Genomic DNA, 56943 nt, shown 5'->3' on the forward strand with positions numbered 1-56943 from the left:
TTTGGAGAAATCCAGCAGCATCTCGCCAAAACGGGCGGAAAACTTGGCAAAACGCGCGGGGTCAGCGTCGAAAAGCGCGGTAATCCGCGGCGCGGCTTGCGCTTGTGCATCCAGTTCGGCCCAAATCTCCCGGCTCATCGAACAAGTCTCCCTGCGTGTCCTCGCCTTCTTAGCCAAGGCAACATGGCGGTATTACGGCAAATTAAGACCGATCGTCATCCATACGCACGCCAGGATGAAAAAAGGCATAAACCGCCCTCGCCGTGGCACGGTTGATACCGTCCACCGCCTCCAGATCCTTCAGCCCCGCGCCCTTCACCTCCCGCGCCGAGCCGAAATGCAGCAGCAGCGCCTTCTTGCGCGCCGCCCCGATGCCGGGAATCTCATCCAGCTCCGAGGTGGTGATCTTCTTGCTGCGCGCATTGCGGTGGGTGGTGATGGCGCAGCGGTGCGCCTCATCGCGCAGGCGCTGGAGGAAATACAGCACCGGATCACGCGGCGGCAGTTGAAATGGCTCGCGGCCTTCCATGTAGAACCATTCGCGCCCGGCATCGCGGTCCGGCCCCTTGGCGATGCCGACCAACAGCACATCCTCCAGCCCCAGATCGGCCATCACCGCCTTAGCCGCCGAAAGCTGCCCGGCACCGCCATCGATCAGCACAAGATCCGGCCAGGACTCCGACTCCCTGTCCGGGTCCTCGGCCAAGGCCCGGCCAAAGCGGCGGGTCAGCACCTCGCGCATCATGCCAAAATCGTCGCCGGGGGTGATGGCGCTCTTGATGCCGAATTTGCGGTAGGCGGATTTGTTGAATCCCTCCGGCCCGGCCACCACCATCACGCCATAAGCGTTGGTGCCCATGATGTGCGAGTTGTCGTAGGTCTCGATCCGCTTGGGCGTCTCCGGCAGGCCGAACAGCTCCCCCACCGCCGCCAGCAGCTTGCCCTGCCCGGCGGTCTCGGCCAGCTTGCGCTCCAGCGCCTCCCGCGCATTGGTGGCGGCGTGCATCACCACGTCGTGCTTCTCGCCCCGCTGGGGCACCAGCAGCGCCACCTTCCGCCCGGCCTTTACCGAAAGCGCCTCCGCCAGCAGCTCATGCTCCTCGGGCACGTGATTCAGCAAAATCAGCGGCGGGGGCGGCTTATCATCATAGAACTGCGCGATGAAGGCGGCCAGCACCTCACCCGGCTCATCCCCCTTGGTATTGGCGGGGAAGAAGCTGCGATTGCCGTTATTACGCCCGCCTCGGATGAAGAACACCTGCACGCAGCTCTGCCCCGCCGCCTGATGCAGGGCGATGACATCGGCATCCCCCAGGCTGGCGGGGTTGATGACATCCGTGCCCTGAACCTGCGTCAGCCCCCGGATACGGTCGCGGATCGCCGCCGCACGCTCGAATTCCAGGTGCTCCGCCGCCTCCTGCATCGCGGTAGCCAGCTCCTTCTGGATCGCGCTGGTCTTTCCCGATAAGAAAGCCTTTGCCTGGTCCACGAGCACCTTGTACTCAGCCTCCGAGACCCGTCCAACGCATGGTGCACTGCAGCGTTTGATCTGAAACAGCAGGCAGGGCCGAGTCCGGTTGGCGAAAACCGTGTCCTCGCAGGTGCGCAGCAGGAACACGCGCTGCAACGCCTGCACGGTCTGGTTGACCGACCATGCCGAGGCAAAAGGCCCCCAATAGGTCGCCTTGCGCGTATGCGCCCCCCGGTGCTTGGCCAGTTGCGGGAAAGAGTGATCCTCGGTCAGCATCAACCAGGGGTAGGATTTATCATCCCGAAGTAGAATATTGTAACGTGGCTGTAATCTCTTGATAAGATTAGCCTCAAGCAGCAGCGCCTCGGCCTCGGCATGGGTGGTGACGATCTCCATCGACACCGTATCCGCCACCATCCGGCGCAGGCGCTCCGGCAACCGGGCAATCTGGGTGTACGAAACCACCCGCTTCTTCAGGTTCCGCGCCTTGCCGACATACAGCGCCGCCCCCTTGGCATCGAGCATTCGGTACACGCCAGGGTTGCCCGGCATGGTCTTCAGCGCCGCCTCAATAACCCCGACTCCAACCTCCTGCGGCTTATCCACAGTCATCGTGATAACCCTGTGGATAAGTGTGTGGAAACTGCGACAAGAGCCGGGACAACCGGATTAGGCCCGCAAGCGGCCATAAATTACCCCTTAACTTTGTTACCTGCGATTAACACGCTGAATTCACTCGTAAATTTTCCAAAAACAGTGACTCGAAAGCGCATCAAAACCAGGGCAAAACCCCTTGACTCCAAGGCAAATCAAGGCAGTGGAAAACTAAGTATTGCGGCGCTCGATCTCAACACCCGCGGCGGCGGCATCGGGGAACACATCAAGCTTTTCCACACAGACCCGGACCTGCCGGACGCGCTCGTCAGCCAGGCAGATTTCGGCCAGACGTTCGGCCAAAGTCTCCACCAGTTGCACATGGCCGGAGGCCACCATGGCCCGGACATCGTTCACGATGGTCTCGTAATCCACCACCCGGTACAGCTCGTCCGCGCCCACGGCCGCGCGGGAAAAATTCTGCGCGCCGTCATCCAGCACGCTGAGGTCCAGGTTAATGCAGATGCGCTGGCGGGCGGCGTGTTCATGCGGATGCACGCCGATACTGGCGGCAAGCACGAGATCGCGGATGAACATGCGGCGAGTGGCGCGGGCGGCGTCGGCGTAGCGGGGGTATTCCATGGCCCAGCGTTTTGCGCGCACGGCCGGAACAAGGCAATCTCTTGTTCCGAACCAGCGGCACGCCCCACGACAAGGAAGCGGACATGAACAAAGCACGATTGGCCTTATGGCTGGGCACATTGGCGGCGCTGCCCGGCCTTGCCCTGGCCGGAGCCCCCCCGGGCGTTACGGCCCAACACGCCTGGGTGCGGTATCTGCTGCCCAACCTCCCAGCAGGCGCCTACCTCACCCTGACGAATAACAGCGACACCCCAGCCATACTGACCGGCGCCAGCTCCCCCGCCTGCTCCATGCTGATGCTGCACCAGAGCATGGATGAGAGCGGCACCTCCATGATGATGGGCGTCTCCGCCATTCCCGTCCCGGCGCACGGCACCCTGGCCCTCTCCCAAGGTGGCTACCACCTGATGTGCATGGACCCGAAAATGCGCGTCGGCGGACAGATCCCCCTCGCGCTTGAGTTTCAGGACGGCACCACCCTGCCCCTGAACGCACAGGTTTACGGCCCTTCCGGCCCGCCCTGAACAACCTCCCGGTGTTGGCAGCACCGCCGCAACAGAATAAGAGCGAGGGCAGATTTTTGCTCTGAGAGGATTGCGATATGGCTGACGCCACGGTGCTGGACTACAAGGTCAAGGACATTTCCCTGGCCGAGTGGGGCCGCAAGGAGATCGAGATGGCCCAGGACGAGATGCCGGGTCTGATGGCGCTGCGCGAGGAGTTCGGGGCCAGCAAGCCGCTCGCGGGCGCGCGCATCGTCGGCTGCCTGCACATGACGATCCAGACCGCCGTGCTGATCGAGACGCTGACGGCCCTCGGCGCCACCGTGCGCTGGTCCTCCTGCAACATCTTCTCCACGCAGGACCATGCCGCCGCCGCCATCGCCGCCGCGGGCATCCCGGTCTTCGCCTGGAAGGGCATGTCCGAGGATGAGTTCTGGTGGTGCATCAACCAAACCGTCACCGGCCCGGATGGCTGGACCCCGAACATGATCCTGGACGATGGCGGCGACGCCACCACCCTGATGCACCAGAAATACCCGGAGCTGCTGGCCAATGTGCGCGGCCTCTCCGAGGAAACCACCACCGGCGTGCATCGCCTGTGGGAGATGGAGCGCAAGGGCGAGCTGAAGGTGCCCGCCATCAACGTCAACGACTCCGTCACCAAGTCGAAGTTCGACAATCTCTACGGCTGCCGTGAGAGCCTGGTGGACGGCATCCGCCGTGGCACGGACGTGATGATGGCCGGCAAGGTCGCCGTGGTCGCCGGGTTCGGCGATGTCGGCAAGGGCTCCGCCGCCAGCCTGCGCAATGCCGGCTGCCGCGTGCTGGTGACGGAGATCGACCCGATCTGCGCCCTGCAGGCCGCGATGGAAGGCTACGAGGTGGTGACCATGGAAGCCGCCGCCCCGCGTGGCGACATCTTCGTGACCGCCACCGGCAATGTGGACGTCATCACCCTCGAGCACATGCGCGCGATGAAGCACCGCGCCATCGTCTGCAACATCGGCCACTTCGACAGCGAGATTCAGATCGAGTCCCTGCGCAACTACAAGTGGGAAAACGTGAAGCCGCAGGTGGACGAGGTCGTCTTCCCCGACGGCAAGCGCCTGATCGTGCTCTCCGAGGGCCGTCTGGTGAACCTCGGCAACGCCACCGGCCACCCGAGCTACGTGATGTCCGCCAGCTTCACCAACCAAGTGTTGGCGCAGCTCGAACTGTGGACCGCGCCCGCCGGTAAGTACGAGAACAAGGTGTACGTGCTGCCCCGCCATCTGGACGAGAAGGTCGCCGCCCTGCACCTCGCCAAGGTTGGCGCCACGCTGACCAAGCTCTCGGCGAAGCAGGCGGATTATCTGGGCCTTGAGGTCCAGGGGCCGTTCAAGCACGAGTTGTACCGCTACTAATGCCCGCCTGGGGCAGCATCCTGGCCGTTCTTGGTCTTGGAATCCTGGCGGGCGGGATGCTGTTCTTCGGCGCCGTGATGGCGCCGCTGGTGTTCACCCATCTGCCACTGCCGGTGGCGGGTGGGTTCATCCGCGCCGCCTTCCCCTGGTATTACGGCTTCATGCTGGGCAGCGCTGGTCTGGCGCTGCTGGGGCTGCTGCTGCAACGCCGCGTGCTGGCGGCCGCTGTGCCAGGGGTGACGATCCTCATCACCGCCTGGGCGCTGCTCTGGCTGCTGCCGCATATGGATGTGCTGAAGGCGGCGAACGATTCAGCCGGGTTCAGCTTCTGGCACAATATCTCCGTCTGGCTGAATGGCGGGGAGCTACTGGCGGCGTTGCTACTACTGATCCGCACAGCCGCGATCAAAAACCGCGATTAACGGCGTCCGCGCCACCTGGGTAAAACAACGGTCCAGCCGCATGGCGTCCAGCATTTGCGCGCTGGCGGCTTGGCTGGCACCGTCCACGCCCAGCGTGACAAGCACCACCTGCGTCTCGCCCTGAACATCCAATGCCGGCCCGGCGCGGAACAGACGCAACCGCATGGCATCCGGCGCGGCGGCGATAAACGGCCCCGGCACCCCCACGCCATCATTCCCCAGCGGCACCACCACCAGCGCCCCCGGATACGAAGCCGCCTCCCGCGCCGCCAACCCCTGCGGCTGCATGGTGGAGGCGGCAAAAGCCAGCCCGGCGATGGCCGCTGCCTGGGCGCCAAGCATCACCGCCAGCAGCCATCGGGGTAATGCCGGAGCCAGCAACAGCGCCAGCCAGGGCGTGGCAAAGCCGAGATAGCGGATCTCGATGGGCGTATTGTGGAAGACCAGCCCCAGCGCCAACAGCCCAACCGGCGTAGCCAAAGCCAGCAGCGCAAACAGCCCCGCCCACTCATGCCGCCGCCGAAGCACGTAGCCAAGCCCGGCCACAATCAGCGCCAACAACACCAGCGTTACAGGCAAGGCAAACGCCCCGGCATAAACCGGCAACCCGCCGAAGACCACCGCCCCCGCATCCTTCGCCAACAGGTCCAACGCATGGCCAGGACTGAACGCCACGAACTGCGCCGCCCGCGAGCCACGCTGGACGAGGAAGAACCAGGCATCGGGTAGCAAAAACGGCACCAGCCCGGCCAAAGCCGCCGGAACCAGCCGCCAGCGCACCCGGCAGAGCCAAAGCAACGCCGCCACTCCGGTGAAAATGGCGAGGTAGTTGCTGAAACTCGCCGCGCCGAACAGCGCGCCACCCGCCAGCGCCACCCTCCACCGCCGCTCCCGCGTGGCCAGAAACAACAGCAGCACGCCGCCAATGTCGCAAAGCTGCGCCAAGGCGAACCCGCGCGCGACGACGCCCGTGTAAGCAAATCCGTAGGAGAGCAGCGTAAGCGCCAGCGCGGACAGAACCGGTATCGCCGCCGCCTCGGCCAAACAGGCCAGCAGCGCAAGCCCACCCAGCGTGAACAACACGGAAAGCGCCCGCGCCGCGAACCATGATGGCCCGAATACCTGCCGCCACGCATCCAGCACCCAAAAATATAAAGGCGGATGCACGTCCCCGGCGCGCAAATCCTGCGCTACCCGCCAAAAACCCGCGCCCCCGGCGTAGAGCCAGCGCACCGCGCCAGCAGTGAACACGCCAGAAGGCCAAGCCGGGCGGGCATGGCCTGCGGTCAGGAAGATCGAATAGGCTTCGTCATATTCCGAGCCACGAAGCCAAGCGATGCCCAACAACAACACCGCGGCGGAACAGAGAAAAACAGCGACGCGCCGGTCATTCATCCTTCAGCGCGCGGCTCATCAGCGCCGCCATGGTCTGCCCCACGTTCATCTCCCCGGCCAGAAGCCGCGTCACCGCCTCGGTGATTGGCATCTCCACCCCCACGGCGCGCGCGCGGGCCAGCAGAGCGGGTGCTGTGGCCACCCCTTCCGTCACGCTGCTGCGGCTAGCGAGAATTTCGGCCAAGCTCCGCCCCTCGCCCAGCGCCAACCCGAGCGAGAAATTGCGGCTGCTGAGCCCGGTGCAGGTAAGCAGCAGATCGCCCAGGCCGGACAGACCGGAGACCGTCTCCGCCTTGCCGCCCAGGGCCGCCGCCAAGCGGGCGATCTCGGCCAACCCACGGGTAATGAGCGCCGCACGCGCATTCTCCCCCAGCCCGGCGCCGATCACCACGCCCGCCGCGATGGCGATCACGTTCTTCGCAGCCCCGCCAAGTGCTGCGCCCATAATGTCGGCGCTGCCGTACAGGCGTAGAGTGTCCGTCCTCAGCGCCGCGATCAGGCGTGTGCGCGTCTCCGCCTCCGGCATGGCCAGCACGGCGGCGGCGGGCAACCCGGCGGCGACCTCATGCGCAAAATTCGGGCCCGTGAGCATCGCGGCGGGGCGGCCGCCCACCAACTCGGGCGGCAGGAGCAGCGTGCCTGTCTCCAGCCCCTTGCAGCACAGCACCAACGGCGCTGTGTTTTGCGGCAGGGCCGGGAGAATGGAGCGCAGATGCTGCATCGGCACAGCCAGCAGTAGAATATCCGCGCCCGGCATCGTGGAGGTCAGGCGCAGAGTCTCTGGCAGCGCGACACCTTTCAGGCGCGGGTTCTCCCGGCTGCGTTCCATCTCGGCCACCTTGGCGGCATCGCGCGCCCAGAGCGCCACCTCCTTGCCCGCGCGCGCGAAGAGAATGGCCAGCGCCGTGCCCCAGGCCCCGGCGCCGATCACGGCAATGGATTCACTCATTGATCACTCTCTCGATCACACTCGAACAGCCTGGCTCGCCCAGCACCGCTTCGCAGGCGGCGAGGATGGGGGCAGCCTCTTCCTCGAACCCGTAAGGCGGGTTGACGATCAGCAGGCCACAGCCGTTCAGCCCCAAGGGATTGATATCCGGCCGGCGCAAGAACTCCACGGCGATAACGTCGCGAATCGGCGTCAGCTTCAGGCTCTCGAAGAAACTCCGCACCGGGCCACGATGCTTGACCGGGTACCAGACCACGAACACGCCGGATTTGAATTTCCGCCATCCCACCAGCAGGGCTTTCTCCAGTGCCGCGAACTCATCGGTACGCTCGAAAGGCGGGTCGATCAGCACCAGCGCGCGCTTCTCCGGCGGCGGCAGAAAGGCGCTAATGGCCTCGTAACCGTCACGTTCATGCACTGCCACAGTCTCCGCCCCGCGCATGTTCCGGCGCAGCGTGGCGGCGTCCTCGGGGTGCAGTTCACAGGCGATCAGCCTGTCCGTTGGCCGCAGCAGCGCCGCCGAGAGAGCCGGGGAGCCGGGGTAAAGACCAAGCTCCCGCACCAGCTTCACGTATTCGGCCAAGGCGGGCGGCGGAGCGTCGAGCAGTTTGCCTATGCCATCGCGCCATTCGCCGGTCTTTTCCGCCTGCTCGGAACGCACATCGTAGCGGCCAATCCCGGCATGGGTGTCCAGCAGCAGGAACGGCTTGTCCTTGCGCTGCATGGCGCGGATCAGCGGGATCAGCAGCGCGTGCTTCATCACATCGGCAAAATTGCCGGCGTGGTAGATATGGCGGTAGTTCATGCGGAGAGCTGTTCCAGTGGCCAGCGCGGCTTGCAAGGGGCGTTGAGCGCGCTCGCTTGGCCCACGGCCAAACGCTCCTGCGCCGCCCAGGCGACCATCACGGCATTGTCGGTACACAAGCGCAGCGGCGGGGCGATAAGCGGCTTGCCCTCCTTCTCCGCCACTGCGGCCAAACGGGTGCGGATGGCGGTATTGGCTGCCACACCACCCGCGATGATGATGGCCGAGGCATCCGGGCAGAGCTTCAGCGCATGGTCCAGCCGGTCGCCAAGAATATCCGTCACCGCCGCCTGAAAGCTGGCGGCAATGTCCGCGGCACGGGCGCGGGCCAGCGCCCCTGGCGGCTCGGCGGCCACCAGCTGCGCCACGGCGGTCTTCAGGCCGGAGAAGGAGAAATCGCAGCCCTCGCGGTGGAGCATCGGGCGCGGCAGCGGCACGGCCCGCGCATCGCCTTCCTGCGCGATGGCCTCCAGAGACGGACCACCGGGGTAAGGCAGGCCGAGCAGCTTGGCCGTCTTGTCGAAGGCCTCGCCCACCGCGTCGTCCAGCGTGGAGCCGAGCAGCCGGTAGCTTCCCACGCCCTCCACCGCCACGCATTGGCTATGCCCGCCCGAGAGCAGCAGCAGCAAATACGGAAACGCAGGCCGCACCGGCGCCAGCCCCGGCAGGCGCGCGGTCAGCGCATGCGCCTCAAGATGATTGATGGCGAGATAAGTCTTGCCCGCAGCGATGGCCACGCCCTTTGCATAGCCGGTTCCCACCAGCAGCCCGCCGATCAGCCCCGGCCCCGCCGTACCCGCAATCGCAGCCAAGTCGCCAAACCCCAACCCCGCCTCGCGCAACGCGTCCTTCACCATCGCGCCCAGCGCCGCCAGATGCGCCCGCGCCGCAATCTCCGGCACCACGCCGCCAAAAGCCGCATGATCCGCGATCTGGCTGTACACACGCTCGGCCAGGATGCGCCCGTCCGGCGCCACGATGGCGGCGGCGGTCTCGTCGCAGGAGCTTTCTATGCCCAGCACCGGCCCACGCGGCAGCGGACTATGTGCCATGTGTTCAAGTTTGGCCTCACCTTTTCTTTCCATGCCACACGCTCTAGACCAGCCGCGTGAAAACCGTAACACCCAACGTGAAGCCCCACTCCCGCAACCTGCCCCTCAAGGTCGGCACGCGCGGCTCACCCCTGGCCCGGCAGCAGACGGCGACGTTCCTCGCCCTGCTCAAGCAGTTCTGCCCGGTGCTGCGCGGCATGGAGGTGTTCGAGGAACACATCATCGTCACCACGGGTGACGCGGTGCAGAACCGGCCGCTGGCCGAGATCGGCGGCAAGGGGCTGTTCGCCAAGGAAATCCACGAATCCCTGGCCGAAGGGCGGATCGACTTCGCGGTCCACAGCCTGAAGGACCTGGAGACCGTGCTGCCGCCGGGCATCGCGCTCGCCTGCACGCTCAAGCGCGAGGATGCGCGGGACGTGCTGATCCTGCCCCCCGGCGCCGCGATAGACCCCGCCGACCCGTATGGCGCGCTGCCCCAGGGCGCGCGCGTCGGCTCGGCCAGCGTGCGCCGTCAGGCACAGCTGAAATACGCGCGGCCGGACCTCAACTTCTCTCTGCTGCGTGGCAATGTCGGCACACGCCTGGGCAAGGTGGAATCCGGCGAGTTGGACGCCACGCTGCTGGCCTATGCCGGGCTGCGCCGCCTGGGTCTGGCCGATAAGGCCAGCGTGGTGCTGAGCCCGGAACAGATGGTCCCCTCCGCCTGCCAGGGCATCGTCGGCATCACGGTGCGCGAGACCGATACCGAGCTGCTCTCGCTGCTCTCGGGCATCGAGGATCCGGAGGCGAAGGCCGTCTCCACCGCCGAACGCGCGCTGCTGAACGCGCTGGACGGCTCCTGCCGCACGCCCATCGGCGGTTACGCCCGGCTGCTGGAGGATGGCAGCCTGCACCTCACCGGCCTTGTGGCGCGGGAGGATGGCAGCTTCCTGCTCAAGCGCACCGCCATCGGCGCCGCGAAGGACGCCGAGGCCCTGGGCCGCGAGTTGGGCAACGAGCTGAAGGCCGACAGCCCGTCGGATATCTTCCTGCCATGAAGCTGCTGGTCACCAGGCCGGAGCCGGGCGCAAGCGCCACGGCGGCGCGCTTGGCGGCCATGGGGTATGAGCCGGTGGTTCTGCCCTGCCTCACCATCCGCGCCACCACGCCGCGCCTGCCGGAACACCCGGCGGCGCTGGTCATCACCAGTGGGCAGGCCATTCCCGCCCTGCCCGCTACGCTGCGCAACATCCCCGCCTTCTGCGTGGGCGACGCCACCGCCGCCAAAATGCGCCAGGCCGGGTTCACCCGCGTGGAAAGCGCCTCCGGCAATGCCGATGACCTCGCCCGGCTGGTGGCGGCACGGCATGTGCCGGGGCTGCATCTGCTGGCGGTGGGCGAGCGGCATGGGCTGGTTTTGGCCAAAAAACTGCGCGAGGCTGGCATCCCGGTACTGCGCCGCAAGGTCTATGCCGTCACCCCCGCACGGCATCTGCCCGAGGATGTGACAACGGCTCTGGCGGCCGGAAAAATCCCCGGCGCACTGTTCTATTCGGCGGAAACCGCCCGCGCCTTTGCACGGCTTAACCCGCCCGGCACCGCCAAAATGACCGCCTACGCCCTGAGCGAAACGGTCGCGGTTGCGTTACAAGACTTGCCCTGGGCGCAAATCCGTGCCGCAGTGGCGCCAACGGAAGCGGATCTGATGGCGTTACTGGCATGAGCGAAACAGAAACAACGAGCGCAACCCCAAAAGAGACACCAACCGAGACCACGCCCCCGGTGCCCGCCCCGGCGCCGAGCACGCCGGTCGCCCCGCGCCCCCCGCGCTCGGCTTGGCCGGTTGTGTTCACTCTGGGCTTCCTGGTCCTTGGCGCGGGCGAGGGCTATCTCTGGTACAACCAGCAGGGCCATCAGGCCGACGCCACGCAACTCGCCGTACTGCGCACGCAAATGGACGACATGCGCACCGAAGCCTCCCGCACCGCCCCTGCGCCGAACAGCGTGGTGGCTCAGGCGGACCTCGCGCAGAAATACGCCGCCCTCGCCGCGCAGGTGAACGCCATGCAAACGCAGGAAGCCGCCGACCACGGCCAGATCAGCCAGATGCAGGCCAATGCCACCGATCTCGGCCAGCTCACCACGCGCATCGCGCTGCTCAACGCGCTGGAGACGGCACGCATGGCGCTCGATGCCGGGCTGCCGCTGGGGACCATCCCGAACGCGCCGGACGCCCTGGGCCAATTCTCCACCAGCGCCCCGCCGACCGAAGCCGCCTTGCGCCAGAGCTTCCCCGCGGCTGCCAAGGCGGCCGAAGCCGCGAGCCTTTCTCCCAACGGCAAGGTGGGGTTCTGGGATCAAGTGAAGCTGCGGCTGGAAGGCATCATCACCATCAGCAACGGCGACACCGTGCTGTTCGGCCCGCCCGCCGCCGCCCTGCTGAACCAGGCCGAAACCGCGCTGGCGGCGGGAGATCTCGCCGGGGCCGTAGCCAAGCTGCAGGCGCTAAGCCCGGCATCCCAGGCCGCGATGGCCGGATGGCTTGCCCAAGCCAAGGCGCTGCTCGACGCCCGCGCCGCACTGATGACCATGGCACAGGGAACCTGACGCCATGTTGCGCGCGGTGAAATTCATGCTCCTGGCCGCGGCGCTGCTGGCGCTGGCCTGGTGGGTGGGTGGCCTGCCCGGCACGGTCACGGCCCATGCCGGGCCTTACGCGGTCACCACCTCCACCCCTGCGGCGATATTGCTGCTGTTCATCATCGCCGTTCTGCTCACGGTGCTGCTGCGCGTGTTGGGCGGCATACGCCGCGTTCCTGGGCAGCTTGGCGGCTGGCGCGCGGGCAAGCGGGCGGCGGCGGGCGAAGCCGCGACCCTGCGCGGGCTGGCCGCTCTGGCGGCGGAAGACGCCCAGGCCGCCAAGGCTGAGGCCGCAAAGGCACTAAAGTTTCTGGGGGAGACCCCGCTCGCCCTGATGCTGAGCGCCGAGGCCGCACGTCTGGCCGGTGACGCCGCACAGGCCAAGACCGCGTTCGAGAAGCTGACCCAGCACAAGGAGCTGAAATTCCTCGGTCACCGGGGCCTACTGCGCGAGAGCTTGGCAGCACAGGACCACGAGGCCGCGCGCCAGCACGCCCAGGCGGCGGAGGCGGCGTATCCCGGCTCGGCATGGACAAGGGCGCAGCGGCTGGAACTGGCGCTGCACGAACAGGATTACGCCACCGCTTCGGGGCTGACGCGGGAAAGGCACGAGATCGCCGCACTGGCCACGGCGGCGGCGCGGAACGCCACCGATCCTGCCCAGGCGCTCAATTTCGCCAAACAGGCGGTGAAGGCTGACCCGCAACTCGCCCCGGCTGTGGTGGCGCTGGCCACGGCGTTGCGCGCCCTGGGCAAGACCCGTGCGGCGAAGAAGGCACTGTACGCCGGATGGCAGGCCGCCCCGCACCCGCTCATCGCCGAGGCATGGTCGCTGCCCGAGGCGCGCCCGCTGGACCGCGCGAAGGAAGCTCCCGAGCTCGCCGCCGCCAATCCGAGCCATGTGGAATCCGAACTGCTGCTGGCCCGCACGGATCTGGACGCCGAGCTGACCGGCGAGGCCAAGCGCCACGCCCAGGCGGCGCTCGATGCCGGGGGCAATGACGGCCGAGCCCAAGCCATTCTCGACCAACTCGCAGGCAAGCCCGCCCAACCTTCCCGCTTCGCCTGGATCTGCGACTCCTGCCACCATGCGCAGCCGGAATGGGCGCCGGTCTGCCCGGTCTGCCACAAGATCGGCTCGCTCAACTGGCACGCCCCCGGCACGGCGCTGGTGTGAAGCGGCTGCGCGCGCTCGCGCTGGCCTGCGGGCTGGCGTGTTCCGCCGCGCCCGCTGCCGCGCAGGAGTGCGGCACCATCGTCATCCCCACCGGCATCGGCATCTCCGGCGGGGCGGACATCACCTCATTCAACCCGTTGCTCGCCAACTCGCTCTACAACACCGCCGCGGCGGGCATGATGTTCCAGGGGCTGATCTGGGTCAGCGGCCGGACGCTGCAAATCGACTGGTCGCGCAGCCTCGCCAGCTCCATCACCACGCCCGATAACGGCCAGACCTACGACGTAAAACTCCGACCCTGGCACTGGTCGGACGGCGTGCCCGTCACCACCGAGGACGTGGCCTACACCTTCAGCCTGATCAAGTCGCTCGGCCCCAGCTACGCGGGTTATGGCGCGGGCGGCATGCCGGATATCGTGCAATCCTTCACCGTCATCAGCCCCAGCGAGTTCCGCGTGGTGCTGAAACATCCGGTGAACCCGCAATGGTATATCTTCAACGGCCTTGCCCTGCTGCTGCCGCTGCCCAAGCACGCCTGGAGCAAGTACACGCTGGACGAAATCTTCCAGAACCAGAGCCAGCCAGGCTTCTTCCAGGTGGTGGACGGCCCGCTGCGCCCCGAGCGGCTGGATATCGGGCTGGACCTGATCATGACCCCCAACCCGAATTGGGAAGGCCCGCCTCTGCATTTCTCCCGGCTGGTGTGGAAATTCGTGGAAGGCGATGGGGCCGCCTTGCAGCAGGTGGAGTCGGGCGATCTCGACCTCGCCAACGCGCCGATGGATTTGTGGAAAGCGGTACAGAACCTGCCCGGCATCCGGCTCATCAACCTGCCACCAGGTTTGAGCTTCCACGAGATCCAACTGAACCTGCGCAACACGGATGTTGCCTTCTTCCGCGATGTACGCGTGCGCCAGGCCATGGCCGACGCCATCGACCAGCAGGAAATGATCGCGCTCATCGACCATGGCCAGGGCGAGGAAATCCGCTCCCCCGTGCCACCAAACCCGCCCACCTATCTGCCGCCCGCGATGCGGGCGGGGCAGTATCCGGTGGAGTACGATCCGCAAAAAGCCTTGGCCCTGCTGCAAGAGGCCGGATTTACCCGTGGCCCTGACGGCATCATGCAAAAAAACGGCGTGCGGCTGTCCTTCACCTATCTCAGCCTCTCGGGCGGAGCGGTGAGCGCGCAGACGACCGTGATGCTGCAATCCTATCTCGCCAAAATCGGCATCGAGGTGAAAGTGCGGCAGATCGAGTTCAACCAGCTCGTGGCACTGCTGAATAACCCACATAGCGACTGGGAAGCCGCGGGCCTCGGCGAGACCGTGGGCGTTTACCCCAGCGGTGAGGAACTCTTCGGCACCGGGGCCTTCGCCAATGCGGGCGGTTATTCCGACCCGAAAATGGACCAGCTCATCGCCGAAAGTACCGACAAGCCCGGCCTGCAAGGGCTTTACGACTACGCCACCTATGCCAGCGAACAGCAGCCGGTGATCTTCATGCCCGTGGGCAGCACCTCCATCCTGGCCCGCGCGCGGGTCCAAGGCGTGGAGAACTTCGTTGACCCCGCCTACAATTATTACCCTGACGCGCTGTACTGCACCGAAAGCGCCGCGCCATGATGGGCATGGTCCTGCGCCGCGCCGCGTCCTCCTGCCTCTCGGTGTTCATCCTGGTCACGTTGGTCTTCTTCATGGCGCATCTCACGCCGGGCGGGCCCGCTTATTCCATATTGGGCCAGAAGGCGACGCTGGCCTCCGTGGCGCAGGTAAATGCGCGGCTGGGGCTGGATCAGCCCTTGCTGAAGCAATATGGCATCTGGTGGTGGCATCTGGCGCAGGGGCAGCTCGGCTATTCCTATCTGCTCAACCGGCCCGTCAGCGCGCTGCTCTGGGGCTATGAACGCAACACGCTGATCTTCTACTCGATCGCCATTTTCCTCAGCACCGTCCTGGCGATTTTGCTGGGGCTGATCCAGGGCGTGTATTTCAACCGCTGGCAGGCGAAGCTGATCGGCGCGTTCCAGCTTGGCTTTTACGCCGCGCCGCCCTTCTTCGTCGCCGCCATGCTGGTGCTGTGGTTTTCCGTGCAGGCAGGGTGGCTGCCCGCCAGCGGCATCACCAATCTCCGCGCCGAACACCCGAGCCTTGGCGCCTATGCCGCGCATCTGGTGCTGCCCGTTATCACCGTCACGTTGCTCACCGTCTCGCCGCTCTCGCGCTATTTTGGCGAGGCTGTGCATGAGGAGCTAGGCAAGGATTACGTGCGCACCGCCCAGGCCAAGGGGGTGGGGTTCACACGCATTCTGCTCGCGCATGTGCTGCGCAACGCGCTGCGCCCGCTCGTCACCATGCTGGGGCTGTCCTTCCCGTATATCTTCACCGGCGGCGTCATTGTTGAATCCGTCTTCAACTATCCTGGCCTCGGCTGGCTGATGTGGCGCTCGGCCTTGTCGCAGGACTACCCGGTGCTGATCGCCATCGTGCTGGTCATCGGGCTGCTCACGGTCATCGGCAATCTGCTGGCCGACATCGTAAACGGGCTGCTCGACCCGAGGGCGAGTTATGAATAGGCCGCGCGGCAATTTCGCCGTTGGGCTGGCGCTGGGCGGGATCATCCTGTTCCTCGGCTTCATCGCGCCATTCCTTTACCCAGCCGACCCCTACGCCATTCACCCAGCCTATGTGCTGCAAGCCCCCAGCCTCGCCCTTCCCCTGGGCACGGACGAGCTGGGGCGGGACAATCTGGCCCTGGTGCTCTCGGGCGGCTTCGCCACGCTGGTGGTGGCGCTGCCCGCCGCGGCGCTGGCCTTCGCCACCGGCCTCGCCTACGGGCTGCTCGCGGGCCTTGCCCCGGCATGGCTGGACAAAATCCTGATGCGCCTGCTGGACGTATTCCTGGCCCTGCCCAGCCTGATCGTGCTGCTGTTCTTCGCCTCGCTGATCACACTGAACAATACCAGCCTCATCCTACTGCTCGGCTTCATCTCCTGGCCCGGCCTCGCCCGGCTGGTGCGCAACGAAACTCTGGCCCAACGCGGGCGGGATTTCATCCTCGCCGCAGAACAGGCTGGGGCGGGGCGGTTCTATCTGGCGCGAGTGCATCTGCTGCGGGTTATCGCCCCGGTGTTGGTGGTGAACGGCACCTTCATGGTGGGCGACACGATCTTCGCGCTCTCGGCGCTAAGCTTTCTTGGCCTGGGCGTGCAGCCGCCCAAGGTGAGCTGGGGCAGCCTGCTGGAATCCGCGCTCAACATCATCGCGCTCGACCCGTGGTGGCTGATCCTGCCGCCCGGCTTGCTGGTGTTCGGCTCGCTGCTCGCCGCCTCGCTCACCGGGCAGGGGCTGCTGCGCCGCTGGGGGGGCGGGCGGTGAGTCCGGTACTGGAGATACGCAACCTCAACGTGGCCCTGCCGCGCGGAGGAGCGGGCAAGGTTTCCGTTCTTGACCACTTCAGCCTTACCGTAGCCCCCGGCGAGATGCTGTGTCTGGTGGGCGAGAGCGGCTCGGGCAAGACCATTGCCGCGCTCTCCATCATGCGACTTCTGCCGCCCGGAGCGGAGCTTACGGGAGAGATACGGCTCGGCGGGCAGGATCTGGCCCAGGCCAGCGAGGCCGAAATGCGCCGCGTGCGGGGTAAGCGCATCGGCATGGTGTTCCAGAACACGCTCGCGGCGCTCAACCCCACCCAGACCGTGGCGGCGCAGGTCGGCGAAGCCTGGCGCGTGCATGAGGGCGGCTCCGCCAGGGCCGCCAGAGCACGGGCGCTGGAGCTGCTGGGGGAGGTCGGCATCCCCACCCCTGCCGCGCGGCTGGACGACTACCCGCACCAGTTTTCCGGTGGCCAGCGCCAGCGCGTGATGATCGCCTTGGCGCTGGCCTGCTCGCCGCAACTGCTTATCGCCGACGAACCGACCACAGGGCTGGACCCGCTGGTGGCGACGCAGATCATGGCGCTGATCGCGCGGCTGCGGCGGGAGCGCAACATGGCGGTGCTGTTCGTCACGCATGATCTCTCGGTGGTGCGCGACCATGCCGATGCCATTCATGTGCTCTATGCCGGGCGCAGCGTGGAGTGGGGCCCAGCAAAAAATTTCTTCATCCAGCCCCGCCACCCATATAGCGAGGCGCTGCTCGGTGCGGTGCCCAGGCTGGGAACAGCGCGGCTGCAAACCATCCCCGGCGCGCTGCCGGAGCCCGAAACCCGCCCGCCGGGCTGCCGCTTCGCTCCGCGCTGCGGCTATGTCCAGCCCAATTGCTGGCCGGACTATCCCCCATCCTCGTGCGCAGGCGATACGGAAACCGCCTGCCTTTACCCGCTCGGCACCACTACGCACCAAGCCGAAGCCAGCGCGGCACCGCCCAGCGGCAGAAGTTTCCCGCTCCAGCTTGAGGCGCGCTCCCTCACCGTGCGGTATTCCAACCGTCTTGCGCTTTCGGATGTCAGCTTCAGCCTCGGGCGCGGCGAGTGCCTGGGCATTGTCGGCGCCAGCGGCTCGGGCAAATCCTCTCTGGGCCGGGCGATTTTGCAGATGCAGCCCTATGGCGGGCAGGTCATGCTGAACGGTCAGGATTTCAGTGTATTACGGGGCGCGGCGAAACGGGACGCCCGGCGCAGGCTGCAAGTGGTGTTCCAGGACCCGCGTGAATCCATGAACCCGCGCATGCGCGTGAGTGAGGTCATCGCCGAGCCGCTGGCGCTGCAAGGCGAAAACGACACCACAGCCCGCGTGGCGGAGCTGCTCACCAGCGTGGGCCTGAGCCCTGACATGGCAACACGGCTCCCCGCCACGCTCTCGGGCGGGCAAGCGCAGCGCGTGGCCATCGCGCGCGCACTGGCGGCAAACCCCGAGCTGATCGTGCTGGACGAGCCAACCTCGGCGCTGGATGTCTCCACCCAGGCGATGCTTCTGAACCTGCTAAAAGACCTCGCGGCACAGCACGGGCTCTCCTACCTCCTCATCAGCCATGATTTCGCGGTGGTCAGCTACATGGCGGACCGCATCGCGGTGCTGAAGGAGGGCCAGATCGTCGAGCTGGCGGAAACCGCCAAGCTGATCGCCAACCCCGGCGATGACTATACCGCGTCGCTGATCGGCGCGGCGAGGCCATGAGCCACCGCCTGGCCTGGGCCGCCACCGCCCTGGCGATGTTGGCGGGGAGCGGGTTGTTTCTGCTGGGGCTCTGGGCGCAAGGCTGGCGGCTGTGGTTGTATCTGCGCCACGGGCTGGGCTTTGCCGACCCATTCTGCACCACCGGCTATTGCGATTACTCCATGTTCTGGCTGGCGGGCATCTTCGCGCGGCATGGCCAGGCGGGGCTTCTCTACGACCATGCGCTCTACGCCGCTCTGGCCGCACAGCTTCTGCCCTACAAGACCGGCTGGTGGCCCTTTGTCTACCCGCCCACCATCCTGCTCCCAGCCTCGCTCATCTCCGTTTTGCCGCTGGCGGCGGGCTATTACCTCGTATCGCTGTTATTGCTGCTGACCTCCGCCGCGCTTCTGCGCCGGGCCGGGATCCCAGGCTGGTGCATCGGCGCCGGGCTAATCTCCTTCCCCGCCATGTGGAACCTCTATCTCGGCCAGTTCGGGCTGCTCTGCGGCGCGCTGCTCGTGTTCAGCCTCTCCCGGCTGCGGACGCAGCCTGTGCTGAGCGGCGCGGCATTGTCGCTGCTGGCAATCAAACCGCAATACGCGCTGCTGGTGCCGGTGGCGGTGCTGGCGGCGCGGCAATGGCGGGCCGTGGCCGCGGGGGCTGTGGGCGTTGTGGCGCTGCTCGGGCTCGGCTGGGCGCTAGGGGGCGGCGCGATGTTCACCGCCTATCTCGGCCCCGGTCACACCGCCATGCATGCGCTGCTAACCCAGCCCCCCTCGGCGCAGGGCTATCAGGCCATGGGCAGCTCGGTGTTCTGGCTGCTGCGTGGACTGCATTTGGGCGTTGCCGCCGCTTATCTCGGGCAGGGCCTCGTCTCCGCTGCGTGCGTATTGCTGGTCTGGCGGCACTGGCGGGAGGGCGAAGTCCCGCTTGCCGCCACGACATTCTGCACGCTGCTTGCCAGCCCTTATGGCTTTACCGACGATCTGGCGATCTACGCCGTGCTGTTGCCCACCTTGGCGCGGCGGGAGACGCCCTGGCGCAACGCCGCCCTGGCTTGGTTATGGGTACTGCCCGCCTTCGCGCCGAAACTCTTCGCGTATACCGGCGCGCTGATTACCCCGCTGCTGCTGCTCGCCGGGCTCGCCTTAAGCTTTACGCAGCAAAAACAGCCCCTGCTCGCCAAACAAATTCGCCAGCTTGCGTGAACGCCGCCACGGCGTGCGCGCCCCCTCCTCATCCGCCGCCAGCCAATCCTCGACGATATAGCCATCCTTGTCGCACAAGGCGAAGAAATCGCTGATCGTGCAGGGGTGGATATTCGGCGTTTCGTACCACATGCGGTTCCAACCCGCGGTCATCGGCATGCGGCCATTCAGCAGCAATTGCAGCCGCAGCGTCCAATGCCCGAAATTCGGAAAGCTGACGATGGCATGCGTGCCGATGCGCAGCATCTGGGCCAGAACCTCGCGCGGCTTCTCCACCGCCTGCAGCGTGCGCGAGAGGATGACATAGTCAAACGCGCCGTCAGGATAGGTAACAAGCTCGGTATCCGCGTCGCCCTGCATCACCGGCATGCCATGCGCCACGGCGCGCTGCACCTCTTGCATATCCAGCTCGATGCCGCGCGCGTCGCAGCCCTTCTCACGGTACAGATGGTCGATAAGCGTGCCGTCGGCGCAGCCGATATCCAGCACGCGCGAACCCGGCGCCACCAGATCGGCGATCAGCTTGAGATCGACACGGATCTTGCGCGGCCTGCTCATGCCAACCCCGCATGCTCGGCGCAGCCAGCGAGAAAGCCGCGCAACGTGTTATGGAAATCCGGTTCGTCGAGCAGGAAGGCGTCATGCCCCTTGTCCGACTGCACTTCTACGAAGGAGACATTGGCCGCGACATGGTTGAGCGCGCGGGCGATGGCGCGCGACTGTGCTGTGGGAAACAGCCAGTCGGACGAGAAAGAGACGAGCAGGAAGCGCGTCTTGGTGCCCTTGAAGGCATCGCCCAGCACGCCGTGATGGTCCGCCGCCAGATCGAACAGATCCATCGCGCGGGTGATGGTGAGGTAGGAATTCGCGTCGAACCGCTGCACGAAGCTGGAGCCCTGGTATTGCAGGTAGCTCTCCACCGCGAACTGGTCGCCCAGCGCCGAGAGCCCCTCGGCATGTTGCAGCTTGCGGCCGAATTTGCGGGTCAGCGCGACCTCGGAGACGTAGGTGATATGCGCAGTCATGCGCGCCACGGCGAGGCCCCGCTCGGGACGCACGCCCTCGCCCCAGTACCGTCCGCCATAAAAGAATGGGTCGGCGGCGATGGCCTGACGGCCGATCTCGTGGAAGGCGATGTTCTGCGCCGAGTGGTAGGAGGCGGTGGCGACAGGCACGGCGGCGAACACCGCCTCGGGGTACAGCGTGGCCCAGGCCAGCACCTGCATGCCGCCCATCGAGCCACCGACCACCGCGAACAGCCGGGTGATGCCGAACGAATCCACCAGCAACTTCTGCGCGCGCACCATGTCCTGGATCGTCACCTGCGGAAAATCCGTGCCCCAGGGCTGGCCGGAGTCATTGGGATGCGGGCTGCGCGGCCCGGTGGAGCCCATGCAGCCACCCAGCACGTTGGCGCAAATGACGAAATATTTGTGCGTATCCACCGGCTTGCCTGGGCCGACCAGATACTCCCACCAACCGGGCTTGCCGGTCTCCGGGTTACGTTCGGCCACGTATTGGTCGCCGGTCAGGGCATGGCAGATCAGGATGGCGTTGCTCTTCTCCGCATTGAGCGTGCCATAGGTACGGTAGGCCACGGTCACGGCGGGTAAATGCTGGCCACAATCCAGCGCCAGACCTTGGGAAAAGGTCACGCTCTGGTGCTGCGTTTCCGGAAAAGCGGGGTTCTGGTCCATGGTACGCCCTCGCATATGCGCTGAGCGCCCCTGCCACGCAACCCTGCGGACACGCCGATTCCACGGGCTGGCTTGGCGGCCCTCGCGCAATTGGGTAACAGAAACCGGCGATGACCCAGTCCCTCCCCCAGAATACCCGCCTTGCCGAATTGCGCGCCCAGCTCGACACGCTGGACGACCAGATTCACGACCTGCTGATGCAGCGGGCGCGCGTCGTGGAATCCGTGGCCTCCGACGGGGGCAAGAAAGGCACCAAGATTCGCCCGGGGCGCGAGGCGATCATCCTGCGCCGCCTTCTGGCACGCCATTCCGGCGCCCTGCCGCGCCAGGCAATCATCCGCTTCTGGCGCGAGCTGTTCGGGGCCGCTCTGATCATCGAGGGCGGGCAGACCATGGCGGTGTGCGACGGCGAGGGCGGCGAGACCCGCCTTGCTCTGGCGCGCGAGCATTTCGGCCCGCTCACCCCGGTGCGCCGCCACGCCAACCCGGCCCAGACCATGTCGGACCTCACGCGCGAGGGCGGGGCGCAACTCGCGGTGCTGCCACCGCTGGCCGAGGACGATGAAGCCCATGGCGGCTGGTGGCCCCTGCTCACCGGCACCGGATCGCAGCGCCTCTACGTCATCGCCAGAATTCCGTTCTGGACGAAGCGGGCCGAGGGCCTGCCGGTGGGCGACGCCTATGTGGTGGCCGCCGTGCCGCCCGATGCCAGTGGCAACGACCGCGGGCTGATCGCCCTGCAATTCCCCGCCGATACTTCCCGCACGCGGATGATGGCCCTGGTGAAGGAAGCCGGCTTCGAGCCCGGCGCGCTCTGGGTGCGCCGCCTGCCGGGCGATACCCGGCTGCATGCGCTCGTCGAGGTGGCGGGGCTGGTGGAGGATGCCGACCCGCGCCTCGCCACCATCGCCGGGCTGGACGCGCCGCCCGTGGTGATCGGCGGCTTTGCCGTGCCGCTGGGAGAAACCGCATGAGCCGCACCCCCGCCGCGCGCCCCGAAGTTTTTTCCGTCGCCCCGTATGTTGGCGGCGAATCCAAGCTGCCGGGGGTGGAAAAGCCGCTGAAGCTCTCCTCCAACGAGGGCGCGTTCGGTCCCCCGCCCAGCGCCATTACGGCCATGGCCGAGGCGGCCGCCAACATGCACCGCTACCCGGACGGCTCCTCCGCCGCCCTGCGCCATGAGATCGGCGCCAAGTTCGGGCTGGATCCGGCGCGCATCGTCTGCGGCAATGGGTCGGACGAGCTGCTGGTCCTGCTTATCCAATCCTATGGCGGGCCGGGCACCGAGCTGATCATGAGCGAGCACGGCTTCTCGGTGTACGAGATCGCGGGCAAGATCGCGGGCTGCACGGTGAAGAAGGCGCCCGAGACCAACCTCACCACCGATGTCGACGCCATGCTGGCCCTCGTCACTCCGGCCACGCGCATGGTGTTTCTCGCCAACCCCAACAACCCCACCGGCACACTGCTGCCGCAAAGCGAGATGCTGCGCCTGCGCGAGAACCTGCCCGCCGATGTGCTGCTGGTAATCGACGCCGCGTACTCCGAGTACGTGGACCGCCCGGATTACGACCCCGGCGTGGCCCTGGTGGATGCCGGGGAGAACACGGTGATGACCCGCACCTTCTCCAAGATCTTCGGCATGGGCGGGGCGCGGCTCGGCTGGGCCTATGCGCCGCCCGCCATCGCCGACGTGCTGAACCGCGTGCGCCCGCCTTTCCCCGTGAACAACTTCGCCGCCGCCGCCGGCATCGCCGCCCTACGCGAGCCGGGCTGGCTGGAGCGTGGCCGCGCGCACAATACCCAGGCCAAGCGCCGCCTCGCGGAACGGCTGACGCAGACCGGGCTGACCGTTTACCCCTCCGAGGCCAATTTCATCCTGGTGGATTTCGGCACCGAGGACCACGCCATCGCCGCCGATGAGCATTTGCGCGCCCAGGGCATCATCGTGCGCCGGGTGAAATCCTACGGCCTGCCGCAATGCCTGCGCATCACCATCGGCACGGATGACGAGTGCAACCGCGTGGCCACCGCCATGGCGGAGTTCCGCCGTGGCTGAGCCCCTGTTCCACCGCCTGGTGCTGATCGGCATCGGCCATATCGGCAGCTCCATCGCCCGCGCGTTGCACCATGCCCCCGGCACGGTGGAGCGGCTAGTCATCTGCGACGCCAGCCCCGCGCATCTTGCCCGCGCCAAGGAGCTGGAGCTGGGCGATGAATACGTGGCCGACCCGGCGGAAGCCGTGGCAGGGGCGGATGGCGTCATCCTCTGCACCCCGGTCGGCAGCTTCGCCGCCATCGCCGAGGGCATTGCCCCGCACCTCGCACCGGGCTGCGTCCTCTCGGATGTTGGCTCCACCAAGCAATCGGTGATCCGAGATGTTGGCCCGCATGTGCCGGAAGGCGTGCATTTCGTACCCGCCCACCCGCTGGCCGGCACCGAGTTCTCAGGCCCCGATGCTGGCTTGGCGGATCTGTTCAAGGGCCGTTGGTGCCTGATCTCCCTGCCCGAGGGCGCGGATGAAGATGCGGTGGAGAAGATCGAGTCGCTCTGGGCGGCGCTCGGCGCGCGCACGGCGCGGATGACGGCGGCGCATCACGACCGCGTCATCGCCATCGTCAGCCATCTGCCGCATCTCATCGCCTTCACCATCTGCGGCACGGCGGATGATCTGGCCGATGAAACCCGCGAGGAAGTGCTGCAATTCGCCGCCTCCGGCTTCCGCGACTTCACGCGCATCGCGGCATCGGACCCGGTGATGTGGCGCGACATCTTCATCAACAACAAGGACGCGCTGCTGGAGATGTTCGCCCGCTTCTCCGAGGACGCGCAGAGCATGGCCCGCGCGGTACGCTGGGGCGATACCGGTTATATCGAGGACCGGATCAACCGCAGCCGGAAGATTCGCAAGAGCCTCATCGACATCAAGCAGGCATAAGGCAGGAGCAAACCCATGCAGAGCACGGCGGTCATCATCGCGGCGGGGCTCGGCACCCGCATGAAATCGGCGCTGCCCAAGGCTGTGCACAAGATCGCGGGGCGCGAGATGCTGGCGCATATCATCGGCGCCGCGCAGCAGGTGTTCGAGCGAATTACTGTGGTCATCGGGCCGGATATGCCCTCGCTGGAAAAGATCGCCGCCCCGCATGAGGTGGTGGTGCAGCACGAGCGCCTGGGCACCGCCCACGCCACCCGCCAAGCGGAAAAGAACTTCGGCGAGGGCCCGGTGGCGGTGTTCTATGCCGACAACCCGCTGGTCTCGGTAGAGACGATGCGCGCCTTGCTCGCCCGACTGGATGCGGGCGATGCGGGGCTGGTGCTGCTGGGCATGACCCCGCCGGAGCCGGGCAAATATGGCCGCCTCGTGCTTGAGGGCGGATATGTCTCGCGCATTGTGGAATATGCCGACGCCAGCGAGGAAGAGCGCGCCATCCGCCTGTGCAATGCGGGCGGAATGATCGCGCGCGGGACCGATATGCGCGACTGGCTGGCAGAGGTCGGCAACGCCAACGCCAAGGGCGAATATTACCTCACCGACATCGTCGCCATCGCCCGCGCCCAGGGCGTGAACGTGGCGGCGCTCGATGCACCCTACGAGGAATGCATGGGCGTAAACTCCCGCGCCGAGCTGGCCCAGGCCGAGGCTGTGTTCCAGTCTCGCGCCCGCGAGGCCGCCATGGCCGCCGGGGTGGGCATGCAGGCGCCGGAAACAGTGTTCCTGGCCGCCGATACCGTGCTGGGCGAGGATGTGCTGATCGGCCCGCACGTGGTGTTCGGCCCCGGGGTGGTCGTGGAGTCCGGCGTGGAGATCAAGGCGTTCTCGCATCTCGAAGGCTGCGTGGTGCGCGCGGGCGCGATCATCGGGCCTTATGCTCGCCTGCGTCCGGGGGCGGATGTGGGCGAAGGCGCTCATGTTGGCAATTTCGTCGAGCTGAAGGCGGCCACGCTGGGCAAGGGCGCTAAGGCCAACCACCTCACCTATATCGGCGATGCCGAGATCGGCGCGGGCACCAATATCGGCGCGGGCACCATCACCTGCAATTACGACGGCAAGAACAAGCACCGTACGGTGATCGGCGAGAAAGCTTTCATAGGCTCCAACACCTCGCTAGTGGCCCCGGTGCGGGTGGGCGCTGGCGCTCTGGTGGGGGCGGGTTCCGTGATTACCAAGGACGTGCCGGATGGCAATCTGGCTATTGCCCGCGGACGGCAGACCAATCTGGAGCGGAAGCGCTGAACAAGCGCTTCCGCTAACTTACATTCCCAGGAGCGCGAACAGCCCTGCGGTGGCCGGAATCAGATCCACAACGGCGCGGTGCTCCAGCAGCGCCAGCCCGAACAGAAACAGCAGCACCAAGATGGCAAGGAACACCGGGCTGGTGATGCGAATCTTGGGCGGCGGCGGCGGCTCGGGCTCTAACTCAATGGCCTTGTTCCGCGCGGCGATCACAAGGTCGTAGAAACCATCATGCTCATCCGGGGTCGTGCCCGGATCGGTGCCCAACACATGACCCTCGAACTGCGTGTCCGCCGGAGGGGCGTCCTCAGCCTCGGCATAAGCGGGCTGCTCGAACGCCACCGGCGCGTGATGCTCGGCTGCATGGTGGGAGCGCTGCTCGGGGCTCAACAGAAACTGGTTGACCGCCCCGCCGGACTGAGGCGCGGGCGTGGCGGGAGCGGCCTGTACAACGCTCTCCTCCTCGCCGGATGGCCCGGCACGCCACTGGTTCCCGCACTGGACACAGCGCAGCTTACGCGGACGCCCGCCAAATACGGAATCGGGCACTTCATACGAGGTCGAGCAATTGGGGCAGATAATCTGCATGTCGCGTCCAGACATGCCAGTTTTGGCTGAATCGCGCAACAACGCCACGCTGTCGCTTGAAAATATTAACCAAACGCTCCGCCGCTCTCTTGCCCCCACCCGCCCCGGCGCGGCACAAACGCAAGCAGGATGGTCAAGTTCGAGGATGTATGGCTGAAGTACCGGCATCCGGCGCGCCAAGGCGATGCCGCGCCCGAGGCCCTGCGCGGCATCAGCTTCGAGATCCCGGAAGGCGGGTTCCGCTGGCTCATCGGCCCCTCGGGCGCTGGCAAGACCAGCTTGCTCAAGCTCATCTACCTGGCCGAACACCCAGCCAAGGGGCGTATCGACATCCTCGGCACCGAGGCCGCCAAGATCTCCCGGCGCGACGCCGCCCTGCTGCGCCGGCGCATCGGCGTGGTGTACCAGGATTTCCGCCTGCTGCCGCAGCTCTCGGCCTATGACAACGTAGCCCTGCCCATGCGCCTCGCCCGGCGCAACGAGACGCAGATCCACGCCGATGTCACCGAAATCCTGCGCTGGGTCGGCCTTGAAAACCGGCTGCACGCCCGGCCCGATGAACTTTCCGGCGGCGAGCAGCAGCGCATCGCCGTCGCGCGCGCCGTGGTCGCCCGGCCCAAGCTGCTGGTGGCCGACGAGCCGACCGGCAATCTGGACGACGAACAGGCGCACCGGCTGATGCATCTCATCACCGCGCTCAACCGGCTGGGCACCACTGTGGTAGTGGCCACGCATAACATGGGGCTGGTGGAAGGCTGGCCCGCCCCGCGCCTGACCATCGAACACGGCAAGCTGACCCATGCGGAATGAACCCCGCCGCCGCGCGGATTACCTCGGCCTGCGCGAGGCGCTGGGCGACAGGCTTCTGCCCGTGCTGGTGGCGGCGATGAGTTTTCTCGCCGCCCTGGCCATGGCCGGGGCGCTGGCCAGCGCCACGCTCGCCACGCGCTGGCAGGGGGATGCCGCCTCGCAGCTCACCATCCAGGTGCCGCAGCCCACCGCCCCGGATGCCAGCGGCAAGGCCCCGCGCCTCGACTCGGTGATGGCGGCGCTGAAAACCATGCCGGACGTGGCGGATGAACAGGTGATGAGCCCGCAGGACGTGACCGCGCTGATCTCCCCCTGGCTCGGGGCCGACCCGGCGCAGCTCGGCCTGCCCTTGCCGGGCGTGATCTCGGCGCGCTGGGTGGGCGCCGCCCCGCCGGATGCGCTCGGCCCAACGCTGGAAAAACTCAGCCCCGGCACACTGGTACAAACCGGCGCGCTCTGGGCCTCACGCGTGGCGGCCCTCACCACCAGCCTGCAGGCCTGCGCCGCCGCCATTCTCATCATCGTGGCGCTGGTCGCCGCCGCCGTGGTCGCCGTGGCCACGCGTTCGGGCCTCGCGCAGCGGCGCGAGACGATCACGCTAATCCACGCGCTGGGCGCGCTGGATGACGACATCGCCGGGCGCTTCGCCGCGCGGATCACCTTGCTCACCCTCGCCGGCGCCGCTGCCGGGGCGGTGCTGGCCCTGCCCGTGCTGGCTTGGCTGGGGGCTCTGGCCGCCCCCTTCGCTGGCCCGGCGCAGATCAACGACGTCTTCAACCTGCCGCCCGCGCTCATGTTCGCCCTGCCGGGGCTGCCCATCATCGCCGCCGCCATTGGCTGGGGCACCGCCCAGCTCACCGTACGCGGCTGGCTGCGGAGCCTGCCCTGATGGCTCGCCGCCCGCTCCGGCGCCGCCGCGCCTCGCCCCTGCGCTGGCTGCTGCGCGCGGTGCTGGGGCTGGCGGGGCTGTGGCTGACGGGCTTTGCCCTCTTCCTCGTTGCGGTATTCACCGCCGAACCGCCCAACCCGCTCCCGCCCGCCGACGGCATCGTGGCCCTGACCGGCGGGGATAACCGGATCAGCGCCGCTCTCGCCTTGCTGACCGAGCATCAGGCGCCGCTGCTGCTCATCTCGGGCGCCGGGCGCGGCACCTATCTCGGCGATTTCACCGCCGACGACACCGCCGCCATCACCCGCTATGCCAGCGCCATCACGCTCGGCCACATGGCCGGTACCACGCATGGCAACGCGCTGGAGGCCGCCGCCTGGGCCAAGGCGCACGACATGCACTCGCTGATCATCGTGACCGCCGACTACCACATGCCCCGCGCCATGCAGGAGATGCGCCAGAAGCTGCCGGGGGTGACGCTGATCCCCGATCCTGTCCGTCCGCCCGCCATGCGCAAGATGATCAGCCTGCAGACCCTTAGGTTGCTTGCCGGGGAGTATACGAAGTACCTAACCGTGCGCGTCGGGCTTGGCAGGCTCGCCGCGGGACTGCTCAACACGGAATCCTGATTCTAAACACATGCGTTTTCTCCGTCACACCGCTTTCCAGGCCGTCATGATCGGCAGCGGCACCGTTCTCAGCCTGTGGGCGGCATGCTTCGCCCAGTTCCGACCGGATGGCATCGTGCGCAGCGCCCAGCTCTGGGCGCGGATCTGCCTGTGGGCCTTGCGCGTCTTCTGCGGCATCACCGTAAAGGCCGAGGGGCTGGAGAACCTGCCCGAGGGGGGCGCGATCATCGCGGCGCAGCACCAATCGGCGCTGGATATCCTGATCTGGCTGACGCTGGTGCCCCGCCCGGCCTTCGCCTTCAAGCGTGAGCTGCGGCGCATCCCCGTGTTCGGCTGGCTGCTGGAGCCCGCGGGGATGATCCCGGTAAACCGTGGCGGCGGCCGCGCCGCGCTGCGCGAGCTGGTGACGGGTGCCAGGCACGCCGTCGAGGCTGGGCATCAGGTCATCATCTTCCCCGAAGGCACGCGCCTAGCCCATGGTGCGCGCGGGGAACTGCGCCATGGCATCGCCGCCGTGGCCCAAACCGTACCCGCGCCGCTGCTCCCCGCCGCCACGGATTCCGGCAAATGCTGGGGGCGCAACTCCTTCAGCAAAACCGCCGGGACCGTGCATATCTGGCTCAAGCCCGCTTTGCCGCACGGGCTGAAGCGCGAGGAGCTGCTGCGCGAGCTGGAGACGACCTACTACGGGGCTTAAGCCACCGTTTCCGCCAAGAAGAACACCGCGGCGAGCAGGGCGGCGTCGATCCCCAGGGCCGAGGCGAGACCCAGATGATTCGCCACCAGCCCGATCACCACCGGCCCGGCCAGGAACCCGGCATAACCCAGCCCCACCACCGCCGGCATGGCATGGTGCGCGGCCATTTGCGGCACACGGGCGGCGGCGCTGAACACCAGCGGGGCGATGTTGCCGGTGCCAAACCCGACCAGCCCAAACCCCAGCACGCCCATCCAGCCGGAGGGGATGAGAATGGCGAGCAGGAAGCCGAGCACGGCCACTGCGCAGCCCAGGCGCATGACCCAGGGCGCCCCCAGCCGCGCCGCCACGGCGTCGCCCGAAAGCCTTGCCGCCGTCATCGCCACGGCGAAGGCGGCGTAGCCCAGCGTCGCCGTATCCAGCGGCATGTTGCGTGAGAAGCGCAGGAAGATGGTGCTCCAATCCGTGGCCACGCCCTCGGTCATGAAGCAGGTGAAGCAGCAGATCCCCAGCAGCAGCGTGGCCCGGTTGGGCAGGGCGAAGCGCTTGCCGTCGGCGGGCGGGTCCTCTTCCTTGCCCGCCAAACGCGGGGTCTGCGAGAGGATCAGCAATATCGTGGACGCGGCCAGCACAGCGCAGCCTGCATTGGTCACGCCAAGGCGCAGCAGCAGGCTGCTCGCCAGCGCCACCACCAGCGTGCCGAGGCTGTAGCAGGCATGATAACCCGACATCTGCAGCTTGCCGCTCAAGCGCTCCACCACCGCGCCCTGGGCGTTGAGCGAGATATCCAGCACCCCGAACATGGCACCGTAGACGAACAGAATCGCGGTGAACAGCAGCGGCGAGGGCGCCACGGTAAGGCCCGGCAGCAGCAGCCCCACGGCCAAACCCGCCGCCGCCAGCACAACACGGCTGCCCCAGCGCGCCAGGGCCATGCCCGCCAGCGGAATAACCAGCACCCCGCCCAACCCGCCGGCGAACAGGATCAGCCCGAGCGTCCCGTCATCCAGCCCGAAACGGATTTTGGTGAAGGGGATGGTAATGGCCCAGACGGAGATCCCGACACCGGCCATGCCGAAGAACAGCCGCATCGTCCATGATCTATTCCCCATATTTCCCGGCTAGCCGGGGGTTTACGGGGCGTCAACCCATGGTTCAGATGGTCGCCTTGAGCTTGCGCGCCTCGAGTCCCTGCCAGACGATGAGCACCGGCACGGCGACAACGAAGTCCCGCGCGCGGCGCAGCAGAGAGAGGGAGAGGGCGACATCGGGCGGCACGCCGAAGATGCCGCCGAGCGCGGTATAGGCGGCTTCCTGGATGCCAGCACGGCCGGGAATGAAGAAGGCCAGCGCCATGATCGCGTGCAGCATGGCCTCGACACAAACGGCATCGGCGAAGGAGAGCTGCACGCCCAGCGCGTGGAAGCCGATGAAGGAGGCGGTGGCGGTGCCGAACCAGCAGAACAGGTGGAACAGCGCCGAGAGGGCCAGGCGGTCCCGCTCGCCATACATAATGTCCAGCGCCTGCTGCAGACGGTCGATATTGGCGGCGGCCCCCTCGCCCGTGGTTCCGGCGATGCGTAGCGCCAAAGCGCGGAAGATCTTCGCCCCCGAGCCGCGCTGCGCCAGGATCAGCCCAACCCCCAGCACCACCGCCACACACAGCCCGATGGCCACGGGCAACAGCAGCTCCGAGCCCGGCGCCTTGCGCGCGAGAATGGACAGCCCGATGCCGATGAACACGAGCTGGGCCAGGAATTCGGTGGTGACATCGCCCAACGTGGAGGCGATGGCATCGGCGGTGGAAACCCCGCCCATGGTGATGACCCGCGCCCCAAGCACAAAGCCACCCACCTGCGAGAAGGGCAGGAACTCGCCCGTGGCATCGCGCACGGCGCGGCCCCAGGTGCAGAGCCAGTAGCTGCCCATCTGGTGCGAGCGCAGCAGCATGCGCCAGCACAGCCCCAGCCCGGCCACAATGCCGAGCTGGGCCAGGACATAAGCGCCGAAACCCGCGCGGCTCACCGAGGTGAGCACCCGCAACACATCCGCCGCCCCGAAATAAATGACCAGGACGGTTATGACCACGATACCCGCGAGCGCAAAGCCCGCGGGCAGGAGTTTCATCTTTTGGCTCAAGACTTTGCTACTTTTTCGGCCTGATGAAGAGGCGCGCGAGGCGCGCCAGGGTTGGAGCGGTGACCGGCCTCTTCAAACGCGGGTCGTAGCCCGCCATTCGCCGGTCGTTCTCCACCAAGCATATATCAATCAGCTTGGCCGGGTCCATCTCACCGGCGATCGACTCGGAGCCGTTCACCGTGAAATTTGCGTCAGCTCCCTCCAGCCCATCCACATCCTTGGCCAAGCCGATGCGCTCCCACAGCAGGTAAGCGTACACCGCCGCCACCTTCAGCTCGAAGAAGGGGCGCTTCCACCACGCCATCGTGGCGCGCTTCCAGGCGATGAAGTTGGTGAAGAAGAGGATATGCCGCGCCTCCTCCTGCACCACCGGCTCGAAGGTCTCGACCAGCGCCTCGGGGAAGTAACCGGACTGACGGGCCATTTCGAACAAGCCGAAAGCGAAGAAGCTATCGAGGCATTCGGAATAGCCGGTGACCAGGAAGCCCCATTCGGCATCGTTCGGCAGGGCGTACTCCTCGTCCGGCTTCACCACAATGCCATACGCGGCGACGAGGCGGGAGAGTACATCGCGGTGGCGGCGCTCCTCGCCCGCCATGTGCACCAGCGCGTCGCGCAGCGGTTTTTCCTTCACCGTGTGGGAGAAGAACTCAATGCGGGCGCCGGCCTTGTTCTCGGTCTGCACCGCGATGTCCCAGATCGGCAAGGAGGTGATGCGCTTCAGTGCGTCCGGCTCCAGCTTCGGCCAGTCCAGCACGGCAGGCCTGTAGGGGTTGTAGGTCGCCGCCATCAGCTCGGTGAACATCTCGAAATGTTCCTGGCTGCCGGGCCGGGCCGGGCCGGGCTTCGGGAACGCCCAGTGCCGGGCGTTGTAATCGGCGGTTGCTACGGCGGTATCGTCCATCATAAACCTCATGGTTGCGCCAAAAGCGTCAATGCGTTCTACAGGCCCCAGACCGGCGCTGATATTACGGGGCGAGGCGGCGGCGTTGCAAACCTGAGGGGGCTTGGATTTTGGCGCGAGGCGATCTGGTGCTGGTCACGGGAGCGACCGGTTTTGTTGGCGCGGCGGTGGCGCGGACATTGCAGCAGGCGGGATTTTCGGTGCGCGTGACCGCGCGGGCCGGCTCTGACCTCAGGAATCTCAAGGATTTGGCCGCCGAGATCGCCGCACTCGATCTCAACGACCCCACGGACTTCGCCCCGGCGCTGGCCGGGTGCCGTTACCTGTTTCATGTCGCCGCCGATTACCGGCTCTGGGTGCCGGACGTAGCCGCCATGCGCAAAGTGAATATCGACGGCAGCGTGGCCCTGCTGCGCGCCGCCCAGGCCGCCGGAGTGGAGCGCAGCGTGTACACCAGTTCCGTGGCGGCACTTGGTCTGGCCGAGGATGGCAGCCCGGCCGATGAGCACACGAAGGTAAAGCCCGCGCACCACGTAGGCGCCTATAAGCAAAGCAAGTACGACGCCGAACAGGCCGTGCGCGCGCTCGCGCAGACCGGGCAGGACATCGTGATCGTCAACCCCTCCACTCCCGTGGGACCTGGCGACGTGAAACCGACCCCGACAGGGCAGATGATTCTCGACGCCGCGCGGGGCAAAATGCCCGCCTATGTGGATACCGGCCTCAACGTGGTGCATGTGGACGATGTGGCGGCAGGCCATCTGCTGGCGCTGGAAAAGGGCCGAACGGGCGAGGCTTATATATTGGGTGGCGAGGATCTGATGCTGGGCGAGCTGTTCGCCATGATCGCGCGCATGACCGGGCGGGCTGCGCCGAGTCTGCGCCTGCCCATCGCGCCGCTGATGCCGCTGGCCTGGGTGATGGAGCGGATCGCCGAGATCACCGGCAAGACGCCGCTGATGACCCCGGACATCCTGAAAATGGCCCGCAAGAAGATGTTTTTCTCCTCCGCCAAGGCCAAGGCCGAGCTGGGCTACGCCCCCCGCCCGGCCGAGGCCGCCGTGGCCGATGCGCTGACTTGGTTCAGAACTGAGGGACTGCTCGCATGATCGTCTTTCTCGCCTTTCTCATCTGGCTGTATCTGTTTTTCCTGCATGGGCGGTTCTGGGAATCCGCTCCCGAGCTGCAACCCGCCACGCCGCTCGGGCACCCGGATGTGGACATCATCGTCCCTGCGCGGGACGAGGCCGAGACCATCGGGCCGGTCATCGCCTCGCTGGTGAACCAGGATTATCCCGGCAAGTTCCGCGTCATCCTGGTGGACGACAACTCCACCGACGGCACGGTCGAAAAGGCCGGGCAGCATGAGCGCCTGACCATTATCACCGGCCAGCCCAAGGAGATCGGCTGGTCCGGCAAGCTCTGGGCGCTCTCCCAGGGCATCAAGGCCAGCACCGCCCCGGTGCTGATGTTCTCGGACGCCGACATCACCCACGACCCGCGCCATTTGGCCACGCTGGTCTCGCGGCTGGAGATGCCCAAGGCGGACATGGTCTCCGAGATGGTGAAGCTGAACTGCACCTCCTGGCCGGAGCGCTTCCTGATCCCGGCCTTCGTGTATTTCTTCCAGATGCTCTACCCCTTCGCTTTGGCGAACGCCCCGGCCTCGCGCGTGGCGGCGGGGGCTGGCGGCACGGTGCTGATCCGGCGCGAGGCGCTGGAGCGCATCGGCGGCATCGAGAAGATCCGCGGCGCGCTGATCGACGATTGCTCGCTGGCGCGCGAGGTGAAGAAAGGCGGGCCGATCTATATCGGCCATTCCGGCCTCGCCACCTCCATCCGCCCCTACCCGCATGTGCGCGATATCTGGAACATGATCACCCGCACCGCCTTCACCCAGCTGCATTACTCGGCGCTGTGGCTGGTGGGCGCCATCGCCGGGCTGACGCTGGTCTGGCTCGTCGCGCCCTGCGCCATCCTGTTCTCCGGCTTCGGCTGGCGGTTCTTCCTGGGCCTCGCCACCTTTGGCCTCGCCTGCCTGAGCTATTTGCCCACGCTGCAACGCTATAAGCAGCCTTATTACTTCGCCCTTGCGCTGCCGGGCATCGCGTTGTTCTACATGGCCGCGACCATCGCCTCCGCCGTGAATTACTGGCGCGGCACCGGGGCGCAGTGGAAGAGCCGCGCCTATGGAGGGGAAGCCAAGTGATCGCCAACGACAACGCCAAGCCCCAGAAGCCACAGGCCGCCGCCGGGGTGGAAGCCTGGTCCGGCAAGGACAAGGGGGACGAGAACTTCCCCGTCGGCTCGCTGCTCATCGTCAAGGCGCTGAGGCCGCATATCCACGCCTACTACACCTTCGCCCGCAATGCCGACGATATCTCGGACAGCCCCAGCCTGAGCGCGGCCGAGAAGATCGCCCGGCTGGACGCGATGGAAGCCGTGCTGACCGGCGCGCAGGAAGAGGGCAGCCCGAGCGCGGCCAAGCTGCGCGCTAGCCTCGCGGAGACGGGGGTGGATGCCATCCATGCCCGTGAGCTGCTGATCGCCTTCCGCCAGGACGCGACCAAGACCCGCTACGCCAACTGGGAGGAGCTAATGCAGTATTGCCGCTACTCCGCCGCCCCGGTGGGCCGCTATGTGCTGGCTTTGCATGGCGAGAGCGAGGCGACCTGGCCGTCATCCGACGCGCTCTGCGCCTCGCTCCAGGTGCTCAACCACATGCAGGACTGCGCCAAGGATCTGCGCGACCTCGACCGCTGCTACATCCCGCAGGACTGGCTGGGCGAGTTCGGCCTGGGCACCGACGCCATCGCCCGCGGCGAGACCGTGCCCGATCTGCGCGTGGTGTTCGACCGCATGCTGGAGCTGACGGAGAAACTCAACGAGCAAGCCGCCGAACTGCCGCGTCTTGTGAAATCCCGCCGCCTGCGCGTGGAAACCGCCGTAATCGCGAGGCTGGCCAAGCGCCTCACCGCCAAGCTTCGCTCGGGCGACCCGCTGGCCACCCGCGTGAAGCTGACCAAACTCGATTTTATCGCCGCCACGCTGGCGGCGCTGAGGTACGCCGCGTGACCCCTGAAGATACCGCCTATGTGACGGAGTTGGTGAAGCGCTCCGGCACCTCATTCTACCACGGCATGAAGATCCTCTCGCCCGAGCGGCGGGACGCGATGTACGCGATCTACGCCTTTTGCCGGGTGGTGGACGACATTGCCGACGAGGAAGGTCGCGACTTCGCCGCCAAGCAGCAGGAGCTGGAGGAATGGCGCCAGCGCATCGCCGGGCTGTACCGGGGCGAAGCCGACGGGCCGATCCCACGCGCGCTGCTGGACACCGTGCGCGACTACAAGCTGCGGGCCGAGGATTTCATCGCCATCATCGACGGCATGGAGATGGATGCGGGCGAGGCGATCATCGCCCCCAGCCTCGCCGAATTGGACCTATACTGCGACCGCGTGGCCTCTGCCGTGGGCCGGCTCTCGGTGCGCGTGTTCGGTGATTCCTCGGCCAATGCCGACGCGGTGGCCCACGCGCTGGGCCGCGGGCTGCAACTCACGAATATTTTACGCGATGTGCCGGAAGATGCCGAACGCGGCAGGCTGTATCTGCCACGCGAGCTGCTCCAGGCCGCGGGCGTGCCGCTCACCCCGCAAGGCGCCCTACAATCTCCCGCATTGGCGCAGGCATGTTCAAAACTCGCCGACATGGCGGAGCAATATTTCGCAGATGCCAACGCCGCGATGGCACGCTGCAACAGCAAGGCCATGCGCCCAGCCCGGCTGATGGAGGAAAGCTACCGTCCGCTACTGGCTATTTTGCGGCGGCGCGGCTTTAATTACTCTGAAGGCCGCATTACTCTGCCGAAATGGCGCAAGTTGATGATGGCGGTACGCCTGTTGCTGGCGTGAGGGAGAAGCCATGAGCGTCCATGTGATTGGTGCCGGCCTTGCCGGTCTTGCGGCGGCCTGCCAGCTTACCGAACTGGGTCACCATGTGGTGCTGTTCGAAGCCGCTCCGCAGGCGGGCGGACGCGCACGCTCTTATTTCGACAAGCAGCTCGGCTGCCGTATCGATAACGGCAACCACATGTTGCTCTCGGGCAACATCTCGGCGCTCTCCTACCTGCACCGCATCGGGGCGCGGCGCTCGCTCATCGGCCCGGCGGAACCCATCTTCCCGTTCCGTGACACAACCACCGGCGAGGCCTGGACCCTGCGGCTGAACCAGGGCGGCTTTCCATGGTGGATCTTCTCCCCCTCGCGGCGCGTGCCGGGCACCAGGCTGTACCAGTATCTCTCCCTGCTGAAGCTGCGCCGCGCCACCAAGGCCGACAACGTGGCCTCGCTGCTCGGCAATTCCGGCCAGCTTTATCACCGGCTGCTCAAGCCGCTGGCCATCTCGGCGCTCAACACCATGCCCGAGCACGCGGCGGCCCAACCGCTGGGCTCCGTGCTGGCCGAGACCATCGAGCGCGGCGGCTATGCCACCCTGCCCCGCTGGGCGAAGCTCGGGCTGTCGGAAACCTTCATCGACCCCGCGCTGGAATGGCTGCGCGAGCGCGGCGCGGATATCCGCTTCGGCGAGCGTGTGACCCAATTGCAGCCCGGCCAAGCCACCGTGGTGGCGGTGCCGCCCTGGGTGGCCCGCGAGCTGATCCCCGGCCTGACCGTGCCGACTGAGTTCGAATCCATCTGCAACCTGCATTTCCGTGCGCAAATGGACCCGGGCGAGGCCGGATTCTGGGGCCTGACCGGAGGCTTGAGCGAGTGGGTGTTCGCCCGCCGGGATGTGATCTCCGTCACCATCTCCGCCGCCAACCGCTACATGAACATGGACCAGGAAACAATCGCTGCGCGGGTGTGGGACGAACTGGCCCGCACCTTCGAGCTGGACCGCGCCGTGCCACCCAACCGGGTGCTGTGGGAGAAGCGCGCCACCATACTCGCCTCGGCCGAGCAACTGGCGCTGCGCCCCGGCACGCGCACGGCGAACCCGAGCGTGGTGCTCGCGGGCGATTGGACCGATACCGGCCTGCCCGCGACCATCGAAGGCGCGATCCGCTCCGGCAACGCGGCGGCCATGGCGCTGGTCAATCCGCTCTAGTCTTTCCATCGCGGCATGGCGCCCGTACCCCGCGCCCCCTGGCAAAATGCCAGAAAATTTGTCACATGCTTGGCATGAACGCCATTCTCGACACCGCGATTGAACGCGCCCGGGCCTCTCTCGTCAACGAGCAGCGGCCCGACGGGCATCTCTGCTACGAGCTGGAGGCCGACGCCACCATCCCGGCCGAGTACGTGCTGCTCGAGCATTACCTCAACCAGATCGACGAACCCCTGCAACAGAAGATCGGCAATTACCTCCGCCGCATCCAGGGCGATCACGCCACCAACCCTGGCGGCTGGCCGCTCTTCCACGGCGGCAAGTTCGACCTTTCAGCCTCGGTGAAGGCCTATTACGCGCTGAAGATCATCGGCGACTCCCCGGACGCGCCTCATATGGCCAAGGCCCGCAAGGCGATCCTGGCTCATGGCGGGGCGGAGCGGGCCAATGTGTTCACCCGCATCCAGCTCGCTCTATTCGGCGCCGCCCCGTGGGAGGCCTGCCCGGTCGTGCCCATCGAGGCCGTGCTGATGCCGGACTGGTTCCCCTTCACCATGCGCAAGGTCTCGTACTGGTCGCGCACGGTGATGACGCCGCTGATGTACCTGACCGCGAAGAAGCCCATCGCGCGCAATCCGCGCAAGGTGTTCGTGGACGAGCTGTTCACCCGCCCGCAGGCACAGATCCGCGACTGGATCCGCGGCCCGTACAAATCCAACTGGGGCCCGGTGTTCAAGGTGCTGGACAGCGTGCTGCGCGTCGCCGAGCCCTATTTCCCGCACCACTACCGCGAGAAGGCGATCGACAAGGCCATTGCCTGGACCATCGAGCGCCTGAATGGCGAGGACGGGCTGGGCGCGATCTACCCGGCCATGGCCAATTCCGCGATGATGTTCGACCATCTGGGCGACAAGGCGCATTTCGACATCGCCATGGGCTCGATCAAGAAGCTGCTCGTCATCAAGGACGATGAAGCCTATTGCCAGCCCTGCCTCTCACCGGTGTGGGACACCGCCCTCGCCGGGCACGCGCTGATCGAGTCCGGCGCTACGGATGCCACCAAAGCCGCGTGCGACTGGCTGATCCCCCGCCAGGAGCTGAATGTGGTGGGCGACTGGGCGGACAACACCCCAGGCACGCGCCCGGGCGGCTGGGCCTTCCAGTACAACAACCCGCATTACCCTGATGTGGACGACACCGCCGTGGCCGCCATGCTACTGCACCGCGCGGGCGACCCGAAATATGCCGAGTCCATCTCCCGCGCGCGGGAATGGATCATCGGCATGCAGTCCACCAACGGGGCCTGGGGCGCGTTCGACATCAATAACGACAACCAATACCTCAACCACATCCCCTTCGCCGACCATGGCGCGCTGCTCGACCCGCCGACCGAGGATGTCACCGCGCGCTGCATCTCCTTCCTGGCCCAGCTTGGCAAGCCGGAAGACCGCCCGGCCATCGAGCGCGGGATCAAGTATCTGCGCGAGACCCAGATGCCGGACGGCTCCTGGTTCGGCCGCTGGGGCACCAATTATATTTATGGCACGTGGTCGGTGCTGTGCGCGCTGAACGCCGCCGGGGTGGCGCAGGACGACCCGATGGTGAAACGCGCCACGTCCTGGCTGATCTCCAAGCAACGCGCGGACGGCGGCTGGGGCGAGGATTGCGAATCCTATGGCGACGCCCCCGCCGGCGAGTTCCACGGCTATGCCGCGCAGAGCCTGCCGAGCCAGACGGCCTGGGCCGTGATCGGGCTGATGGCGGCGGGACTGGCGGACCATGACGCCGTACGCCGGGGCATCGCCTTCCTCCAGGCGAGCCAGGACGAGCAGGGCAGCTGGACCGAGCAGGCGTATAACGCCGTCGGCTTCCCGCGCGTGTTCTACCTGAAATATCACGGCTATCCGCGCTTCTTCCCGCTGCTGGCGTTGAGCCGCTACAAGCAGCTGATGGCCAGCAACGACCGGATCGTGAAGTTCGGGTTCTAGACTCTTCTGTGATTAGATTGACGCATACCCGGCGTGCGTGAGGTAATTTTCGCACTCCGCCGGGGAGAAGTGGTGGAGCAATGATCCGATACACCTCCATATGACGGTAACGGTGACTTCGTGGTTGTTTCCAGGACATGACCCGTGAGACGCTTGCCGATCAGTTCCTCAGCCTGAAGTAATGCCGCTGACTTGACCAAGCCTGAGGATGCAGCGGAGCGGATTACCCTATAATGTGCCCGCTTCCGCCGATATTGCCTTAATTCCAAAGCATGGATTCATAGTCGATATTAAGAGACTGACGTTGGCCATTATTTGGCGGCCAGTTGGAATTTTTTTCACTTGACCGGCCAGGAGACCTGTCCGTTAACGCGTCTCAGACATGAAAATTCTCGTTATAGAAGATGATTTAGAAGCTGCCGCGTTCCTGTCCGCCGGGCTGCGATCAGACGGACATGAACTCACGATGATTCAGGATGGGCGGGAGGGGCTCGTCGCTGCGGTGTCGGGCGGGTATGATCTGCTGATCTTGGACCGCATGCTACCAAGCATCGATGGACTGACAATATTGCGGACGTTGCGCGTTGCCAAAGTTGGTGTGCCCGTTCTGTTCCTGACGACGATCGACGGAGTGGACGACCGGGTGGAAGGGTTGCGCGCGGGGGCGGATGATTATCTTGTAAAGCCTTTTGCATTTGAAGAGCTTTCGGCGCGCGTTACCGCGTTGGCGCGGAGGCGCAGCACGATTCCGGCAAACTCCACGCTCAGAATTGCGGATCTTGAATTGGACCGCATGAGCCAGACGGTAACCCGGGCAGGCAAAAGAATTGTTCTTCAACAAAAAGAATTTCAGCTTCTTGAATATCTCATGCTGCACGAGAATCAGGTCGTGACACGAACGATGATTCTGGAAGCTGTTTGGCATTACCATTTCATGCCCGTCACGCTGGTCGTGGAGTCCCATATCAGCCGCCTCAGGCGTAAAATCGACCGGGATTTCGGGCAGGAACTGATACATACATGTCGCGGCTCTGGATATAAAATTGGCTGTTGATCTCAAGCCGACGTTCCGGCGTTATATCAGAACATCCAGTTTCAGGCTGGCCGCGCAAGGTGTTTTTATATCGATCTTGGGCGCCCTGGTGGTGTTTCTGGTGGTCTATCATGCGACCAGGGCAACCGTTATCGGGGCGCTGGACGATACTGTTATGAATGAGCGAGCGGATGTCCTGTCACGCGCCGCAGCTTACGAAGCAAAGTCTTCAGATTTTGACCTTGCCATGCAGAAGTCGATTCAGGTGGCCATGCAGAGGTCAAAGGGTACGTTTTACGCATTGACCAAGGCTGATGGTACCGTTCTTGCGGGAAACCTGCAAATTTCTCCGCAGACTGTTACGCAGTGGCATGGCTGGCGAACGTTAATACAAAGAGCGGATCTACCGTTCCCGCCATATGTTACGGCGATCCGCGGCGTTTCGGACACGCTACCAAATGGCGATCGATTATATATTGCTGAGAATGCCAGCAGTTTCTATGCCTTGAACCATCTCATCGGCCGGGTGTTCCTGATCACTTTTGGCCCCATCATTCTCCTTGGCATATTGGGGTGGCTGCTGGTTGCAAGGAGCACTTTGAATCGCGTTTTTCTAATCGCGAACATAAGCCGTGAAATTATCAATGGCGATTTGTCCCGCCGAGTTCCACTTAATGGGAGTGGAGATGAATTTGATGAATTGTCGAGCGTTCTTAATTTAATATTGGATCGGATAGAAGCTCTCATCGGCAATATCAAGCAGGTTAGCAATGACATTTCGCATGATCTGCGTTCTCCTCTCGCGCGTTTGCGCGAGCGCCTCGAGTTAGCGCGCAGGAATATGAACGAGGTCGTGCTTCCCGACTTGATCGATGAGGCTATTTTGCAGGTGGATACCGCCCTGAGCCTATTCTCGGCAATGCTACGAATTTCAGAGATCGAAGCCGGCGCACGCAGAAGCGCGTTCTGCCGGATTGATCTCTCATTTCTGTTGCAGGAACTGGTCGAGACATATGATGCCGTGGCGGAACTTGACGGCAAAACCGTTCGTTCACTTATCCCCCCTGATCTGAAGATAGATGGTGACTATGAATTATTATCTCAGATGTTTGTGAATATCGTTGAGAACGCGATCCGGCATTGTCCAAGGGGAACTCTGATATTCATCCAGGCTGAGGTGTCCGAGGGGGGTAGAAAAACCGTTACGATTTCAGACAATGGACATGGAATACCGGAAGCGGACAGAGAGCGTGTGTTCGGCCGATTCGTCCGGCTGGACAAATCGCGCCACCATCCGGGAAGCGGGCTCGGATTGGCTCTGGTGGCCGCGATTGCAACGATGCATGGTTTTTCGATTGTGCTGGAAGATAATGGCCCGGGATTGCGAGTTGTCATAGAAATGTAACGGCCAGCGTTTCAAGCGCTACTTATGGAAATCATTGGGTGTTACAGCAACCCCTGCTACGGCACGGCGGAAGATGACAAATTAACATAGTTATAGAGGCTTTACGTCCAAACATGACAGGGGATACATGCGGCCTGACGTCACGACTGTATAGTGCAGAGAGAGCGGAAGGACCAGCATTTGTTCCAGAGAGAATGCCCCGGAAAAGCAGGGTGTGAAAGCAGCCGTCATGCCATTCCAGGCGCCGCCAATTTCGCGATGGAGCGGTAAGAGACAACCATGAATGCGATCGTTCTCATTGCGCTAAAGCGGCCATACACTTTTGTTGTCATGGCCATTTTGATTGTATTGTATGGCGTATTATCCGTCATGAAGACGCCGGTCGATATATTTCCCGACATTCGCGTTCCTGTCGTCGCCGTGGTCTGGAGCTATACGGGGTTGTCTCCCGAAGATATGTCCGGACGCGTTATATATTATTACGAACGGCAGTTGACCACGACAGTCAGCAATATCGAGCATATAGAAAGTCAGTCGCTCTACGGGCGTGGCATCGTCAAGATATTTTTCCAGCCAGGTACGAATGTCGCGGCAGCACAGGCGCAGATCACCTCGATTTCGCAGACTGTGCTGAAGCAGATGCCAGCCGGAATCACGCCGCCGTCGGTCCTCGTGTATAGCGCCTCCGCGGTGCCGGTGCTTAGTCTTCAGGTTGCCGACCCGAATATGACGGCAACCGAGCTTTATGACATTGCATCCAATTTCATTCGGCCAACACTGATTTCGGTGCCTGGAGTAGCCATACCCGCACCTTACGGCGGGTCCTCAAAATATGTCGAAATCGACCTGAACCAGAATGCGCTTCTGTCGTATGGCTTGTCTTCGCAGGATGTGGCTCAGGCATTGCGAAACCAGAATATCGTTCTTCCAGCAGGCGATATGAAAATGGGGGCGCTGGATTATTTTGTCGCCACAAATGCATCCCCGGTGAATGTCGATACTTTTAATTCACTGCCTATCCGCCAAGTCGGCAACGCCGTCATTACACTGGGCGATGTCGCGCATGTCTATCAGGGTGGACCGCCCCAAACCAACATGGTTCTGGTTAAAGGGCACCAGGCCGTCATGATCCAGATCCTGAAGAGCGGCAACGCTTCGACGCTATCGGTTGTGGATGGCGTGAAGGCCAAGCTTCCGCAACTTTTGAAGACATTGCCGCCTGGTGTGACCATAACACCTTTGAGCGATGCCTCGGAATTCGTGCGCGCATCCATCTCGGATGTCGTTCAAGAGATGATCACGGCGGCAGTGCTTACTGGATTGGCCGTTCTGCTGTTCCTAGGATCCTGGCGCTCCACCCTCATCGTGGCGGCATCCATTCCGCTGTCAATTCTTGCATCTATTCTGGCTCTATCTTGGCTGGGGCAGACAATAAATGTGATGACGCTTGGCGGTCTGGCGCTGGCCGTTGGGATATTGGTCGATCATTCGATCGTCATGATCGAAAATATCGACACGCATATAGAGATGGGAAAATCTTTGGAGGCGGCGATCATTGATGCCGCGAATCAGATCATTGTCCCGACCTTTGTTGCGACACTATGCATTTGCATCGTGTTCCTGCCGCTTTTTCAGCTCTCCGGTATTTCCGGTTATCTGTTTCTGCCGCTCGCCGAGGCGATTGTATTTGCGATGATTGCCTCCTTCATCCTGTCGCGCACATTAGTGCCGACCATGACCGCATATTTGCTGCGCAACCAGGTCGGGCATGGGCATCAGCATGAATCCGGGGCAGCGACCAATCCATTGCTCCGTTTCCAGCGCGGATTCGAGCGGGGTTTTGACCGGTTTCGCGATGCATACAAAAAAACTCTGGTCGACTACGTACGGCGCCGGTCTCTTGTCATCTCGCTTTTTGCATGTGGCACGGTTGCCTCCATGTTGCTTGTTGCCGCGCTAGGCGAGAATTTCTTTCCCTCAATTCGATCCGGCGAAATCGAAATGCATATGCGTGCCCCGATCGGTACACGCATAGAAGAGGCGGGAAAGATAGCCGTTCTGGTTAATGGTGCCATCCGCCAGATATTGCCGGGGCAGGTCCGAAATATCATCGATAATTGTGGGTTGCCCGTAAGTGGCATCAACGAGGCTTACAGCTCAACCGGAACGATCGGGCCGCAGGATTGCGATATCGATATTAGTCTGGTCAATGACGCATCGCCAGTTCAATCATTTACGGATAAACTGCGCCGCCAACTGCCGGCGATGGTTCCTGGCACTCAATTTACCTTCCTGCCTGGCGATATCACCGCAAAAATCCTGAACTTCGGGTTGCCGGCGCCGATTGATGTGCAAATCCAAGGACGCAACCAGCAGGCCAATCTGGCCTACGCGCAGAGCGTAGTGGCGCGGCTGAAGCTGATACCGGGCATCGCCGACGTTCATATTCAACAAGCGTATAACTCCCCAACGATTCGCATCGACACATCACGAACCTTCGCGCTCGGCACGGGGGTAACGGAGGCGAATGTGGCGGATAATACACTGGCAACGCTGTCCGGAAGCGGACAAACGGCGCCGAGTTTCTGGCTGGATGTCAGCAACGGGGTTTCACGATTGGTGAACATGCAGACGCCGCAAAGCCAGATGACCTCCTTGAACCAGCTTGAATCGATTCCGATCGATAAGGGCGATGGTAATCCCACGGGGGCATCGCCGCAGATACTGGGCGGGCTTAGCCAAATCAGCCAGGTAGGCTCACCTCAGCTCGTCTCGCATTACAATATTTTGCCGGTGATCGATATTTTCGCCAGCAATCAGCAGCGCGATCTTGGGGCGGTCAACGACGCGGTTCTCAATGTCGTGCATGATACGGCGGGCAGCGTACCGCATGGTTCGACCGTGCAGGTACGTGGTCAGGCGAGAACAATGATCAGCGCCTACAGCCAATTGATTGGCGGCCTCGTTCTGGCAGTGCTGCTTATCTATCTGGTTATTGTTGTTAACTTCCAATCCTGGCTTGATCCATTCGTTATCTTGACCGCCTTGCCCACAGCGCTGGCGGGAATTGCCTGGAGTCTTTTCCTGACGGACACCACCCTGTCCGTTCCGGCGCTGACCGGCGCGCTTATGTGCATGGGTGTGGCGACGGCGAATTCAATTCTTGTCGTGGCCTTTGCCCGAGAAAGGCTCGCGGTGCACGGAGATGCGATCAAGGCTGCGGTTGAGGCGGGGGCTGGGCGTTTGCGCCCTGTGATAATGACCGCAAGCGCAATGATTGTTGGCATGCTGCCTATGGCGACATCGAATACGCAGAATGCGCCACTGGGCCGCGCGGTCATCGGCGGGCTGTTCGCCGCGACCGTCGCGACACTGCTTCTTGTACCATGCGTGTTTGCGCTACTGCATGGAAAGAAGCACGATAATGAAGGAGTTGAGGTATGAGCCGCTCTCGTGGATTGGTTGTAGCGTCTTCGTTCGGCGTTGCGGTTGTGGTGGTTGTGGGGTGGGGAATGTGGAGCCGGCATAGCGCTTTGGCGTCGTTGCGCACGGTTGCCGCGCAAGAGGCCGTGCCGCCGGTGCAAATCGTCTATCCGCAGCCGGGCGCGCCAACACATATATTGGACCTCCCTGGCAATGTCGTTGCGTGGTACGAGGCACCAATCTACGCCCAGGTCTCTGGCTATGTAAAAATGTGGTATGTGGATTACGGTGCCCATGTGAAGAAAGGGCAGTTGCTCGCCACGATCGACACGCCTGAACTGGACGAACAATATGAGGCGGCGCAGGCACAGCTTACTGAGGCACAGACGAAGCTACAAATCGCATCGTTAACAGCGAAGAGATATGAGGCTTTGTCCGGCACAAAGGCCGTCTCCCAACAGCAGGTTGATGTTGAAGTGGCGAACGCGGCGGCGGCCCAGGCCAAGGTTCAGGCAGCCAGCGCTGATGTCGCCCGTTATGCGGCACTGGAAAAATTCAAGAATGTGGTCGCGCCGTTTGACGGTGTGGTCACGTCACGGCGCACGGATGTGGGTGATTACGTGAGCGCGGCCGGTGGCAATGTCGGTACTACCGGAGCCTCGACCGAGCTTTTCTCGGTTGCCGATATACATAAGTTGCGCGTGTTCGTATCCGTGCCACAGAATTATGCCGGGGCACTTGAGGACGGCTTGACCGCGACGCTCAATTTGCCACAATTCCCGCATCGCAGTTTTACGGCACAGCTCCTAACCACCGCGCAGGCATTCGATCCGGCATCGCGCATGGTCACAACAGAACTGGTCGTGGAAAACCAAGATCAGGAGATATGGCCTGGCAGTTATGCCAATGTGCATCTCGCTGTAAAGTCGGACCCCAGCATATTGACGATCCCCGAGCAAGCGCTGCTGTTCCGGGCCGATGGCTTGCAGGTTGCTGTTGTGCAGCCAAACGGCACGGTCCATCTGCAGGACGTCACGCTCGGGCTCAATCTTGGAAGCACGGTGCAAGTTGAGAATGGCCTGAACATCTCGGACCGGGTGATTGACAATCCGTCTGACGGTCTGCTGGAAGGGCAAAGCGTGCAGATTGTAACGGGAATGAAAGGTATCGCCCTGCCGCCGCAGGATACGCATTTGGCCGTAGCCACGCGGCCGACAGCATCCGTGAGTGAGAATTGATCTCGATGCGTCTAGCCAGACCTTGCCTTGTATTGGCCTGCGGGTTGCTTTCCGGCTGCGATCTCGCGCCGGCCTATCATCCCCCCCAATTCATATTACCATCCAGCTATCGCGGCTCCGCGGCATTTTCTGTTGCGACACCGGATGATAGTCTTCCCCGTGGTGACTGGTGGCGTCGTTTCAACGACCCCGTTCTCGACCAGTTGGAAGACGAGGCAGCCAAGAATAACCCGAATATCCAATCTATCGCAGCGCAGTATCAGCAGGCGCGGGATATTGCGAGGGAGGCTGAGGCGGGCCTGTTTCCGAGCATCGGGGTAGGTGGATCATTTTCGGACAACAAACAGTCGTTCAACAGGCTGTTCCGGGGAAACAAATATACGAACAACATCGAAAGTTCGAATGTGATCGATGCGACCGCTTCCTGGGAGCCGGATTTCTGGGATGAGATCCGCAACCATGCCAAGGCGCAGCGGCAATTGGCGCAGGGTAGCGCTGCATTTCTCGCCTCGGCACAACTCAGCCTGCAAGCTGAACTTGCTAGTGAATATATAGCATTGCGTGGATTGGATGCCGAGCAAGCGGTCTACCAAAATGCGATTGGATACTATACGACGGCCGTCAATATCACGCAGATGAGATTTTCCGATAATATAGCTTCGGGGCTCGATGTCGCTAGGTCGCAAAATCAGCTGGCGGCGACTGAGGTTTTGGAGACAAATGTCCAAGAGAAGCGGGCCAAGCTGCAGAACGCGATTGCCGACCTCGTTGGTGTTCCTGCGAGTTCCTTCGTACTGCCGCCGGAAGCAGACGCGAATTTGACGGTACCGCAGATTCCAGCCGAATTGCCGGTCGACATGTTGCAGCGGCGCCCAGATATTGCAGACGCGGAACGTAAAATGGCGGCTGCGAATAGTTCGATCGGCGTTTCACGCGCCGCGTTCTATCCAAATGGCGCGATCAATGCCATCGCGGGTTTCCAAGATAATGGCATCAATCTTCTTACCTTGGCCAACAGCCTTTGGTCTGTCGGCGCTTCGATTACCATGCCGCTGTTTGAAGGCGGCTTGCGCCATGCGGAATTGCAAAGGGCTTGGTCGGCCTATGCGGAGACGCGCGACCAATATCGCGCAACGATATTATCAGCATTCCAGGAGGTGGAGGATGCACTCTCTCTCACCAGCCTGCTGCAAACGGAGGCCGCCCAGGAGCAACAGGCTCTCAGCGCGGCGAATGAGGCCCAGAGTCTATCGTTGAAGCTTTATACAGGGGGGCTGAGCGATTATCTTGACGTGGTGGTCAGCCAGGAGTCGGCGCTGACCGCTGAGGTTGGCGCTGTGGATGTGAAGACGCGGCAACTTCAGGCCGCGGTTGAATTAATTCGAGCTTTGGGAGGTGGTTGGTCAACACGCGACATGCCCTCGGCCACGCAGGCTATGTCGACGGGCTTGGCCTCGTCGTCGCTAAACTCCAATGCCAGCCAAGCGGATGGGCAAGCACAAGAAGAGAACAAGGCGCCGACAAACGGCGCGTCAAGAACATGAGCATCATCCGTCAATAAAGATGTGCATGAGGCTGGAAATGTTGCGGGGACAGAAATGGCTTTAAGGGATATATTGGTTTATCTTGACGACTCGCCGGGCGGATTGGTTCGTATGCGCTTGGCGGCCGATCTGGCGCGGCGGCACCAGGCGCGCCTTGCCGTGCTGTATGTGATGCACGATTCTGATGCGCAACAACATAGTCTGCGCACCGCGGAACTCGGACTTCTGCCTGCCGCCGAGTATGCTGATCTGGAGGCTAGCATCGCGTCTCAGCACGATGGGGTTGCAGCACATCTTAAAGATGCCTTCGCGGAGGTGCGGGACAGCTACGCGTTGAAGGCGGAGTGGTACTGTGTCAAGGGAGCAAATGTCCCGCAGATCGTGATACAGCACGCACGTTGCGCGGATTTGACGATTGTGGGTGGCTATCCACAAAAATCCAAAAATATCGATGATGATTATGCGCTTGCCGAGACGCTGCTTTTTACATCGGGACGGCCGGTGATCATCGTGCCTGTGGATTATAATGGCGAACATCTTGGCAACAGGATCGCAATCGGCTGGGATGCAAGCCGTACGGCGGCGCGGGCGCTTTCCGATGCGCTGTCTTTGATCGAGCGGGCGCAGATGACTTCCGTCATGACAATAAATCCCGCGGAACTTGAACTCCACGGCGCGCTGCCTGTGACGACGATGGTGAATCATCTGCGCCTTCATTGCGACAATGTAGAAATGCGGCTGATGGAGACTGGCCACATGCCCATCGGCGACGCTTTGCAGGCGCAGGCAAAAAGCGATGAGGCCGATCTGCTCGTGGCCGGCGCTTGCGGGCATCTGCGGTTATGGAAGAAAGCTCTAGGAGGGGTGGCGGAGGATATTCTGGCCCGGCTGCAACTGCCCGTGCTTGTATCGGCCTGAACCTGAAACGGCCTGTGCATTTCTCAGGGGGCACTGATAAATCTCTATCCACGCTCGAGATGCGGGTGACTAAACCGACTTTCGGAAACCTCCGCCCGTGGCGCCTTTACAGTTCTGCCAACTGTAATCTCTTAGTCTGTGCATCGGTACGGAAGCGAGGACCTGCCTTAAACTCGGTGCAAACAGTGTAGAGCTCGCATCCTGACCGGAGGAGAACTTGGATGCGCCGCACGTCGTTTCACCGGGTTTCACCGGCTGGGCTTACTTGCCTCGTTCGCTAGAAGGATCACACGCGATCTTACAGCGGTCATGGCGGCCATAACCGAACCATGCTCAAACGGACAGACCGAAGGTCAGATTACAAAACTCAAATTGGTACGGCGGAAAATTTACGGGCGCGCGGGACTGGACCTTCTCCACGCACGCTTGGCCGCCCCCAACAGAGCTCCGACAAAAAATGCTAACTTTTGCGGCTGACCGTGAAGCGGGCCAGGGCTTTCAGCAGGTCGGCCTTCTCGCCGAAGCTCTCCAGATGCCCGGCGGCCTGTTCGGCCATCAGCTCGGCCTGCGCCTTGGCGCGCTCCAGGCCGAGGATGGAGACCATGGTGGCCTTGCCCTGGGCAAGATCCTTGCCTGCGGTCTTGCCCAGCGTCGCGGCATCGGCGATCTCGTCCAGAACGTCGTCATAGATCTGGAACGCGCCGCCCAGCTCGCGGCCATAAGCGGCTATGAAATGGCGCTGCGCGGAGCTGGCGCGACCCAGAATGGCCCCGGCCTCTGCGGCAAACTGGATCAAACGGCCGGTTTTCAGCGCCTGGAGACGGGTGATCTCGGCCCCGGTGAGCTGCTTGCCCTCGGACTCCATATCGATCATCTGCCCACCGACCATGCCGCGCATGCCGCTCGCCGCCGCCAGGGCCAGCACCAGCTCGCAACGCGCTTCCGCGTCATCATGGGTATCGGGCTCGGCCAGCACCTCGAAGGCGCGGGTCTGCAACGCGTCTCCGGCCAGGATGGCGGTCGCCTCGTCGTATTTCTTGTGGCAACTCGGCTGGCCACGGCGCAGATCGTCATCGTCCATCGCGGGCAGATCGTCATGCACCAGCGAGTAGGCGTGGAGCATCTCCACCGCCGCCGCCACGCGGGCCGCACAGGTCTTGTTCACCGCGAACAGACTGGCGACTTCCATCACCAGGAAGGCGCGCAGGCGCTTGCCGCCATTCAGCACACCATAGCGCATCGCCTCGATCAGCTTCGCCTCGGCGGTTTCCGGCACGGGGAGTAGCGCGTCGAGCTGCGCCTCCACCAGACGGGCGGTTTCGGCCATGGCTGCGGCCAGGGCGTCGGTATGCTGCTTATGCGCCATGAAAATCAGTCCTCGTTCTTCAGGGTCAGCGAACCGTCGGCACGGGCCACGATGGCCTGCACGCGCGCCTCGGCCTGCGCCAGCTTTTCCTCGCAATGCTTCTTCAGCGCCGCGCCGCGCTCATAGGCGGAGATGGCATCCTCCAGCTTCTGCTGGCCGGATTCCAACCCTCGCACGATCGCTTCCAGCGCGGCCAGGGCTTCCTCGAACGACATTGCGGCAATATCAGCGTTCTGCGTCATGCTCCCTCACGTACAAGGGCGGCGGCAAAATCACAACCGCATCAGCGCGCGCACATGCGCAGCCGTGCTTTGCGCCAGGGCGGTAAGGTCGTAGCCACCCTCCAGCAGCGAGACCACGCGCTTCGGGCAGCTGGCATCGGCCACCTCCAGCAGCGCCTGGGTGATCCAGGTGAAATCCGCCTCGCGCAGGCGCAGCTGGGCCATCGGGTCGGCGGCATGGGCGTCGAACCCGGCGGAGATGATCAGCAGCTCCGGTGCGAAGGCCGAGAGACGCGGGATGATCTGCGTCTCCCACGCGCCACGGAACACCTCGCCCGTGGAGCCCTGGGGCAGCGGCACGTTGATGATGTTGTTGGCGACGCCCCGCTCCGTGGGCTGGCCGGTGCCGGGGAAGATCGCCGCTTGATGGGTGGAGGCGTAGAACAGCCCTGCATCCTGGCCGAACATATGCTGGGTGCCGTTGCCGTGATGCACGTCGAAATCCACCACGGCGACGCGCGTGATCCCCCAGCGCGCCCGTGCGTGCAGCGCAGCCACGGCGGCGTTGTTGAAGAAGCAGAAGCCCATGGCGCGGTCATGCTCGGCATGGTGGCCGGGCGGGCGCATGGCGACGAACCCCGCCTCGGCCCAACCTTCAAACACCGCATCCACTGCCGCGCACGCGCCGCCGGCGGAGCGCAGTGCGGCCTCCAACGTGCCGGGGCCGAATACCGTGTCACCATCGATCACCGTGTCCCGGTCTTTGGGCATGGCGAAGATCGCGCTCACATAATCGGCGTCATGCACTGCCCTGAGTTGGGCGGTGGTGGCCTGGGGGGCGACCTCGCGCAGCAGGGGGGCGAATTCCGGCGCCTCCAGCGCGCGCAGTACAACACGGATACGATTGGCGCATTCGGGGTGGTCCAACCCGGTATCATGCGCCAGGGCGGAGGGGTGGGTGAAGAGGGCGACGCTCATGGCGTCTCACCCCGTTTCACGGAAAAACTGAACACGCCGCGGCTCTCGCTGGCGGCGATCAGGGCATGGCCGGAGGCTAGGCAGTAGTCACGAAAATCGGCGACCGCGCCGGGGTCGGTGGCCAGCACCCGGAGTTTTTCGCCCGGCTCCATCCCGCGCAGCGCCTTGGCGGCGCGGAGCACGGGGATCGGCGATTTTTGATATTGCGCATCTATTAGACGTTCACCCATGACAACAAACATGCGCCCGGATTCGGGCTTGAGCAAGGCGTGAATTCAGCCGACAAGGCGGGCATGACCTATCGTATTGGCATCGACCTAGGCGGCACGAAAACCGAAATCCTCCTGCTGGACCCGCAAGGCCAGGAGCTGCTGCGCCGCCGCGCGCCAACCCCCCCGGGCTACGGCGCAGCCCTGGAGATGATGGCCGGATTGGTGCGCGAGGCCGAGGCCGAGGCCGGGGTGCGCGCCACCGTGGGGGTGGGCATACCGGGCTGCATCTCGCCCGCCACCGGGCTGGTGAAGAACGCCAATTCCAACGCGCTGAACGGCCATCCGTTCGACAAGGATTTCGGCGCGCTGCTGGGGCGCGAGGTGCGCGTGGCCAACGATGCCAATTGCTTCACCCTCTCCGAGGCCACGGACGGCGTGGCGGCCGGGGGCGGCATCGTGTTCGGGCTGATCATCGGCACGGGCTGCGGCGGCGGCATTGTGGTGGATGGCAAGCTGCTGGAAGGGCGGCACCGCGTGGCCGGGGAGTTCGGCCATACCCCCCTGCCCTGGCCGCGCCCAGATGAAATGCCGCTGCGCCGCTGCTGGTGCGGGCAGGTGGGCTGCCTGGAGCTCTATGTGGCGGGACCGGCCCTGGCCTTTGAGTGCGACGGACCCGGCGCGCGGGACGCCACCTCCATCCCCGCCCGCGCCGAAGCGGGTGAGGCCAAGGCCAAGGCCGCGCTGGAGATCCACGCCGAGCGCCTCGCCCGTGGGCTGGCGAGTATCACCAATGTGCTGGACCCGGATGCCATCGTGCTCGGCGGCGGGCTCTCGAACCTGCCGCATCTCTATGAGGTGCTGCCCGAGCTGATGCGCCCTTACGTGTTCTCGGATGCGTTCCGCCCCAACATCGTCCGCGCCAAATATGGCGACTCCTCGGGCGTGCGCGGGGCGGCCTGGCTCTGGCCCGCCGTATAAGGGGCAAACAAAAAGGCCGGGAGCTTGATGCCCCCGGCCCTTCGCGGATTACTTGGAGTTCTTGTCGGCGGCCTGCAGGTCGGCCGCCTGGGCGAGGATGCGGTCCTCAAGCCCGCTGGCGACCGAGGGGTCCGCCGGGCTGTCCACCCACTGGCCGCCCTGGTTCACCTGGTGGAACACGCTCACCTGCACGGCATCGGCCGTGAGCTGGCGGCTCATGATATAAGCGTTGACCTTGAAACGCTCACCCGGCGAGGCTGGCGGCGTATACCAGTCGGTGATGATGACGCCGCCGAACGGATCGGCCGAGACCAGCGGCATGAAGGCGAGGGTGTTGAGCGTGGCGCGCCAGAGATAAGCGTTCACCTGAATCTGGCTAGCGCCGCCTCCACCGCCCGAGACACTGCCCCCCTTGCCGAAGGTGAAGAGAGAGGCGCCCTCGCCGGTCTGCCCCGGGGGCAGGCCGCTGGTTTCGGGGTTGTAATAGCTGGGCTGGCTGGTCTTAACGCCGCTGCATGCGGTCAGCGCCAGAGTTCCCATCAGCAACCCGGCGGGCACGGTCATTTTTGTTAAGATCCGCAAATCAGCTCTCCAAAACCCTAAAACTGCAAGTTCTTTAGCCTTGGCGCCAAGTTCCGCCAAGGGCCGCGCGGCGGCAGGCATGAAAAAGGGTGGCGGTTTCCCGCCACCCTCTTCCGCAATGCAACCAATTGGTCAGGCGGTTACCACTTAAAGGTGCCGCCGGCGCTCACCATGTGCAGCTGCGTGTTGCCGTTCAGCAGGTTGGTGTTACCCGGCTGGTGGGAGTGAGCGTACATGTACTGCAGGTACAGGCTCAGATCACGGCCGATCACATAGTTGCCACCAACGGCCAGACCGTATTCGGACAGGGTGCGGGCTTCCTTGCCAGCCATGGTCGGGTTGTAGTTACCGGCGGTCTGGGCATCGAAGAAGCTGGCACCGAGCACATACGGACCAACCACATAGTTGCCGCCGACGATGTAGGTCAGAGCGTTACGCGCGCCGATCGGCTTCGCCGCGTAACCATCCAGGGTCTGGCCCCATTTCACGTTGGCGCCGAGGGTGACGGCGTCGCTATCGAGGAACAGGCCCTTATAGGTGGTCTGCACGCCAACCTGCATGACCTGCAGTTCGTTGAGGAAGTAGCCAGCCGTGCTGCTGGTGTAAGCACCGCCGGTATAATTAACCGGAGCGCCCTGCAGGTACGAAACGGAGATCTTGTTGGCAAAGCCATCCAGCGACACCGCATACGAAGCGGAGACGTCGAACGTGTTGCGGCGCTCGACAGCCAGATTGGTGCCGGCGAAGGTGCCGCTATAGGAGGTCAGGCCAGCACAGGTTGCATACCCAGCAGTGCCGCCGCCGCAATAGCTGCCATAGCCCTGCTTCAGACCGTTGCTGTTCGGCTCATAAGACGCCATCATGCTGAACTTGCCGCCCAGATAAGGCTCGTCGAAGGCCGGGGAGATCAGCACGACCTTGTTGGTGCCATAAAGCGCGCCCTGGTCGGCATAGGCGAACTCACCCACCTGCGCGCGGGTCGGGATCACATAGTACGGCACGGTATCGGGACCGGCGAACTGGTTGCCGTCACCGAACTGCTCGATCACGCCGACCTGCGACAGGGTGAAGGCGCCATCGGTCTGGCCGATGCGGACATAGCCGTAATCCGGCATGCCAATATAGCCATAAGCGCGGCGGACATACAGGCTGCCGACGTTGTTGTTGACACCCTTATTCGCGGGGGTGAAGGCGGTACGCGTCTCAACCTGCACACCGTAGGCGATACCGTTAACGGTCATCGCGTCGAACCCCGGATAGAGGCGGAATTCGCCGTTGCCGGTCACGGGGTTCAGCTTGCTGCCACCATAGTTGTTAAAGGTGGAACCGAATTCGTTCATACCGGCCTGGAAATAGCCGTTCAGGTGAACAAGGATGGTGCCGGGAGCGACAGGCTTCACCGGCTGGGCGTTCGCATTCCCGGCCGCGGCGAGCAGCGTGCCCATCGAGGCCGCAGTGGCCAGAAGGATTTTGCGCATAAACTTCATCTCCTTTTTTACCAGCAATGCCGGTAGAATTGGTGGTGTAAGAGCCTTCCGGCCCCCAGAACTCAGAGCACCCAGGCATACGCCCCAAGCGTTCGCCCGCCTTAAAACCGCATCCTTCCACGCAAGCAATGCAGGTTTAAGAATTCTTCAGAAAACCGCAGGAGGTGTGGCAAACACGCCACAACTATATTTCATTAGTATGAAATCTGCCGCACGAAAATTGGCGGCCTACCTATAACTATGACAATATTGTGACGATTCATCAAATTGTCACAATACTTCTTATATAGGCTTATGAATAACCTTTGGCACACCGTTTTCCGCAGCTTGAGGCGTTACGGAAAACAAGGCCTCGATTGCCCCCGCACCGGCACAGGAACGCCCCAGGGCACGGATCGTGGCGCCATTAATTCCCCCCAATGCAAATGGAGTTATCGGACGAACCAAACAAGCTAAACGGTGCCAGCCACGGCTGCCGAGCACTTCAGCCCCCGGATGGCTCGCCGTTAAAAAAACGGGAGAGATGAAAACGGCGTCCACTCCCGCCCGGCGGGCACGCACGGCCTGGACGGCATTGTGGACGGAGGCGGTGCGGAGTCCCGGCGGCCTGATCCACCCGGTTTGGCGCCCACCGCGCAGATGCAGCCCCGCCCCCAAAGCCGCCGCCAGCCGGGGATCACCCGCCACCACCAGTGCCAGCCGCCGCGCGCGGCACAGCCTTGCCACCTGTTTGCCCAAGGTCAGGCGGCTGGGTGCGTCGTCATGCCGGAACACCACGCCGCACAGCCCCGGTGGCAACCGCGCGATCACGGCCAGCGGGTCCGGGGCGCGGAGGGAGTCGGTGAAAAACCACAGCGGCGGCAGCTCGTGGCGCTTTACCGAGCGGGCCCAGGCGATTAACCGTGAATCCATGACCGACCCTAGCGCGATTGCCGCCAATCTTGGAACCGTGCGCGCCCATATCGCCGCCGCCGCCCGCAAGGCCGGGCGGGACCCGGCGGAGATCACGCTGATCGCGGTGAGCAAAACCCACCCCAAGGACGCCGTGCTGGCCGCCATGGCCGCCGGGCAAACCGTGTTCGGCGAGAACCGGGTGCAGGAGGCGGAGGAGAAATTCCCCCTCCCCGGCGCCAAGCTGCACCTCATCGGCGGATTGCAGACCAACAAGGCCGCCCAGGCCGTGCGCCTGGCCGACAGTATCGACAGCCTGGACCGGGTGAAGCTGGCCGATGCCATCGAGCACGCCGCCCAAGCCGAGGGCCGCCTGCCCGAGTTGCTGGTGCAGGTGAATATCGGCGACGAGCCGCAGAAATCCGGCGTGCCGACCGCCGAGGCCGATGCCTTCATCCGCGCCATGCGCGCGCGTTTCAAGGAGAAGCTGACCGGGCTGATGTGCATCCCGCCCGTGGAGGTGGACCCGCTGCCCTACTTCAAGCGCCTCGCCGCCATGGCAGACGAACACGGACTGGCCGTGCGCTCGATGGGCATGTCCGCGGATTACGAGGCGGCCATCGCCGCCGGGGCCACGCATATCCGTGTCGGCACCGCGATTTTCGGCGCGCGGGAAGCGCCCGTCTAACACCCGGATTATCAAATAATTCTCAAGGTGAAAGCCTGAATCTCACGATTCCGGGCTGGGCGTGGCGGTGGTTTCGCTGTATCTGCGTGGCCCTAATCTTTCAGGTTTTGGAGATGCTCTTCCGGTGATCAGATTATCGGTCCCGTTCCGTCAGGCATTGTCCCGCCTCAGCTTCCCGCTCATGCTGGCCGCCTCGCTCGGCACGGTGTTGATCGGCCGCGCGGACCCCAATGTCTCCGACCGCGTGCGCGCCGGGATCGACGATCTGCTGGCCCCGCTTTACCACGCCGTTTCCGGCCCGATTCAGGCCGCCGAGCACGGCACGGGCGCCATCGGCCATCTCTTCGCGCTGAGCCAGGAGAACGCGCAGCTGCGCGAGCAGAACGCCGAGCTGCTGCAATGGCAGGAGGTGGCGATGGCGCTACAGGCCCAAAACAACGCGCTGAAGGCGTCGCTGAACTACGTGCCCTCGCCCACGCCGCAATTCTCCACCGGCGAGGTGGCGGCGGATCTGGGCGGGGTATATGCGCGCTCGGTGCTGGTGCTGGTGCCGCCCGCGGACGGCAACACACAAAGCCTGGTGGGCGCGGTGGCCATGGATGGCCGCGGCGTCGCCGGGCGTGTGGTGGAGGCGGGCGAACGCTCGGCCCGCGTGTTGCTCATCACCGACATCAATAGCCGCATACCCGTGGCGCTCGGGGCCAGCGGCGCTCCGGCGCTGATGGCGGGCAATAACGGGCCCGACCCATCGCTGCTCTATTGGGCGCCGGGCCAGCCCCCCGCCGAGGGCGCGATGGTCCTTACCTCCGCGCAAGGCGGGGCGTTTCCGCCCGGCCTGCCGGTGGGCGTCGTGCATTACGATGCGCAGAACAACCCGGTGGTGCTGCCGCTCGCCAGCCTCGACGCGCTGCGCCTGCTGCGGCTGTTCAGCTACCCGGACAATCTGCCCGAGC

General features: G+C 64.4%; 54 protein-coding genes and 1 pseudogene (1 of these 55 only partly in view). 36 read left to right on the top strand and 19 right to left on the bottom strand.

The genetic code is table 11. From position 1 onward, the window contains the following. Positions 1-202: 202 nt before the first annotated feature. Positions 203-2083, bottom strand: coding sequence for an excinuclease ABC subunit UvrC (gene uvrC, locus HNP71_RS10360; protein ID WP_183266852.1), 1881 nt, complete (start codon positions 2081-2083; stop codon positions 203-205). Positions 2084-2296: 213 nt separating this feature from the next. Further along, positions 2297-2707, bottom strand: coding sequence for a dihydroneopterin aldolase (locus tag HNP71_RS10365; protein WP_183266853.1), 411 nt, complete (start codon positions 2705-2707; stop codon positions 2297-2299). An 83-nt stretch (positions 2708-2790) separates the two neighbouring features. Between HNP71_RS10365 and HNP71_RS10370 the strand changes: the two genes are divergently transcribed. The 3 genes from HNP71_RS10370 to HNP71_RS10380 all read left to right on the top strand — a co-directional run bounded on the left by HNP71_RS10370 (position 2791) and on the right by HNP71_RS10380 (position 5035). Continuing rightward, a complete protein-coding gene (locus HNP71_RS10370; RefSeq protein WP_183266854.1) occupies positions 2791-3231 on the top strand; it encodes a copper chaperone PCu(A)C in 441 nt (146 codons plus the stop codon). Positions 3232-3308: 77 nt separating this feature from the next. Then, on the top strand, positions 3309-4613 hold the full coding sequence (ahcY, locus tag HNP71_RS10375; protein WP_183266855.1) for an adenosylhomocysteinase: 1305 nt from the start codon (positions 3309-3311) through the stop codon (positions 4611-4613). Next, positions 4613-5035: a DUF4149 domain-containing protein gene (locus HNP71_RS10380; RefSeq protein ID WP_183266856.1), complete on the top strand. Its 423-nt coding sequence runs from the start codon at positions 4613-4615 to the stop codon at positions 5033-5035. The genes ahcY and HNP71_RS10380 overlap by 1 nt, the downstream gene beginning before the upstream one ends. Here the strand turns inward: HNP71_RS10380 and HNP71_RS10385 are convergent. The 4 genes from HNP71_RS10385 to tsaD are packed head-to-tail and all read right to left on the bottom strand — an operon-like array spanning position 4997 to position 9236. Then, a complete protein-coding gene (locus HNP71_RS10385; RefSeq protein WP_183266857.1) occupies positions 4997-6430 on the bottom strand; it encodes a glycosyltransferase family 39 protein in 1434 nt (477 codons plus the stop codon). The genes HNP71_RS10380 and HNP71_RS10385 overlap by 39 nt on opposite strands. Next, the gene (locus HNP71_RS10390; RefSeq protein ID WP_183266858.1) at positions 6423-7379 is read right to left on the bottom strand and encodes an NAD(P)H-dependent glycerol-3-phosphate dehydrogenase; all 957 of its coding nucleotides are present in this window, start codon (positions 7377-7379) and stop codon (positions 6423-6425) included. Before HNP71_RS10390 ends, HNP71_RS10385 begins: the two co-directional genes overlap by 8 nt. Then, complete coding sequence (locus HNP71_RS10395; protein WP_183266859.1) at positions 7372-8184, bottom strand: 23S rRNA (adenine(2030)-N(6))-methyltransferase RlmJ; 813 nt, start codon at positions 8182-8184, stop codon at positions 7372-7374. The genes HNP71_RS10390 and HNP71_RS10395 overlap by 8 nt, the downstream gene beginning before the upstream one ends. After that, positions 8181-9236, bottom strand: coding sequence for a tRNA (adenosine(37)-N6)-threonylcarbamoyltransferase complex transferase subunit TsaD (gene tsaD, locus HNP71_RS10400; RefSeq protein ID WP_246344179.1), 1056 nt, complete (start codon positions 9234-9236; stop codon positions 8181-8183). The genes HNP71_RS10395 and tsaD overlap by 4 nt, the downstream gene beginning before the upstream one ends. Before the next feature lie 56 nt (positions 9237-9292). Here tsaD and hemC point away from each other — a divergent pair, with 56 nt between their 5' ends. Genes hemC through HNP71_RS10445 form a run of 9 tightly spaced genes read left to right on the top strand, consistent with a single transcriptional unit; the run spans position 9293 to position 19341 of the window. Continuing rightward, positions 9293-10276 carry a hydroxymethylbilane synthase gene (gene hemC / locus HNP71_RS10405; protein ID WP_183266861.1) on the top strand — a complete coding sequence of 328 codons (984 nt, stop codon included), beginning with the start codon at positions 9293-9295 and terminating at the stop codon, positions 10274-10276. Continuing rightward, positions 10273-10941 carry a uroporphyrinogen-III synthase gene (locus tag HNP71_RS10410; RefSeq protein WP_183266862.1) on the top strand — a complete coding sequence of 223 codons (669 nt, stop codon included), beginning with the start codon at positions 10273-10275 and terminating at the stop codon, positions 10939-10941. The genes hemC and HNP71_RS10410 overlap by 4 nt, the downstream gene beginning before the upstream one ends. Further along, positions 10938-11825, top strand: a complete 888-nt coding sequence (locus HNP71_RS10415) for a hypothetical protein (RefSeq protein WP_183266863.1) — start codon at positions 10938-10940, stop codon at positions 11823-11825. The genes HNP71_RS10410 and HNP71_RS10415 overlap by 4 nt, the downstream gene beginning before the upstream one ends. 4 nt (positions 11826-11829) lie before the next feature. Beyond that, entirely contained in the window at positions 11830-13035 is a 1206-nt protein-coding gene (locus tag HNP71_RS10420) for a heme biosynthesis HemY N-terminal domain-containing protein (RefSeq protein ID WP_183266864.1), read from the top strand. Then, positions 13032-14660, top strand: coding sequence for an ABC transporter substrate-binding protein (locus HNP71_RS10425; RefSeq protein WP_183266865.1), 1629 nt, complete (start codon positions 13032-13034; stop codon positions 14658-14660). Before HNP71_RS10420 ends, HNP71_RS10425 begins: the two co-directional genes overlap by 4 nt. Continuing rightward, positions 14657-15610, top strand: coding sequence for an ABC transporter permease (locus HNP71_RS10430; RefSeq protein WP_246344180.1), 954 nt, complete (start codon positions 14657-14659; stop codon positions 15608-15610). Before HNP71_RS10425 ends, HNP71_RS10430 begins: the two co-directional genes overlap by 4 nt. Continuing rightward, on the top strand, positions 15603-16412 hold the full coding sequence (locus tag HNP71_RS10435; RefSeq protein WP_183266866.1) for an ABC transporter permease: 810 nt from the start codon (positions 15603-15605) through the stop codon (positions 16410-16412). The genes HNP71_RS10430 and HNP71_RS10435 overlap by 8 nt, the downstream gene beginning before the upstream one ends. Next, the gene (locus HNP71_RS10440; RefSeq protein WP_183266867.1) at positions 16409-18151 is read left to right on the top strand and encodes a dipeptide ABC transporter ATP-binding protein; all 1743 of its coding nucleotides are present in this window, start codon (positions 16409-16411) and stop codon (positions 18149-18151) included. Before HNP71_RS10435 ends, HNP71_RS10440 begins: the two co-directional genes overlap by 4 nt. Further along, a complete protein-coding gene (locus HNP71_RS10445; RefSeq protein WP_183266868.1) occupies positions 18148-19341 on the top strand; it encodes a glycosyltransferase family 87 protein in 1194 nt (397 codons plus the stop codon). Before HNP71_RS10440 ends, HNP71_RS10445 begins: the two co-directional genes overlap by 4 nt. Here the strand turns inward: HNP71_RS10445 and metW are convergent. Together metW and metX are read right to left on the bottom strand one after the other, a co-directional pair. Next, positions 19282-19881 (bottom strand): methionine biosynthesis protein MetW, encoded by a 600-nt coding sequence (metW, locus tag HNP71_RS10450; protein ID WP_183266956.1) that lies wholly within the window; start codon positions 19879-19881, stop codon positions 19282-19284. The genes HNP71_RS10445 and metW overlap by 60 nt on opposite strands. A gap of 14 nt (positions 19882-19895) precedes the next feature. After that, complete coding sequence (gene metX, locus HNP71_RS10455; RefSeq protein WP_183266957.1) at positions 19896-21038, bottom strand: homoserine O-acetyltransferase MetX; 1143 nt, start codon at positions 21036-21038, stop codon at positions 19896-19898. A gap of 110 nt (positions 21039-21148) precedes the next feature. Between metX and HNP71_RS10460 the strand changes: the two genes are divergently transcribed. Genes HNP71_RS10460 through glmU form a run of 4 tightly spaced genes read left to right on the top strand, consistent with a single transcriptional unit; the run spans position 21149 to position 25276 of the window. After that, positions 21149-22012 (top strand): chorismate mutase, encoded by an 864-nt coding sequence (locus HNP71_RS10460; RefSeq protein WP_183266869.1) that lies wholly within the window; start codon positions 21149-21151, stop codon positions 22010-22012. After that, entirely contained in the window at positions 22009-23097 is a 1089-nt protein-coding gene (hisC, locus tag HNP71_RS10465; protein ID WP_183266870.1) for a histidinol-phosphate transaminase, read from the top strand. Before HNP71_RS10460 ends, hisC begins: the two co-directional genes overlap by 4 nt. Continuing rightward, a complete protein-coding gene (locus HNP71_RS10470) occupies positions 23090-23977 on the top strand; it encodes a prephenate/arogenate dehydrogenase family protein (RefSeq protein WP_183266871.1) in 888 nt (295 codons plus the stop codon). The genes hisC and HNP71_RS10470 overlap by 8 nt, the downstream gene beginning before the upstream one ends. A 15-nt stretch (positions 23978-23992) precedes the next feature. Further along, complete coding sequence (glmU, locus tag HNP71_RS10475) at positions 23993-25276, top strand: bifunctional UDP-N-acetylglucosamine diphosphorylase/glucosamine-1-phosphate N-acetyltransferase GlmU (protein WP_183266872.1); 1284 nt, start codon at positions 23993-23995, stop codon at positions 25274-25276. An 18-nt stretch (positions 25277-25294) separates the two neighbouring features. Here the strand turns inward: glmU and HNP71_RS10480 are convergent, their stop codons facing one another. Continuing rightward, positions 25295-25864 (bottom strand): zinc-ribbon domain-containing protein, encoded by a 570-nt coding sequence (locus HNP71_RS10480; RefSeq protein WP_183266873.1) that lies wholly within the window; start codon positions 25862-25864, stop codon positions 25295-25297. Positions 25865-25993: 129 nt separating this feature from the next. Between HNP71_RS10480 and HNP71_RS10485 the strand changes: the two genes are divergently transcribed. From HNP71_RS10485 to HNP71_RS10500, 4 genes are read left to right on the top strand one after another with little or no spacing between them, the layout of a single operon-like run. Then, on the top strand, positions 25994-26674 hold the full coding sequence (locus HNP71_RS10485; protein ID WP_183266874.1) for a cell division ATP-binding protein FtsE: 681 nt from the start codon (positions 25994-25996) through the stop codon (positions 26672-26674). Further along, positions 26664-27563, top strand: a complete 900-nt coding sequence (locus HNP71_RS10490; protein ID WP_183266875.1) for a cell division protein FtsX — start codon at positions 26664-26666, stop codon at positions 27561-27563. Before HNP71_RS10485 ends, HNP71_RS10490 begins: the two co-directional genes overlap by 11 nt. Next, positions 27563-28192: a YdcF family protein gene (locus tag HNP71_RS10495; protein WP_246344181.1), complete on the top strand. Its 630-nt coding sequence runs from the start codon at positions 27563-27565 to the stop codon at positions 28190-28192. The genes HNP71_RS10490 and HNP71_RS10495 overlap by 1 nt, the downstream gene beginning before the upstream one ends. 10 nt (positions 28193-28202) lie before the next feature. Next, positions 28203-28889: a lysophospholipid acyltransferase family protein gene (locus tag HNP71_RS10500; protein WP_183266876.1), complete on the top strand. Its 687-nt coding sequence runs from the start codon at positions 28203-28205 to the stop codon at positions 28887-28889. Here HNP71_RS10500 and HNP71_RS10505 read toward each other — a convergent pair. From HNP71_RS10505 to HNP71_RS10515, 3 genes are all read right to left on the bottom strand, one after another. Then, positions 28886-29980, bottom strand: coding sequence for an MFS transporter (locus HNP71_RS10505; RefSeq protein ID WP_183266877.1), 1095 nt, complete (start codon positions 29978-29980; stop codon positions 28886-28888). The two genes, HNP71_RS10500 and HNP71_RS10505, sit on opposite strands and share 4 nt — an antisense overlap. A 64-nt stretch (positions 29981-30044) precedes the next feature. After that, entirely contained in the window at positions 30045-31016 is a 972-nt protein-coding gene (locus HNP71_RS10510; RefSeq protein WP_183266878.1) for a lysylphosphatidylglycerol synthase domain-containing protein, read from the bottom strand. Positions 31017-31035: 19 nt separating this feature from the next. Next, the gene (locus HNP71_RS10515; protein WP_221246799.1) at positions 31036-31944 is read right to left on the bottom strand and encodes a ferritin-like domain-containing protein; all 909 of its coding nucleotides are present in this window, start codon (positions 31942-31944) and stop codon (positions 31036-31038) included. A gap of 98 nt (positions 31945-32042) precedes the next feature. Here HNP71_RS10515 and hpnA point away from each other — a divergent pair, with 98 nt between their 5' ends. From hpnA to HNP71_RS10580, 13 genes and pseudogenes are all read left to right on the top strand, one after another. Next, positions 32043-33041, top strand: coding sequence for a hopanoid-associated sugar epimerase (gene hpnA, locus HNP71_RS10520; protein WP_183266879.1), 999 nt, complete (start codon positions 32043-32045; stop codon positions 33039-33041). Next, a complete protein-coding gene (locus HNP71_RS10525) occupies positions 33038-34141 on the top strand; it encodes a glycosyltransferase (protein WP_183266880.1) in 1104 nt (367 codons plus the stop codon). Before hpnA ends, HNP71_RS10525 begins: the two co-directional genes overlap by 4 nt. After that, complete coding sequence (hpnC, locus tag HNP71_RS10530; RefSeq protein ID WP_183266960.1) at positions 34141-35007, top strand: squalene synthase HpnC; 867 nt, start codon at positions 34141-34143, stop codon at positions 35005-35007. Before HNP71_RS10525 ends, hpnC begins: the two co-directional genes overlap by 1 nt. Next, positions 35004-35843, top strand: a complete 840-nt coding sequence (gene hpnD, locus HNP71_RS10535) for a presqualene diphosphate synthase HpnD (protein ID WP_343062386.1) — start codon at positions 35004-35006, stop codon at positions 35841-35843. The genes hpnC and hpnD overlap by 4 nt, the downstream gene beginning before the upstream one ends. A gap of 10 nt (positions 35844-35853) precedes the next feature. Then, a complete protein-coding gene (gene hpnE, locus HNP71_RS10540; protein WP_183266881.1) occupies positions 35854-37038 on the top strand; it encodes a hydroxysqualene dehydroxylase HpnE in 1185 nt (394 codons plus the stop codon). Positions 37039-37112: 74 nt separating this feature from the next. Continuing rightward, positions 37113-39026: a squalene--hopene cyclase gene (gene shc / locus HNP71_RS10545; RefSeq protein ID WP_183266962.1), complete on the top strand. Its 1914-nt coding sequence runs from the start codon at positions 37113-37115 to the stop codon at positions 39024-39026. Positions 39027-39408: 382 nt separating this feature from the next. After that, the gene (locus tag HNP71_RS10550; protein WP_183266882.1) at positions 39409-40080 is read left to right on the top strand and encodes a response regulator transcription factor; all 672 of its coding nucleotides are present in this window, start codon (positions 39409-39411) and stop codon (positions 40078-40080) included. Beyond that, positions 40070-41464, top strand: coding sequence for a sensor histidine kinase (locus HNP71_RS10555; RefSeq protein ID WP_183266883.1), 1395 nt, complete (start codon positions 40070-40072; stop codon positions 41462-41464). Before HNP71_RS10550 ends, HNP71_RS10555 begins: the two co-directional genes overlap by 11 nt. Before the next feature lie 279 nt (positions 41465-41743). After that, positions 41744-44908: an efflux RND transporter permease subunit gene (locus HNP71_RS10560; RefSeq protein ID WP_183266884.1), complete on the top strand. Its 3165-nt coding sequence runs from the start codon at positions 41744-41746 to the stop codon at positions 44906-44908. Continuing rightward, positions 44905-46125, top strand: a complete 1221-nt coding sequence (locus HNP71_RS10565; protein ID WP_183266885.1) for an efflux RND transporter periplasmic adaptor subunit — start codon at positions 44905-44907, stop codon at positions 46123-46125. The genes HNP71_RS10560 and HNP71_RS10565 overlap by 4 nt, the downstream gene beginning before the upstream one ends. Before the next feature lie 5 nt (positions 46126-46130). Then, positions 46131-47669: an efflux transporter outer membrane subunit gene (locus HNP71_RS10570; RefSeq protein WP_246344187.1), complete on the top strand. Its 1539-nt coding sequence runs from the start codon at positions 46131-46133 to the stop codon at positions 47667-47669. Between the two features lie 54 nt (positions 47670-47723). Next, entirely contained in the window at positions 47724-48587 is an 864-nt protein-coding gene (locus HNP71_RS10575; protein ID WP_183266887.1) for a universal stress protein, read from the top strand. A gap of 261 nt (positions 48588-48848) precedes the next feature. Continuing rightward, positions 48849-49064: pseudogene (locus HNP71_RS10580) on the top strand (hypothetical protein); the annotation flags it as partial. Here HNP71_RS10580 and HNP71_RS10585 read toward each other — a convergent pair. Genes HNP71_RS10585 through HNP71_RS10600 form a run of 4 tightly spaced genes read right to left on the bottom strand, consistent with a single transcriptional unit; the run spans position 49048 to position 51418 of the window. After that, entirely contained in the window at positions 49048-49953 is a 906-nt protein-coding gene (locus HNP71_RS10585) for a polyprenyl synthetase family protein (protein ID WP_246344182.1), read from the bottom strand. The pseudogene HNP71_RS10580 and the gene HNP71_RS10585 overlap by 17 nt on opposite strands. 5 nt (positions 49954-49958) lie before the next feature. After that, a complete protein-coding gene (locus HNP71_RS10590) occupies positions 49959-50195 on the bottom strand; it encodes an exodeoxyribonuclease VII small subunit (RefSeq protein WP_183266888.1) in 237 nt (78 codons plus the stop codon). A 30-nt stretch (positions 50196-50225) separates the two neighbouring features. After that, on the bottom strand, positions 50226-51152 hold the full coding sequence (locus HNP71_RS10595) for a histone deacetylase family protein (RefSeq protein WP_183266889.1): 927 nt from the start codon (positions 51150-51152) through the stop codon (positions 50226-50228). Next, on the bottom strand, positions 51149-51418 hold the full coding sequence (locus HNP71_RS10600; protein WP_343062387.1) for a sulfurtransferase TusA family protein: 270 nt from the start codon (positions 51416-51418) through the stop codon (positions 51149-51151). Before HNP71_RS10600 ends, HNP71_RS10595 begins: the two co-directional genes overlap by 4 nt. Before the next feature lie 27 nt (positions 51419-51445). Between HNP71_RS10600 and HNP71_RS10605 the strand changes: the two genes are divergently transcribed. Next, a complete protein-coding gene (locus HNP71_RS10605; protein ID WP_183266890.1) occupies positions 51446-52342 on the top strand; it encodes an ROK family protein in 897 nt (298 codons plus the stop codon). A gap of 48 nt (positions 52343-52390) precedes the next feature. On the opposite strand, the gene HNP71_RS10610 is transcribed toward HNP71_RS10605, so the two are convergent. The 3 genes from HNP71_RS10610 to HNP71_RS10620 form a co-directional block, all read right to left on the bottom strand. Beyond that, a complete protein-coding gene (locus HNP71_RS10610; RefSeq protein WP_183266891.1) occupies positions 52391-52906 on the bottom strand; it encodes a DUF3576 domain-containing protein in 516 nt (171 codons plus the stop codon). A 158-nt stretch (positions 52907-53064) separates the two neighbouring features. Beyond that, entirely contained in the window at positions 53065-54402 is a 1338-nt protein-coding gene (locus tag HNP71_RS10615) for a porin (RefSeq protein WP_183266892.1), read from the bottom strand. Between the two features lie 291 nt (positions 54403-54693). Further along, complete coding sequence (locus HNP71_RS10620; RefSeq protein WP_183266893.1) at positions 54694-55323, bottom strand: thiamine phosphate synthase; 630 nt, start codon at positions 55321-55323, stop codon at positions 54694-54696. Between HNP71_RS10620 and HNP71_RS10625 the strand changes: the two genes are divergently transcribed. After that, positions 55322-55990, top strand: coding sequence for a YggS family pyridoxal phosphate-dependent enzyme (locus HNP71_RS10625; RefSeq protein WP_183266894.1), 669 nt, complete (start codon positions 55322-55324; stop codon positions 55988-55990). The two genes, HNP71_RS10620 and HNP71_RS10625, sit on opposite strands and share 2 nt — an antisense overlap. Positions 55991-56114: 124 nt before the next feature. Beyond that, positions 56115-56943: the 5' portion of a rod shape-determining protein MreC gene (mreC, locus tag HNP71_RS10630; protein ID WP_183266895.1), read on the top strand. 68 nt of this gene lie beyond the right edge of the window; the window shows 829 of its 897 coding nt (coding positions 1-829); its start codon is at positions 56115-56117; the stop codon falls past the right edge of the window.

This window comes from Acidocella aromatica (genome assembly GCF_014201825.1).
Classification (GTDB): Bacteria; Pseudomonadota; Alphaproteobacteria; order Acetobacterales; family Acetobacteraceae; genus Acidocella; species Acidocella aromatica.

Coding starts and splice junctions, on each gene's coding strand:
- uvrC (WP_183266852.1), bottom strand. CDS start 2,083: ATGACTGTGGATAAGCCGCAGGAGGTTGGAGTCGGGGTTATTGAGGCG.
- HNP71_RS10365 (WP_183266853.1), bottom strand. CDS start 2,707: ATGGAATACCCCCGCTACGCCGACGCCGCCCGCGCCACTCGCCGCATG.
- HNP71_RS10370 (WP_183266854.1), top strand. CDS start 2,791: ATGAACAAAGCACGATTGGCCTTATGGCTGGGCACATTGGCGGCGCTG.
- ahcY (WP_183266855.1), top strand. CDS start 3,309: ATGGCTGACGCCACGGTGCTGGACTACAAGGTCAAGGACATTTCCCTG.
- HNP71_RS10380 (WP_183266856.1), top strand. CDS start 4,613: ATGCCCGCCTGGGGCAGCATCCTGGCCGTTCTTGGTCTTGGAATCCTG.
- HNP71_RS10385 (WP_183266857.1), bottom strand. CDS start 6,430: ATGAATGACCGGCGCGTCGCTGTTTTTCTCTGTTCCGCCGCGGTGTTG.
- HNP71_RS10390 (WP_183266858.1), bottom strand. CDS start 7,379: ATGAGTGAATCCATTGCCGTGATCGGCGCCGGGGCCTGGGGCACGGCG.
- HNP71_RS10395 (WP_183266859.1), bottom strand. CDS start 8,184: ATGAACTACCGCCATATCTACCACGCCGGCAATTTTGCCGATGTGATG.
- tsaD (WP_246344179.1), bottom strand. CDS start 9,236: ATGGCACATAGTCCGCTGCCGCGTGGGCCGGTGCTGGGCATAGAAAGC.
- HNP71_RS10410 (WP_183266862.1), top strand. CDS start 10,273: ATGAAGCTGCTGGTCACCAGGCCGGAGCCGGGCGCAAGCGCCACGGCG.
- HNP71_RS10415 (WP_183266863.1), top strand. CDS start 10,938: ATGAGCGAAACAGAAACAACGAGCGCAACCCCAAAAGAGACACCAACC.
- HNP71_RS10420 (WP_183266864.1), top strand. CDS start 11,830: ATGTTGCGCGCGGTGAAATTCATGCTCCTGGCCGCGGCGCTGCTGGCG.
- HNP71_RS10430 (WP_246344180.1), top strand. CDS start 14,657: ATGATGGGCATGGTCCTGCGCCGCGCCGCGTCCTCCTGCCTCTCGGTG.
- HNP71_RS10435 (WP_183266866.1), top strand. CDS start 15,603: ATGAATAGGCCGCGCGGCAATTTCGCCGTTGGGCTGGCGCTGGGCGGG.
- HNP71_RS10445 (WP_183266868.1), top strand. CDS start 18,148: ATGAGCCACCGCCTGGCCTGGGCCGCCACCGCCCTGGCGATGTTGGCG.
- metX (WP_183266957.1), bottom strand. CDS start 21,038: ATGGACCAGAACCCCGCTTTTCCGGAAACGCAGCACCAGAGCGTGACC.
- HNP71_RS10460 (WP_183266869.1), top strand. CDS start 21,149: ATGACCCAGTCCCTCCCCCAGAATACCCGCCTTGCCGAATTGCGCGCC.
- hisC (WP_183266870.1), top strand. CDS start 22,009: ATGAGCCGCACCCCCGCCGCGCGCCCCGAAGTTTTTTCCGTCGCCCCG.
- glmU (WP_183266872.1), top strand. CDS start 23,993: ATGCAGAGCACGGCGGTCATCATCGCGGCGGGGCTCGGCACCCGCATG.
- HNP71_RS10480 (WP_183266873.1), bottom strand. CDS start 25,864: ATGCAGATTATCTGCCCCAATTGCTCGACCTCGTATGAAGTGCCCGAT.
- HNP71_RS10485 (WP_183266874.1), top strand. CDS start 25,994: ATGGTCAAGTTCGAGGATGTATGGCTGAAGTACCGGCATCCGGCGCGC.
- HNP71_RS10490 (WP_183266875.1), top strand. CDS start 26,664: ATGCGGAATGAACCCCGCCGCCGCGCGGATTACCTCGGCCTGCGCGAG.
- HNP71_RS10495 (WP_246344181.1), top strand. CDS start 27,563: ATGGCTCGCCGCCCGCTCCGGCGCCGCCGCGCCTCGCCCCTGCGCTGG.
- HNP71_RS10500 (WP_183266876.1), top strand. CDS start 28,203: ATGCGTTTTCTCCGTCACACCGCTTTCCAGGCCGTCATGATCGGCAGC.
- HNP71_RS10505 (WP_183266877.1), bottom strand. CDS start 29,980: ATGCGGCTGTTCTTCGGCATGGCCGGTGTCGGGATCTCCGTCTGGGCC.
- HNP71_RS10510 (WP_183266878.1), bottom strand. CDS start 31,016: ATGAAACTCCTGCCCGCGGGCTTTGCGCTCGCGGGTATCGTGGTCATA.
- HNP71_RS10515 (WP_221246799.1), bottom strand. CDS start 31,944: ATGAGGTTTATGATGGACGATACCGCCGTAGCAACCGCCGATTACAAC.
- HNP71_RS10525 (WP_183266880.1), top strand. CDS start 33,038: ATGATCGTCTTTCTCGCCTTTCTCATCTGGCTGTATCTGTTTTTCCTG.
- hpnE (WP_183266881.1), top strand. CDS start 35,854: ATGAGCGTCCATGTGATTGGTGCCGGCCTTGCCGGTCTTGCGGCGGCC.
- shc (WP_183266962.1), top strand. CDS start 37,113: ATGAACGCCATTCTCGACACCGCGATTGAACGCGCCCGGGCCTCTCTC.
- HNP71_RS10550 (WP_183266882.1), top strand. CDS start 39,409: ATGAAAATTCTCGTTATAGAAGATGATTTAGAAGCTGCCGCGTTCCTG.
- HNP71_RS10560 (WP_183266884.1), top strand. CDS start 41,744: ATGAATGCGATCGTTCTCATTGCGCTAAAGCGGCCATACACTTTTGTT.
- HNP71_RS10565 (WP_183266885.1), top strand. CDS start 44,905: ATGAGCCGCTCTCGTGGATTGGTTGTAGCGTCTTCGTTCGGCGTTGCG.
- HNP71_RS10570 (WP_246344187.1), top strand. CDS start 46,131: ATGCGTCTAGCCAGACCTTGCCTTGTATTGGCCTGCGGGTTGCTTTCC.
- HNP71_RS10575 (WP_183266887.1), top strand. CDS start 47,724: ATGGCTTTAAGGGATATATTGGTTTATCTTGACGACTCGCCGGGCGGA.
- HNP71_RS10585 (WP_246344182.1), bottom strand. CDS start 49,953: ATGGCGCATAAGCAGCATACCGACGCCCTGGCCGCAGCCATGGCCGAA.
- HNP71_RS10590 (WP_183266888.1), bottom strand. CDS start 50,195: ATGACGCAGAACGCTGATATTGCCGCAATGTCGTTCGAGGAAGCCCTG.
- HNP71_RS10595 (WP_183266889.1), bottom strand. CDS start 51,152: ATGAGCGTCGCCCTCTTCACCCACCCCTCCGCCCTGGCGCATGATACC.
- HNP71_RS10605 (WP_183266890.1), top strand. CDS start 51,446: ATGACCTATCGTATTGGCATCGACCTAGGCGGCACGAAAACCGAAATC.
- HNP71_RS10610 (WP_183266891.1), bottom strand. CDS start 52,906: ATGACCGTGCCCGCCGGGTTGCTGATGGGAACTCTGGCGCTGACCGCA.
- HNP71_RS10615 (WP_183266892.1), bottom strand. CDS start 54,402: ATGCGCAAAATCCTTCTGGCCACTGCGGCCTCGATGGGCACGCTGCTC.
- HNP71_RS10625 (WP_183266894.1), top strand. CDS start 55,322: ATGACCGACCCTAGCGCGATTGCCGCCAATCTTGGAACCGTGCGCGCC.
- HNP71_RS10620 (WP_183266893.1), bottom strand. CDS start 55,323: ATGGATTCACGGTTAATCGCCTGGGCCCGCTCGGTAAAGCGCCACGAG.